The 57,671-nt window shown below is 66.5% G+C and carries 35 protein-coding genes, 1 tRNA gene and 1 other RNA gene (1 of these 37 running past the window's edge); 24 read left to right on the top strand and 13 right to left on the bottom strand.

What is annotated here, in order from left to right:
• Positions 1 to 370 precede the first annotated feature (370 nt).
• A complete protein-coding gene (gene ychF / locus Pla123a_RS06545; protein WP_146585062.1) occupies positions 371 to 1,462 on the bottom strand; it encodes a redox-regulated ATPase YchF in 1,092 nt (363 codons plus the stop codon).
• A 223-nt stretch (positions 1,463 to 1,685) separates the two neighbouring features.
• Between ychF and Pla123a_RS06540 the strand changes: the two genes are divergently transcribed.
• On the top strand, positions 1,686 to 3,407 hold the full coding sequence (locus Pla123a_RS06540) for a tetratricopeptide repeat protein (RefSeq protein WP_146585060.1): 1,722 nt from the start codon (positions 1,686 to 1,688) through the stop codon (positions 3,405 to 3,407).
• 275 nt (positions 3,408 to 3,682) lie between these two features.
• Positions 3,683 to 6,019 (top strand): endo-beta-N-acetylglucosaminidase, encoded by a 2,337-nt coding sequence (locus tag Pla123a_RS06535; protein WP_146585058.1) that lies wholly within the window; start codon positions 3,683 to 3,685, stop codon positions 6,017 to 6,019.
• Here Pla123a_RS06535 and Pla123a_RS06530 read toward each other — a convergent pair.
• Both Pla123a_RS06530 and Pla123a_RS06525 read right to left on the bottom strand, forming a co-directional pair.
• Positions 6,003 to 6,911: a UbiA family prenyltransferase gene (locus Pla123a_RS06530; RefSeq protein WP_197527739.1), complete on the bottom strand. Its 909-nt coding sequence runs from the start codon at positions 6,909 to 6,911 to the stop codon at positions 6,003 to 6,005. The two genes, Pla123a_RS06535 and Pla123a_RS06530, sit on opposite strands and share 17 nt — an antisense overlap.
• 123 nt (positions 6,912 to 7,034) lie before the next feature.
• On the bottom strand, positions 7,035 to 8,996 hold the full coding sequence (locus tag Pla123a_RS06525; RefSeq protein ID WP_146585054.1) for an FAD-dependent oxidoreductase: 1,962 nt from the start codon (positions 8,994 to 8,996) through the stop codon (positions 7,035 to 7,037).
• A gap of 860 nt (positions 8,997 to 9,856) precedes the next feature.
• Between Pla123a_RS06525 and Pla123a_RS06520 the strand changes: the two genes are divergently transcribed.
• Genes Pla123a_RS06520 through tmk form a run of 3 tightly spaced genes read left to right on the top strand, consistent with a single transcriptional unit; the run spans position 9,857 to position 13,718 of the window.
• Positions 9,857 to 12,157 carry a TolC family protein gene (locus Pla123a_RS06520; protein ID WP_197527738.1) on the top strand — a complete coding sequence of 767 codons (2,301 nt, stop codon included), beginning with the start codon at positions 9,857 to 9,859 and terminating at the stop codon, positions 12,155 to 12,157.
• Positions 12,099 to 13,073 (top strand): helix-turn-helix transcriptional regulator, encoded by a 975-nt coding sequence (locus tag Pla123a_RS06515; RefSeq protein ID WP_146585050.1) that lies wholly within the window; start codon positions 12,099 to 12,101, stop codon positions 13,071 to 13,073. Before Pla123a_RS06520 ends, Pla123a_RS06515 begins: the two co-directional genes overlap by 59 nt.
• A 39-nt stretch (positions 13,074 to 13,112) precedes the next feature.
• Complete coding sequence (gene tmk / locus Pla123a_RS06510; RefSeq protein ID WP_146585048.1) at positions 13,113 to 13,718, top strand: dTMP kinase; 606 nt, start codon at positions 13,113 to 13,115, stop codon at positions 13,716 to 13,718.
• A 9-nt stretch (positions 13,719 to 13,727) separates the two neighbouring features.
• Here tmk and Pla123a_RS06505 read toward each other — a convergent pair whose 3' ends face one another.
• Positions 13,728 to 14,726, bottom strand: a complete 999-nt coding sequence (locus tag Pla123a_RS06505) for a DUF368 domain-containing protein (protein ID WP_146585046.1) — start codon at positions 14,724 to 14,726, stop codon at positions 13,728 to 13,730.
• Positions 14,727 to 15,089: 363 nt separating this feature from the next.
• Between Pla123a_RS06505 and ispE the strand changes: the two genes are divergently transcribed.
• From ispE to rpoN, 11 genes are all read left to right on the top strand, one after another.
• Positions 15,090 to 16,001 (top strand): 4-(cytidine 5'-diphospho)-2-C-methyl-D-erythritol kinase, encoded by a 912-nt coding sequence (gene ispE / locus Pla123a_RS06500; RefSeq protein WP_146585044.1) that lies wholly within the window; start codon positions 15,090 to 15,092, stop codon positions 15,999 to 16,001.
• A 29-nt stretch (positions 16,002 to 16,030) separates the two neighbouring features.
• Entirely contained in the window at positions 16,031 to 16,675 is a 645-nt protein-coding gene (locus Pla123a_RS06495; protein WP_146585043.1) for a SpoVG family protein, read from the top strand.
• 826 nt (positions 16,676 to 17,501) lie between these two features.
• A complete protein-coding gene (locus Pla123a_RS06485; protein WP_146585041.1) occupies positions 17,502 to 17,741 on the top strand; it encodes a carbon storage regulator in 240 nt (79 codons plus the stop codon).
• A gap of 511 nt (positions 17,742 to 18,252) precedes the next feature.
• A complete protein-coding gene (locus Pla123a_RS06480; protein WP_146585039.1) occupies positions 18,253 to 19,557 on the top strand; it encodes a DUF1501 domain-containing protein in 1,305 nt (434 codons plus the stop codon).
• A 48-nt stretch (positions 19,558 to 19,605) separates the two neighbouring features.
• Positions 19,606 to 21,942: a PPC domain-containing protein gene (locus tag Pla123a_RS06475; RefSeq protein ID WP_146585037.1), complete on the top strand. Its 2,337-nt coding sequence runs from the start codon at positions 19,606 to 19,608 to the stop codon at positions 21,940 to 21,942.
• On the top strand, positions 21,939 to 24,401 hold the full coding sequence (locus Pla123a_RS06470) for a DUF1549 and DUF1553 domain-containing protein (RefSeq protein ID WP_146585035.1): 2,463 nt from the start codon (positions 21,939 to 21,941) through the stop codon (positions 24,399 to 24,401). Before Pla123a_RS06475 ends, Pla123a_RS06470 begins: the two co-directional genes overlap by 4 nt.
• 57 nt (positions 24,402 to 24,458) lie before the next feature.
• Positions 24,459 to 26,879: a WD40 domain-containing protein gene (locus tag Pla123a_RS06465; RefSeq protein ID WP_146585034.1), complete on the top strand. Its 2,421-nt coding sequence runs from the start codon at positions 24,459 to 24,461 to the stop codon at positions 26,877 to 26,879.
• A 142-nt stretch (positions 26,880 to 27,021) separates the two neighbouring features.
• An RNA gene (gene ffs / locus Pla123a_RS06460) (signal recognition particle sRNA small type) lies at positions 27,022 to 27,115 on the top strand.
• Between the two features lie 118 nt (positions 27,116 to 27,233).
• Complete coding sequence (gene dnaX / locus Pla123a_RS06455; RefSeq protein WP_146585032.1) at positions 27,234 to 29,354, top strand: DNA polymerase III subunit gamma/tau; 2,121 nt, start codon at positions 27,234 to 27,236, stop codon at positions 29,352 to 29,354.
• A 42-nt stretch (positions 29,355 to 29,396) separates the two neighbouring features.
• Positions 29,397 to 29,741, top strand: coding sequence for a YbaB/EbfC family nucleoid-associated protein (locus Pla123a_RS06450; protein WP_146585029.1), 345 nt, complete (start codon positions 29,397 to 29,399; stop codon positions 29,739 to 29,741).
• Positions 29,742 to 30,039: 298 nt separating this feature from the next.
• On the top strand, positions 30,040 to 31,557 hold the full coding sequence (gene rpoN, locus Pla123a_RS06445) for an RNA polymerase factor sigma-54 (protein WP_146585028.1): 1,518 nt from the start codon (positions 30,040 to 30,042) through the stop codon (positions 31,555 to 31,557).
• Positions 31,558 to 31,562: 5 nt separating this feature from the next.
• Here rpoN and Pla123a_RS06440 read toward each other — a convergent pair whose 3' ends face one another.
• The 4 genes from Pla123a_RS06440 to Pla123a_RS06425 all read right to left on the bottom strand — a co-directional run bounded on the left by Pla123a_RS06440 (position 31,563) and on the right by Pla123a_RS06425 (position 36,189).
• The gene (locus Pla123a_RS06440) at positions 31,563 to 33,686 is read right to left on the bottom strand and encodes a TonB-dependent receptor plug domain-containing protein (RefSeq protein WP_231956343.1); all 2,124 of its coding nucleotides are present in this window, start codon (positions 33,684 to 33,686) and stop codon (positions 31,563 to 31,565) included.
• Between the two features lie 367 nt (positions 33,687 to 34,053).
• Complete coding sequence (locus tag Pla123a_RS06435) at positions 34,054 to 34,323, bottom strand: hypothetical protein (RefSeq protein WP_146585024.1); 270 nt, start codon at positions 34,321 to 34,323, stop codon at positions 34,054 to 34,056.
• 4 nt (positions 34,324 to 34,327) lie between these two features.
• Complete coding sequence (locus tag Pla123a_RS06430; protein ID WP_197527736.1) at positions 34,328 to 35,422, bottom strand: redoxin family protein; 1,095 nt, start codon at positions 35,420 to 35,422, stop codon at positions 34,328 to 34,330.
• Between the two features lie 77 nt (positions 35,423 to 35,499).
• On the bottom strand, positions 35,500 to 36,189 hold the full coding sequence (locus tag Pla123a_RS06425; RefSeq protein WP_146585019.1) for a PH domain-containing protein: 690 nt from the start codon (positions 36,187 to 36,189) through the stop codon (positions 35,500 to 35,502).
• A 204-nt stretch (positions 36,190 to 36,393) separates the two neighbouring features.
• On the opposite strand from Pla123a_RS06425, the gene nrdR reads away from it, so the two are divergent.
• Both nrdR and Pla123a_RS06415 read left to right on the top strand, forming a co-directional pair.
• Positions 36,394 to 36,867, top strand: a complete 474-nt coding sequence (gene nrdR / locus Pla123a_RS06420; protein ID WP_146585017.1) for a transcriptional regulator NrdR — start codon at positions 36,394 to 36,396, stop codon at positions 36,865 to 36,867.
• A gap of 193 nt (positions 36,868 to 37,060) precedes the next feature.
• A tRNA-Ala gene (locus Pla123a_RS06415) sits at positions 37,061 to 37,133 on the top strand.
• 123 nt (positions 37,134 to 37,256) lie between these two features.
• On the opposite strand, the gene Pla123a_RS06410 is transcribed toward Pla123a_RS06415, so the two are convergent.
• The 3 genes from Pla123a_RS06410 to Pla123a_RS06400 form a co-directional block, all read right to left on the bottom strand.
• A complete protein-coding gene (locus Pla123a_RS06410; protein ID WP_146585015.1) occupies positions 37,257 to 37,640 on the bottom strand; it encodes a DUF2237 family protein in 384 nt (127 codons plus the stop codon).
• A gap of 83 nt (positions 37,641 to 37,723) precedes the next feature.
• Positions 37,724 to 40,009 carry a tyrosine-protein kinase domain-containing protein gene (locus Pla123a_RS06405; RefSeq protein ID WP_146585013.1) on the bottom strand — a complete coding sequence of 762 codons (2,286 nt, stop codon included), beginning with the start codon at positions 40,007 to 40,009 and terminating at the stop codon, positions 37,724 to 37,726.
• 245 nt (positions 40,010 to 40,254) lie between these two features.
• Positions 40,255 to 41,634, bottom strand: a complete 1,380-nt coding sequence (locus Pla123a_RS06400) for an exosortase/archaeosortase family protein (RefSeq protein ID WP_146585012.1) — start codon at positions 41,632 to 41,634, stop codon at positions 40,255 to 40,257.
• Between the two features lie 615 nt (positions 41,635 to 42,249).
• On the opposite strand from Pla123a_RS06400, the gene Pla123a_RS06395 reads away from it, so the two are divergent.
• The 3 genes from Pla123a_RS06395 to Pla123a_RS06385 all read left to right on the top strand — a co-directional run bounded on the left by Pla123a_RS06395 (position 42,250) and on the right by Pla123a_RS06385 (position 45,046).
• Positions 42,250 to 43,305, top strand: coding sequence for a polysaccharide biosynthesis/export family protein (locus Pla123a_RS06395; RefSeq protein ID WP_197527735.1), 1,056 nt, complete (start codon positions 42,250 to 42,252; stop codon positions 43,303 to 43,305).
• Positions 43,306 to 43,367: 62 nt separating this feature from the next.
• On the top strand, positions 43,368 to 44,054 hold the full coding sequence (locus Pla123a_RS06390; protein WP_146585008.1) for a hypothetical protein: 687 nt from the start codon (positions 43,368 to 43,370) through the stop codon (positions 44,052 to 44,054).
• Between the two features lie 185 nt (positions 44,055 to 44,239).
• Positions 44,240 to 45,046, top strand: coding sequence for an exosortase-associated EpsI family protein (locus Pla123a_RS06385; RefSeq protein WP_146585006.1), 807 nt, complete (start codon positions 44,240 to 44,242; stop codon positions 45,044 to 45,046).
• 28 nt (positions 45,047 to 45,074) lie between these two features.
• On the opposite strand, the gene Pla123a_RS06380 is transcribed toward Pla123a_RS06385, so the two are convergent.
• Positions 45,075 to 45,863, bottom strand: coding sequence for a Nif3-like dinuclear metal center hexameric protein (locus Pla123a_RS06380; protein ID WP_146585004.1), 789 nt, complete (start codon positions 45,861 to 45,863; stop codon positions 45,075 to 45,077).
• A 79-nt stretch (positions 45,864 to 45,942) separates the two neighbouring features.
• On the bottom strand, positions 45,943 to 48,702 hold the full coding sequence (locus tag Pla123a_RS06375; protein ID WP_146585002.1) for a hypothetical protein: 2,760 nt from the start codon (positions 48,700 to 48,702) through the stop codon (positions 45,943 to 45,945).
• Between the two features lie 128 nt (positions 48,703 to 48,830).
• Between Pla123a_RS06375 and Pla123a_RS06370 the strand changes: the two genes are divergently transcribed.
• The 3 genes from Pla123a_RS06370 to Pla123a_RS06360 all read left to right on the top strand — a co-directional run.
• The gene (locus Pla123a_RS06370) at positions 48,831 to 49,607 is read left to right on the top strand and encodes a sugar phosphate isomerase/epimerase family protein (protein ID WP_146585000.1); all 777 of its coding nucleotides are present in this window, start codon (positions 48,831 to 48,833) and stop codon (positions 49,605 to 49,607) included.
• A gap of 545 nt (positions 49,608 to 50,152) precedes the next feature.
• A complete protein-coding gene (locus Pla123a_RS06365) occupies positions 50,153 to 56,560 on the top strand; it encodes a beta strand repeat-containing protein (RefSeq protein WP_146584998.1) in 6,408 nt (2,135 codons plus the stop codon).
• A 706-nt stretch (positions 56,561 to 57,266) separates the two neighbouring features.
• On the top strand, positions 57,267 to 57,671 hold the 5' portion of the coding sequence (locus Pla123a_RS06360; RefSeq protein WP_146584996.1) for a hypothetical protein. The gene runs 450 nt beyond the window's last position; 405 of the gene's 855 nt are visible here — the first part of the coding sequence; the start codon lies at positions 57,267 to 57,269; its stop codon lies off the right edge, out of view.

Here is a 57,671-nt window from a genome sequence, read left to right as displayed (position 1 = left end):
TTGCTGCGGAACCTGCGTCCCCACCGACCCACGGCGGACGCCGTGGGCTGAGCGGGAATTATCGCAGCTAGTCGATTGCGCACGAGAGCCACGACGCCCAAGGCGCCAGACTACTTCTTGCGGTGGCGGATCTTGGCCCGCATGCGACGCTTCTTGCGGCCCTGCTTCCGACGACCCTTGCCTGATTTCTTCGTACCCAACTAACAGCTCCCAGAACTCGCGGGCGGCCCTGCGGGGCCGCGATTGTGTGGACTGCCGACGCCCCAGCGGGCGGCGGAATCGCGGATTATAACCCGAAGCGAATTGCCCAGGCAAGCGGGCGACGCTGTTGGACCAACCTCTCCGGACGCCGAAACTACTGGTCCCGACGCTACACATTGAACAGAAAATGGCAGATATCGCCGTCTTTTAGCACGTATTCCTTCCCTTCGACCCGCAGCTTGCCGGCCTCACGGATCGCTTTCTCGCTCTTGTACTCCTCTAGATCGGACAGGGCGTAGACCTCCGCCCGGATGAACCCCCGCTCGAAATCGGTGTGGATTACGCCCGCTCCCTGGGGGGCAGTTGCCCCTTCGGGGATTGTCCAGGCCCGGACCTCTTTCTCCCCGGCGGTGAAGTAGCTCTGCAGGCCGAGCAGCGTGTAGATGCCCCGCGCTAGCACCGCCAGCGCCGGCTCCTTGAGGCCGACGCTCTCGAGCATCTCGGCCCGGTCTTCGGGGTCGAGCTCGATCAGTTCCGACTCCAGCCGGGCGCAGACCGCCACGACCTCGCCCCCCTCCGCGGCGGCCCGGTCGCGGACCTTCTGGACCAGCGGGCCCTCGCCGGCCAGGTCGTCCTCCTCGACGTTGGCCACGTACAGCACCCGCTTGGCGGTCAGCAGCTGGAGCATGGCGAACTCCTTGCGGTCGGCCGGGTCGTCGAGCTGCAGCCCGCGGACCGGCTTGCCGTCGTCCAGCAGCTCCTTGCACTTCTCCAGGAGCGCGACGCGGCGTTTGGCGTCCTTGTCGCCGGTGCGGGCGGTCCGTTTCGCCTTGTCGGCCATCTGCTCGACCGACTGCATGTCCGCCAGCATCAGCTCGGTGTCGATGGTCTCGATGTCGCGGATCGGGTCGACCGAGCCGTCGACGTGGATAATGTCGCCGTCCTCGAAGCAGCGGACCACGTGCACGATGGCGTCGACATTGCGGATGTGCGTCAGGAACTTGTTGCCCAGGCCCTCGCCCTCGGACGCCCCCCGCACGATGCCGGCGATGTCGACCAGCTGCAGGATGGCCGGGATCACCTTCTGGGTCTTGATGAAGCCCTGGATAGTGTCGAGCCGCGGGTCGGGCACGGCGACCGCGCCGACATTGGGCTCGATCGTGCAGAACGGGTAGTTTTCGCTCGCGATGCCGGCGGCCGTCAGCGCGTTGAACAGGGTGCTCTTGCCGACGTTCGGCAGCCCGACAATTCCGGCTTCCATCGTGGGTTTGCTTCCTCGGGTCGTGGGGAGGGGGAGTGGCGAGTAAGTCCGGGATTCTAGAACACCGGCCCGGGGCACGTAAGCGGCGCGTGGCAAGCTGGGCAGGCGGCGGCGGTTAAAAAATGCCGTAGTCGGTCGACCCGCAGACCGTAATAATGAGTTCTCGCAACCTACCAACTACCCCAACCTGCCGAAGCTTCGCTTCGGAGAAAGGAGCCGCGGCATGGCCACCCGGACCGCTGCGCTCGCATTCTCGCTGAACCTGCTGCTGGCGCTCGTCGCCACGCCCGTCGCCCTCGCCCAGGACGAACAGGCCCCCTCCAGCCCCGGCCAAGCCGACCTGGACCAGGCGATCGAGCTGAAGATCAACGCCACGGACCTCAGCGAGCTCAACAAGGTGATCGAGCTGCTCGACTCGGCCACCGACAAGGGCCTGGACGAAGAGAACGCCGACTTCGCCAAGGAGATGCTGGTCGGCTCGCTGCTGCAGCGGGCGTCGTCGCTCAGCGGCGTGCTGCTGAAGCAGGCCTCGGGCGACCCGCGGCGGAACCCCCAGTGGCTGCAGCTGCGGATGATGGCGGTCAACGACCTGCGGCGGATCGTCACCCTCAACCCCAACCAGACCGACGCCTGGCTGCTGCTCGGCCGGCTGCAGTCGATGCCCCGCCCGCTGGGCGACCCGACCGCCGCCCGCGACGCCCTCACCCGCGTGATCGACGCCCCCGAGGTCGAGCCCGAGAAGCGCGCCCAGGCGTACGCGTTGCGCGGCGTGACGCGCAGCGACCAGAACGACCGCATCGCCGACCTCGACAAGGCGGTCGAGCTCGAGCCAAAAAAGGTGGAGTACCTGGTGCTCCGCGCCCGCCAACTGCAGGCGGCCGACCGGACCGAAGACGCGTTGGCCGACGTCGAGAAGGCGATTGAGATCGACGCCGAGAACCCCTCCATCTTCCAGCTCAAGGCGTTGCTGCTGATCTCCGAGGAGAAGCTCGACGAGGCGATGGAGAGCTTCGACAAGGCGGCCGAGCTTGCGCCCGAGGACATCACCTCCTACCAGCTCCGCAGCCAGCTGTTCGAGAAGATGGGCGACCCCGAGAAGGCGCTCGCCCAGATCGACAAGGCGATCGAGCTGAAACCAGACAGCGCCGGGGCCCGGCTGCTGAAGGTCAACCTGCTGATCAAGGCCGAGCGGCTCGACGACGCCCTGGCGGCGGTCGACGAGCTGCTCGAGCTCCGCCCCGGCCTGGTCCAGGGGCTGATGATCCGCGCGCAGCTGCTCGAAGGCCTCGAACGCCACGACGAGGCGCTCGCCGTGCTCGAGAAGCTCGCCGAGGCGCTCCCCGAGCAGCCGGAGGTGCACCTGCAGCTCGCCGCCCACTACATGGACAACCAGCAGCCGACCCGCGCCATCGAGGAGCTCACCAAGGTGCTCGACGTCGCGCCGGACAACCAGGTGGCGCTGCGGCTCCGCGGCGACATGTACCTCTCGGTCGGCAAGCACCCCGAGGCGATCGCCGACTTCGCCAAGGCGTACGAGCAGAACCCGGACGACTCCGGACTGCTGAACAACTACGCCTGGACCCTGGCCACCAGCCCGTTCGACGAGCTCCGCAACGGCGAGCGCGCCGTAGAGCTCGCCAAGCAGGCGTGCGAGCTGACCGACTACAAGGCCCCGCACATCCTCAGCACGCTGGCCGCGGCCTACTCCGAAACCGGCGACTTTGAGACCGCCATCGAGTGGTCGACCAAGGCGGTGCAGATGTCCGAGGAGGCCGGCCCCAACCCAATGACCGAGGAGCTCAGCAAGGAGCTCGCCAGCTACATGGCCGGCAAGCCGTGGCGCGAACTGCAGCAGGAAGAGGACCTCGACCCGCTGACCGAAGACCCCGGCGACATGCCCAGCGAGGAAGACGCCCCCGCCCCGGCGCGGTCGCTCGACTTCTAGCCAGGCGGTGACCACCAGCGAACCCGCGCGGTTGGTCGATGCCTCTCGGGGCTCGGCCTGTTGCGTCTGGGCAGACCGCCCTTCGATGCAGATCGAGCCCTGCTGCGCCCTGGGCCCCTTTTCTCCCCAGCCACGGTGGTCGTTTTGGGTTAAGATAGGGGCTATGACACCCCTGCCGGCGTCTCATTCCGCCCTGGAACAGCGGAGGGAGGATCGTGGGCGGCGCCCCGCGTAAGCCGGGCGGTTGGGTTCTCGCAGCAACAGAGAGGCATTCGATGAGGCGGTCCGACGGTTGGCGGTTGCGCGGCGCAGTGGGCGTCACGCTGGGTTTGATGATGGCGGGAACCTGCGGCGCCCAGCTGCCAGGACAGCCGTACGCCAACTACTGGAAGCCCGACACGGCGCCCAACTCGCTGGCGAGCTACAACCCGGCCGCCGACCCCGACGCGCCGTTCAACCTCGGCAGCGTGCCCCTCGCTACCCGCTTCTCCAACCCGGCGCTGCAGGCCAACCCGCACGCCCGGCCGGGCGAGGCCCGCGTGATGTCGCTGGCGGCGTTCGCGCCAACGTCCAACAACCCGTCACAGGGCGCCAACGATTCTCGCTACTACGCGTTCAGCAACTGGCAGTACGTCGATTCGCTGGTCTTCTGGGGCGGCTCGGCGGGCGAGGGAAACATCCTCGCGCCCAACGGCCCGGTGATTGACGCCGCGCACCGCAACGGGGTGCCGGTCTACGGCAACATCTTCTTCCCCCCCAACGTGTTCGGCGGGTCGATCGACCGGCTGGAAGACCTGGTGCAGACCGCGCCCGACGGGTCCTACCCGCAGGCGGACAAGCTGATCGAGATCGCCGAGCGTCACCGGTTTGACGGCTGGTTCGTCAACCAAGAGACCAACGGCGCCAGCAGCGCCCTGGCGAGCCAGACCCGCGGTTTCCTCCGCTACCTGCAGAGCAAGAGCGACCTGGAGATCGTGTGGTACGACTCGATGATCGAGTCCGGTCCAATCTCTTGGCAGGGCGCCCTCAACAGCAGCAACGACGAGTACTTCGAAGTGGCCGGACGCCGCAACATCCGGATCAGCGACAGCATGTTCCTCGACTTCCGCTGGAGCGAGAGCCGCCTGGCCAGCTCCAACACGCTCGCGACCGAATTGGGACGCGACCCGTACGAGCTGTACGCGGGCGTCAACGTCGAGGGCGCCGGCTGGAACCAGACCGGCGAGCCGCTCGACCAGATCTTCCCGGAGGGGCAGCCCCACCGCACCTCGGTTGGGTTTTACCGCCCGGAGTGGACGCTCAACAACTCCGGCGACATGTCCGACTTCCAAAGCCGCGACACGCGGTTCTGGTCCGGCGCAGCACAAGACCCGAGCGACACCTCCGGCACGGTCGGCAACGCGGGCTGGAAGGGAATCGCCCACTACGTGCCGGAACGGTCGCCGATTACGGGCGGCCCGTTTGTCACCAACTTCAACTTGGGCCAAGGCTCCAACTACTACATCGACGGCCGGTCGAGCCGCCGCGGCGACTGGAACAACCTCAGCCTGCAAGACATCACGCCGACCTGGCGGTGGTTGATCGAGAACAACAGCAGCACCCTCACCCCCGAGTTCGACTTCACCGACGCTTTTTACGGCGGCAGCAGCCTCCGCGTGCACGGCGGCCTGAACGAGCCAACCGACCTGCGGCTCTACATGACCAACCTGCCGGTCTCCGCGGACACCAACCTGCAGATCGCGCTGAAGACCGGCCTGGCCAACGCCGCGTCCGGCGTGCAGGTGCTGGTCGCGTTCGCCGACAACCCCACGGCGCTGGTGCCCCTCTCGCTGGGCGACACGACCACCTCGGGCTGGGACCTCCAGACCGTGCCGCTGGGGCAGTACGCCGGCAAGACCATCGCCCAGATCGGACTGCGGTTCGACGGGCAAGACCCCGACTACGACGTCCGCGTCGGTCGACTCGGCGTGATCGAGGGCGAACCCGACGTGCCCGCCGCGCCGTCCGACGTCACCATGAGCGACTACGGCGTCATCGACTCCAACAGCGTCACGCTCCGCCTGCACTGGGAGCACTCGCCCGACTACGCGCCCGACGCGTCGAACGAGGTCTACTACTACAACCTGTTTGCGACCAACATCCGCGGGGTCCGCGAGTTCCTCGGGGGCACGCTGAACAACTCGTTCTTCGTCCGCGGGCTGGATCGGTTCCGCAACGACCCCAGCACACGGATCGAGGTCGTGGCGGTCGGCAACGAGTTTGGGGTCTCGGAGCCGGCGAGCTTCTTGTTCAGCTGGGTCAACCCCGACGGCCTGCCGGGCGACTTCAACCGTGACGGCGTCGTGGACGCCGCCGACTACACCGTCTGGCGAGACAACCTCGGCGCCTCAGAAGACGGCGGCGTGCTGGGCGGCAACGGCGCCGGCGGCACGGTCGGCGCCGACGACTACGACCTGTGGCGGAGCAACTTCGGCGCTGCCTTACCCACCGGATCCGAGTCGGCCCAGGTCCCCGAACCGACCGGCGTCGCCCTGTCTATCGGGCTAGCGCTCGCCGCTAGCGGGAGGCGTGGCGAACGGCGCCAAACGGCGCCCGCTAATTCGCGGGCGTGACCGCGGACTGAGCAAAGATCGCGTCGCGCCAGATCCAGTACATGCTCGCCAGCACCACCAGGTTCCAGGTCAGGAACACGGCGCGGAGCGTTTTCTCGCTGATGACGCGGTGCGGCCGCAGCAGCGCGTCGGCGGCGAAGCTAACCCCGGCGGCGGCCAGGAAGCCCGCCACGACAGCGCTCTGGAAGTAGGCCGCGACGATTACGCACTCCGTCAACAGCAGAGCGGCCACGATTAGCTTCGACCAGCGGACCCCGATCGCCACCGCGGTCGTCCTGCGGCCTGCCAGGGCGTCGGGCTCGATGTCGGTCACTTCGTGGAACAGGTGGGCGTGCATGGCGAACAACGCCCCAAACACCATCGCCGGCCAAGGCAGCATCGGCACGTCGTTCAGCCAACTGCTCAGCACAAACACCAGCAGGTATCCGCTCTGGCACAGCAGGTCCCAGCCGGGGCGGCCCTTCAGGTTCCATCGCTTGCCGTTGTAGGCGTAGTTCACCGCCACACCTGCCGCGACCCAGGCGAGCAGCTTCGGGCCGATCGCCCATCCCAAGAGCAATAGGAACGGCGCCTGCACCAGCAGCAGCTGCCGCGGCAGCCTGGCGAGCTCTTCTTGCGACATCCGGGCGCCGAACAGCAGGTTCCCCTTGCGGGGATTCAGTTGGTCGGTCTGGTAGTCGGCCAGGTCGTTCCAGCCGTACAGCACGTGGCTCAGCGGGAACATCACATAAACGGCGCCCAACCAGAAGGTCCCCTCGTCTAGCAGCCGCCGCCCGCCCAGCGGGAGCAGGTAGAACCAGAGCTGCGTCGGCCACAAGCCGGGGCGCGAGGTGTACAGCGCGCCGATTAGCTGGCTGGGCAGGGACGGGGCGGGCTCGGCTTGGGGTGGCATAGCCTGGAGCATACGCGAAAAACCATCGCAGGTCCCACGCCATTAGCGCACCAGAAAGGGTCGCGCCGAGGCAGACTCAAACGCCGCTGCTCGGAGAATTAGGCTGCGCGCAGACTAGGGCAACTAGGAGACGCGGGTCGCGCCGCGCTGCTGCAGCAGAGCCTTCAGACCGTCGAGGCGCCCCTCGTAGACGCCGCGGGGAGTCGTGGCGTGCATTACGCATAGGGCCGCCGCTTTGCCGACCACCTCGCCCATCATGCCGCAGGTCTTCATCACCCGCACCGGGCCGAGGCCCGACTTGGTGACGCTGATGTCGCGGCCCGCCATGAACAGGTTCTCGACGTTGCGGCTGTACAAACAGCGGTACGGCGCCCAGTACAGCCCGCCGTAGCTGTAGCTTTCGCCGCGGGTGTAGTCGGAAACGAACTCCTCGCCCTTGAACCCACCCTGAAAGTCCTCCCGCGGGAAGTGGAGGTCGATGTGCCACGAGCACGGGAAGGCCGCGTCGGCGTACTCGGTCTGGTTCTTGAAGTCCGCCGCGTCGAGCACAACGTCGCCCAACAACCGCCGCGACTCCCGCTTGCCGGCGATGAACGCCAGCCAGCCGAGGCGGTGGTTCGGGTACAGGCCGTCGACGTTCTTCAGCGCGTCCCACGCGCCGTACACGGCGCGGAAGTTGTGGTCGCGGATCAGCTCGATCTCGCGGACCTGGTCCTTGTCGAAGCCGCTCTCCCAGTACCACTTCCGCTCGAACGCCGCTAGCTGCGACTGGCCGCCGCCGCCCGGCTTCGGCCGCCCCGGGAACGGCTTGTCCGACAGGTCGAGCGCCCACGGGCAGCGGGGAAACGGCTGGGCGTGGTCGCCCTGCTCGTACTTCGCCGCCAGGGCGTTCTTGTCCTTGCACTCGCAGCGGAGCACCTGGTCCTTGTCCGCCGCGTCGAGCACGCTGAACAGGTTGGTGCTGCCCATCAAGCCGACCGGCTCGTACTCGTAGTCCGCGCCCGCCAGGTAGCCGACGCACGCGTCGCCGGTGCAGTCGGCGAACAGCGCGGCCCGCAGCCGCGAGCGCAGGCCCGTGCGGGTGCTCTCGACCACAACGGCCTCGATGCGGTTGTCGCGCGCATCGACCGCCACGGCGCGACAGTCGGTCAGCAGCGTAATGCGGGGCTCGGCCTGCACCACGCGGAGCTTCAGCGCGTCGTCGAAGTAGCTGGACGGACCGCCGTTCATCGTGCCCTGCTTGTCGACCGGCGGCAGGATCTCGTCGACGATCTCGCCGATGTGCGGGTACGGCGCCTGCCGGGTGTGACCCTCCGGCCAGACGCGGACCTCCGAGCTGCCGTTGCCGCCCAGCACCGGACGGTCCTGCACCAGCGCGACCCGCAGCCCATTGCGGGCGGCAGAGAGCGCCGCGCACGTGCCGGCCAGCCCGCCGCCAACCACGACCAGGTCGAAGCGGCCGCCATCGGCCGGCTGGTCGGGCAGGCCGCGGACACGGCGGCGGAACGCGGTCAGCGCGTCGACATCGTTGGTCGGCGTGAAGTCGGCGTCCTTGCAGAACAGGACCGCCTCGCAGCGGCCCTCGAAGCCGGTCAGGTCGTGCAGCGCGAGCGTCGCCTGCTCGCCCACACGCAAGACGCCACCGTCGTGCCAGTGCCACGCGGCGCCTTTGGTCCCAAACGTTTCGCCCAGCGGATTGCCATCGACCAGCACCTGGAACCTGCCGGGCGCGCCCGGCGCGTTCCACGGCGCGACCCAGTCGCGGGTCCGCACCCACACGCGGTACTCGCCGGCCGAGGGGAACGCGACCCGCGTCACGGCATCGGCAACCGGCACGCCCAGCCCGTGGGCCAGCAGGTAGGGCGAGCCCATCTGGTCCATCGACTGCTGGTCGAGTTCCCACCCGCCGTGGTTGTCAAAGCCCTCGGCCTCGACGAACAAGAACTCGCCGCTCGACGGCGATTGCCGCCCGCTGGAGTCGTCGGCTCCTGCATGCCGAGTCGCGAGCAGTGCTAGGGCAGTCGCGCCGGCGCCACCGATAAACTGCCGCCGGCTGGGATTGCTGTGCTTCGGTTGGTCACGCATCGCCGCCTCGCGAGTCCGTGGTGGGAGGGGTTGGTCGTCGAGTGATCTCATCCTAGCAGTTCACCTCTGCCAGTTGGCGCCTGACTCATGCGTTGAGAAATATTGCAGGCCGAAGGTGTGTGCTGCGTCAGAGCGATCGATGATCAAATTCATTCGCGACACGGGCGTCGCCCCAATCTCGGGGAAGGCTCGAATTGGGGACTCGCTTGTTGGCTCTCCTCTATCCTTCTCAGAGCAGGGCAATCCTGCCATTTTTTGCTGAAATACGCCCCGGCCTGTGGTCAAATACGGGGTGGCGCGGTCGTTGAGCCGCTCGGTCTTTGGCAACTAGCAAGCGTCAGGGCAGGCGTTGGGAACCGGTGACTCGGGAGCGATCGGCTAGCGGGCGAATGCTAGCAGCGGTCCGTCAGGCCACCCGGTGGTTTTTGTCCCCCGAGGGCGCATCTGGGCGGTTGTGGCGGACAAAACCCCTAGCGGGTGCGCCGCTGACGGCCCCACAAAGCCTTACCAAACAATCACTTACGGCACTAAGGGACATCCTCTGTCGGGGGTTTTGTCCCCTCCGCTCGATGTTTCGGACTCTAAGTACCACGGCTGCGGGCGCCGGCAGTGGCAGCAGCGGGTTTTGGCTCAATTTGCACCAAATGTCAAAGTTTGCCGGTTGGGTCGACGATATCAACTGTGCTGATTGTCCGGCCATCGGTCGCGCTCGTGCGTGGCAGGGGGAACAGAGCGGGCAGCGGCCCTCTGGGGGGAGGGGCGGCCAGGCGTGGCGACACGCGGGGCTGTCACTAATCGCGTATCAACCAACGACCGCGCCAGGGATGGCGCTCGAAAAACCTCCGTCAGGGACGCACGTCATGCACCGGCACACCCGAGCCTTCTGGTCACTAGTGATGTGCGGCGCCACGCTCGCCGCGGGCTGCCGCCCCACTCAGCCGTTCTACTTCATGGAAGACGGCGACCTGTCTCACTACTTGGATGTCGCGACCGACATCGAGTACCCCGACGTCGACGAGCCGTCGCTCGACGAGGTGACCGGCGCGCTGCCGCCGCTCACGCTCAAGAACACCGACCAGTACGAGATGTGGGACCTGTCGCTCGAGGAAGCGACCCGCATCACCCTGTGCAACAGCCAGGTGATGCGACAGATCGGCGGCGCCGCGATTGTCGGCGCCCAGGTGTCGCAGAACACGCCGGAGTCGATCTCGCGGACGCTGGTCAGTTCTGTGTCGGTCACGACCACCTACGACCCGGCTCTGCGTGAGACGACCGTCGGCTCGGCGTTCGGCTCGCAGTTCAGCGGCACCGGCGTCGAGGCTGCCCTCAGCGAGTTCGACGCCCAGCTCGACATGAGCTCTGTGTGGCAGAACAACGACCGCCCGCAGAACCTGGGCGGCGTCGCGGCGGCGTTCCAGTCGCCGGTGTTCCAGCAGGACCAGGGCGTGACCCAGTCGCAGCTCTCAAAGACCGCTGCCGACGGCACCCAGTTCGCCTTCCGCAACAACACCACTTACAACGCGAACAGCAACTTTATCGCCCAGGGGGCTCAGCCGAGCATCTGGGAGACCAACTTCGAGGCGTTCTTCAGCCGGCCGTTGTTGCAGGGCGGGGGCGCGCAGTACAACCGCATCGCCGGCCCGCACTCGTTCGACCAGTACGCGGCGAACGTCACCAACGCGTTCGACGGCGTGGTGCTGGCCCGGATCAACACCGACCAGACGCTGGCCGACTTCGAGGGCGGCGTCCGCAACTTGATGCGGGACGTCGAGCAGAGCTACTGGGCGCTGTACTTCAGCTACCGCGACCTCGAGGCCCGCAAGATGGGCCGCGACTCGGCCCTGGAGACCTGGAAGAAGGTCTCGGCCCTGTACAAGGAGGGCGCCGAGGGCGGCAGTGCGGACCGGGAGGCTCAGTCGCGGGCACAGTACTTCCAGTTCAAGGCCGCTGTTGAGCAGGGACTGACCGACCTGTACCGCTCGGAGGCCCGCCTCCGCTACGTGATGGGGTTGTCGATGTCCGACGGGCGTCTGATCCGCCCGGGCGACGAGCCGACCACCGCCCAGGTGGCGTTCGACTGGTCGAGCATCCACGGCGAGTCGCAGGTCCGCCGGGTCGAGATCCGCAAGCAGAAGTGGGAGATCAAGAAGCGTGAGCTGGAGCTGATCGCCGCCCGCAACCACCTGCTGCCCCGCTTGGACGCGTTCGGCACCTACCGCTGGCTTGGCGCCGGCGACCGGTTGACCGGCAGCGGCGGCGCCCCGGGCCCGTTCGCTGATGGCAGCAACGCGTTCAACACGCTGACCGGCGGCAACTTCCAGGAGTGGGAGGTCGGCGCCCAGTTCAGCATGCCGATTGGCTTCCGCAAGCAGCTCTCCGGCGTGCGGCACCACCAGCTGCTGCTGGCCCGCGACCGGGCGTTGCTGCAGGACCTGGAGCTGGAGATCTCGCACCAGTTGGGCGACTCGCTCCGCGACGTCGACCTCAACTACCAGCTGACGCAGACCAACTTCAACCGCCGCGTGGCGGCCGAGCGTGAGGTCGAGGCGGTGCAGGCGGTGTTCGACGCCGGCCGCATCACCCTGGACCTGCTGCTGGACGCCCAGCGTCGGCGGGCCGAGGCCGAGAGCGCGTACTACCGGGCCCTGACCGATTACAACCTGTCGGTGCTGGAGGTCCACTACCGCAAGGGTTCGCTGCTCGACTACAACGGCGTCTACCTGGCTGAGGGCCCGTGGCCCGGCAAGGCGTACTTCGACGCGATGCGTCGGGCCCGCTCGCGGGACGCCTCGATGTACCTGGACTACGGGTTCACCCGCCCGAACGTGTTCAGCCGCGGCCCCCACGCTCAGCAGGGGACCGACCGGGGCACGGCGGTCGGCGGCGGCGAGGTCTACTACCAAGAGTCGCCCACGCCGGCCGGTCCGGTCTACGAGGGCGAGCCGATGACGCTGCCGCACCCGGCGATGGGCGCCCAGACCGACGTCCGTGCTGGGGCCGGCGCCGACCAGGTCCTCCAAGTAAACTATGCAGCTGGCGACAGCCCCCGCGTCCTGCCTCAGGTTCAGCAGGCGGGCGGGTCTACGGTCTTCAGCGGCAGCTATGAACGTCAAGCGGATTACTCGACTGCTCCGGCTGCTGCAAACGCTGCAGTCCGGTAGCGGTCGGGACGCGACGCGGCTGGCCGACTCGTGCGGGGTCTGCCGCCGCACGCTGTTCCGCGACCTGCAGACGCTCAAGTCGGCCGGCGTGCCGGTCGAGTACGACCGGGAAGACGGGCGGTACCGGGTGGCCGGCGCCTACTTCCTGCCGCCGACCAACTTCACGGCCGAGGAGGCGTTCGCGCTGATCTGCCTGGCGGAGCAGTCCGCCAACGCCGAGATGCCCGCCTTCCTCGAACCGGCCGGCGTCGCGGCCCGCAAGCTGCTCGCCGCGATGCCCGAGGAGCTGCGGGAGCAGTTCCGCTCGCTGACCGGCTCGGTCCACCTGCGGCCGACGGCGCGGAACCCATTGGCTGAGAAGCAGTCGGTCTACCAGCTGCTGGTCGACGCCCAGGCGGCGCGGCGGGTGGTCGAGATCGACTACGGCAGCCTCACCGAGTGGGAGACCATCCACACCAAGCTGCGGCCGTACGAGCTTCTGTTCGACCGCCGGAGCTGGTACGTGATCGGGCGGTCGTCGCTGCACAACGAGGTGCGGACCTTCAACGTGTCGCGGATCCACAACGCCGAGGCGACCGCCGAGTGCTTCCGGCGGCCGCAGGGCTTCAGCCTGGCCCGCTACCTCCGCAACGCCTGGCGGCTGATCCCCGAGCCCGGCCCCGACAGCGAGGTGCACGTGCACTTCCAGTCGGTGGTTGCCCACAACGTCAGCGAGGTGCGGTGGCACGCGACCCAGCGGTGCGCGTGGCGCGACGACGGGACCCTCGACTTTCGCGCCACGGTGTCGGGCCTGAGCGAGGTGAGCTGGTGGGTCCTCGGCTACGGGGACCAGGCCGAGGTGATCGCCCCGGTAGAGCTGCGGCGTCTGGTCGCCCGCCGGGCGGCCAACATGATGAGGATCTACGACCGGGCCTAGCTAGCGCCAGCGGTAGGCAGAGCGGCTATACTCGCGGGCATGTTCTTCACCTTCGATGGCGTCGACGGCGTCGGCAAGACAACACAGATCCGGCTGCTCTGTGAGTGGCTGCGGGGCAGGGGGCTGACGGTCTGCGAGTGCCGCGACCCCGGCAGCACGCCGCTCGGCGAGTGCGTCCGCGACATCGTGCTGCACGCGCCGGACGACACGCCGATCTCGGCCCGCAGCGAGATGCTTTTGTACATGGCGGCCCGCGCTCAACTAGTAGAAGAGGTCATCCGCCCCGCGCTCGCCCGCGGCGAGGTGGTGGTCTCCGACCGGTACCTGCTGGCGAACGTGGTGTACCAGGGGCACGCGGGGGGGCTCGACCCCGAGCTGGTGAAGTCGGTCGGCGAGGCGGCGGTCCACGGGCTGCACCCCGACGCGACCTTCCTGCTCGACATGGACCCCGCCGAAGCCGACTCCCGCATGCAGCGGGACCGCGACCGGATGGAGAGCCGCGGCGACGACTACCGCCGCCGGGTGCGTGAGGGTTTCCTGGCCGAGGCGCGGCTCGTCCCCGAGCGGGTGCACGTGGTGGACGCGGCCCGCACGATCGAGCAGGTCAGCGGCGAGATCCGCGGGATCGCCGAGAAGCTGATCTAGCCGGCTGATCTAGCTGGCCGGCACATGGTCGGCCACAGGCAACCGGTCGCCACGCCGCGCAACGGCGTCGATCACCAGCACGCCCACAAAGCATCCTGCCGCGACACCGAGGCAGGTCCACTCGTGGCCGCCAAACGCCTCTGGCCAGACGGGGTGCATGCTGGCGGCGCGTTCCTTGAACGGCGCGTCGACGGGCGCGTCGCCTGCCTGAAACGGCCAGACCTTGTACAGCGATCCAATCATGAACCCGCACAGCACAGCCATCGTAGCCGTGTAGTGCCGCACCAGGACCCACTTGAGCAGCTTGCTGAACGCGAGCAGCCCCACCAGGCACCCCAGGGCAAACACCATGAGCGTCGCGAGATCAGAGGCGGTGACATCCAGGTGCACTAGGTTCTTGATGATGCCGGTGATCTCGTGGTACTTGTCGAGCAGCAGCAGCAAGTAGGAGCCGCTCACGCCGGGCAAGATCATCGCGCAGATGCCGATGCAGCCGCACAGGAAGGTATAGCCGAGGCCCGGTCGGTTGGAGATCCCTGCTTGGCTGACCAGCAGATAGGCGACGCCCACGCCGGCGGCGCCGAGCAGGACGCAGCGCCAGAGCTGGCCGCTGGTGCTGGGGCGGCACATTTTGCCGACCAGCAGCCCCGACGCCAGGATCAGCCCAAAGAATGCGGCGAAGGTCGCCTCGGTGTGGTCCTCGAGCAGTGTGTGCATCAGGCCCGCCAGGCCGGCGGCCCCGGTCAGGATTCCGACCGCCAGGGCTACCAAGAACCGCAGGTCGAGCCGTCGGGCGGCCGCTCCCCACTCGCGTCGGGCCACCATTCCCAGCAGAGTGGCGTCCACATGGCTGACCGCCGTCACCAGCCGCTGGTAGATGCCCAGGACGAGCGCTACCGTGCCGCCGGACACGCCAGGCACAATGTCCGCCGCCCCCATGGCAAATCCTCGGGCGGCGTGTTTGAGGTCCTCCTTGAAGCATTCGCGGGGTAAGTCATCAGACGTCATTGCGGTCGCGTTGGTAACATTTGTGGGGGTATTGGCAGTTTCGAGCAACTATAGCCTATGAGCGGGGTTGGTTTAGAGGCAGTGCCGAAAGGTGAACGACGCGACCGCCCTCGCGTTGCAAACTGATGTGGCTTCCTGTGGCGATAGCAAGTTACATTGACCCGCAAGCCGATTTTCTTTAAGATTTTTCGACGTCAAGAGTTAGGTTACCAGCGACAGCTCGCGAGCGATGTGCCGGCATCTGAGTGACTCCCACAAAAACCGAGGCCGCAGGATTGGGTCGACGGTTTGCTCGGAGGATAGGCGGGGAGAGCGTCGACACAAAGTCCGCCGGGTTGCCCCTCACATGACAAGGACGCCCCCATGCAGGGTATGCGCATACCCCGCGAGTCCCCGGCCGGCTGGCTCATCGAAGCGCCGGCCAAGTTGAACGTCTATCTAGACGTTCTGCCTAGGCGTCCCGACGGCTTTCACGGAATCCGCACCCTGCTCTGCCCGGTGCGGCTGAGTGACACCCTCTGCCTCCGGCCCGACAACGCCCTGCGCGGCGAGGTGCGGCTGACAATCAGGTCTCACCACCGCTCGATCGACGCTTCGCAGGTTCCCACCGACGACCGCAACCTGGTCACGCGGGCGCTCCGCGGCGTGTGGGCCGCGCGGCGGCTTGAGGCGGGCTGCCACGTCACGATCGAAAAGCGGATCCCGTCGCAGGCGGGCCTGGGCGGCGGTTCGAGCGACGCCGCGGCGGCGATTGTCGCGGCCAACCACCTGTGGGACCTGCGGCTCACACCAGAAGAAGCACTCTCGGTCGCCGCCGCGGTAGGCAGCGACGTCCCCGGACAGCTATCCGGCACCGCCAACCTGTGCGAGGGCCGCGGCGAGCAGGTCACGCCGGCGCCGATCCCCGCCGGCGTGCCGTGTGTCATTGCCAAGCCAGCGGCGGGCCTCTCTACAGCGGAAGTTTTCTCGCGATGCACGCCGGGGGAAGCCGATGGCGGCTCCGTAACGAAGCTACTGGCGGCCCTCCGACACGGCAGGTGGCAAAAGTTGCCATCCCTCGTGTCAAACCAGCTACAAGCCGCGGCTATGGAGCTCTGCGACGAGCTCCGCATGCTGGCCGCGGCGTTCCACCAATTCCCGTTTGTTGCCCATCAAATGACAGGCAGCGGCGCCGCCTACTTCGGCGTGTGCCGCTCGCACCAACAAGCCCTGCAGGCCGTGGCCTGGCTGAGGGCCCGGCAGGCAGCCTGGGCCGTCGCCACATGCACCGCCTAGCGGCACAACGGACTCACCCGGAGGTAAGGATGGAGATCACCGAAGTTCGCATCAAGCTCATGGACGAGTCTCAAGAGCGGCTCAAGGCGTTCTGCTCCCTCACGTTCGACGACTGCTTCGTCGTGCGTGACCTCAAGATCATCGAGGGCTCCAGCGGGCCGTTTGTCGCGATGCCAAGCCGCAAGCTCACCTCGCACTGCCCCAAGTGCGGGATGAAGAACCACCTGCGGGCCAACCACTGCAACCAGTGCGGCAGCCGCCTGGCCGAGAACCGCTTGATCAAGGACGCCGACGGCCGCGCGAAGCTCTACGCCGACATCGCCCACCCGATCAACTCCGCGTGCCGCGAGATGATCCAGGAGCACGTGATCCGGGAGTACGAGAACGAGCTGAAGCTCTCGAGCCAGCCCGGCTACATCTCGCGGTACGACGACCTGGACGGCGAGGACTACTCGACCGACGAGGTCGAGACCCGCCGCGTCGACTCGCCGCACAGCTCCAGCACCGTCAGCCGCCCGCACCACCCGCCGGCGGGCGACCCGATGCCCAACTCGGTGAGCGGCCCGCACCGCCGGCCCGGCGGGTCGTCGATGGCGGACTCGACGGCGGACTCGGCCTCGCCGAACGCGAAGAGCGCCGAGGGGGGCTTCGGTTCGGGAATCTTCGAAGAGTAAACGCCTCGCGATCACTACGCGTGAGTCGGTTCTACGGGCCGTTAAACCGCGCAGCCTGCGGCGCCTTTGGCGATCGGAGATCCTGTGCTGCGCGACTACGCCATTCGGCCGTTGTGAGTCGCGACCGGTCGATACATCGCTCTGCCGAACCGCTTCTGCGCGGCGGCACAAAACACGCCAGACCACCAAGGCGTCGCATTTTACCAAGAGCACCAAAGATACCCATCCACCGGCACCGATACTTGTTGGTGTCGGAAGGGTGCGGAGGGGCGAGCAGGCGTGACGAACGCCTGGACCTCTCGGCGGGCAACAGGGAGGCGTTGCGAGCGTATGGATCAGGATGTGAGTTACACCGAGCGTTTCAACGCGGTGAAAGAGTTCATTCACTCCACACTCTGCTCTCGCGACAACCTGCGGACAGACTGCTTCCAGCTAAGCCAACGCTCGCTCGAAAGAGCGGGCAGACGGTGCGGTTGGCACTTCTGTCTGCATGGTCCACGCCAGCTTCAGTTGACCGCCATCTGGGACATGGAAGCTCAGTCGATCCTGTTTTATGGTTCGCAAGGCGAACGGTTTATGACCGCGCCGGCTCCGTGCGCCGCCTAATTGGCGGCGGCTTGCAGCCCACCACTCCGACCCGGCGCCGCGAAGGATTTGCGGCGCCGTGAACGGCAGAAGTAGTTGACAAGCGCACACCGGGTTTAGTATACATACGTGCACAGCCGACGGCGGGAGACCCACCCGCCGTCACGCCCGGTCTGTGCAAGCGGAGCCGGCATTTCGGCCCCGCGGTAGACGAACCCGCTTCATGACACGGAGGTCCCCTATGCTCGTGCTATCACGCAAAGAGACTCAGCGAATCCGAGTTGGCGATTCGGTCGTTGTTACGATCGTTAAGGTGTCCGGCGATAAGGTCCGGGTGGGCATCGAAGCCCCGAGTGACATGCTCGTCCTGCGCGACGAACTCGAGCCGTGGGAGACATCGCCCGCGGCGCCTCTCGCCCCGCAGGAACCGATCGCCGTGCCTTCGCTGCTCGCGTCCCCGGCGGCCAACAGCGTCGCCTAGCGACCCGCGGCGGACCTCGCACCGCCCGCAGGTCCATGGCTGCCTCTTACGGCCTACCCGGCCTCAAGGGAGCTGCCTTCACGCCCTACCGCGGAGCGGCACATTGACGCCGCTCCGCGGAGACGCCTTGGTCGGCCTGAGCGACGCTTCAACGGGACGCCGACCGACACATTTGCGGCGTGCCCCTCATCTATTCCGCCCTGTTTGCCCAGCGTGCGCAAGGGCGGCTCGACGCCCTGTGCTATTGCGCAGTGGATTCTCGGTTCTCCAGGGAATTTTGACTTCCCGGGCCCTCATCGTTACAGTGCAGGCAACCAGTCAGAGCGATGCGCCCGCTGGATTGACTTGCCTCCCCCCTGAAGCCCTCCATCTGCCGCGCGCGGCGACACCCGGTCGACGACCGATGCCGACCAGCGACCCGAAGTCGTGCTGCCCCGTTCGGGCCCCTTCTTTGCCCGATCTCTCATTGATCGTATACCGAGCGAACTCCGCTCCCAGGAGTCGAATTGCTATGGGTAATCGAACTCGTATTAGACGCCGTGGTTTCCTTACGGCCGGCGCCATCGCCGGGTTGGGACTCAACCTGGGCGACTTCTTCGCACTGCGAGCCGCGCAGGCCGCGTCGAACAAGTACGTGACGCCGCCCGTGACCGCCAAGAGCGTGATCCATATCTTTCTGCAGGGCGGGCTCTCGGCCCAGGAGTCTTGGGACCCCAAGCCGGAGGCGCCAATCGAGTACCGCGGCGAGCTCGGCTCGGTAGAAACCAAGCTGCCGGGCGTCCGCTTCGGTGAGTTGCTCCGCCGCACCGCCGGGGTCGCCGACAAGCTGACCGTGGTCCGCTCGGTCACGCACGGCGAGGCCGCCCACGAGCGCGGCCAGCACAACATGATGACCGGTTACCGCCCGAGCCCGGCGCTGACGTACCCCAGCTTCGGCAGCGTGGTGAGCCACGAGTTCGGCCCCCGCGAGAACCTGCCGCCGTACGTCTGCATCCCGAACGCCCCTAACCCGTACGCCAGCAGCGGCTACCTGAGCACCGCGTACGCGCCGTTCAGCGTCGGCAGCGACCCGGCCCGCGGCGACTTCAAGGTCCGCGACCTCGAGCGGCCCAACTTTGTCAGCGACGACGTTTACCACCGGCGGCTGGCGGCGCTCGAAACGGTCAACGGACGGTTCACCGAGCGGACCGCCTCGGACGCGGTCGCCGCGATGGACGAGTTTTACCAGCGGGCGTTCAGCCTGGTCGGCTCGCAGCACGCCCGCGAGGCGTTCGACATGAACAAGGAAGACAACAAGGTGCGTGACCGCTACGGCCGCCACGAGGCGGGGCAGCGGATGCTGCTCGCCCGCCGCCTGGTCGAGGCGGGCGCCCGGTTCGTGTCGCTGTCATACGGGGGCTGGGACCACCACAACGACATCACCAACAACATGCGGCGCCAGCTCCCGCCGTTTGACCAGGCGTTCGCGACCCTGATCGCCGACCTCGACGAGCGCGGCCTGCTCGACGAGACCGTCGTGCTGGTATCGTCGGAGTTTGGCCGCACGCCCAAGATCAACAACACCGCCGGCCGCGACCACTGGTCCAAGGTGTTCAGCGTGGCGATGGCCGGCGGCGGCTTCCGCCGCGGCGCGGTGATCGGCTCGTCCGGCGCGACCGCCGCGGAGCCCGAAGACACGCCGATCACGCCGGAGGACCTGGCCGCCACGATGTACCACCTACTCGGCATCGCGCCGGAGAAGGAACTGATGGCCCCGGGCGACCGGCCCATCGAAATCATCGACGGCGGCCAGGTCCGCAAAGAACTGTTGGCGTAGACCGCCGATCGCAGACCGCCGCGTTTCGTCACTTCAGGGGGGATTCAAGTGAGACACGCAACACAAACGCTCGTTGCGCTGCTGTTGTCGCTCGGCGTCGCGTTGCGGGCGACTGCCTACGAGCCGCGGCTCTCTCGGCTCGAACCGGCCGGCGGCCGGCAGGGGACCACCGTCTCGGTCGACTTTGTCGGCGGCCGGATCGGGATCGACCCGGCAGAGGTTGTGTTCTACGAGCCGGGCCTGAAGACGGTCGCCCTCGAGCGGGTTGACGACAACCGCACGCGTGTGCAGTTGGAGATCGAGCCCGACTGCCCGCTGGGCCGGCACGAACTGCGGCTGCGGACCAACAGCGGCCTCAGCGAGATCCGCACCTTCCACATCGGCGTGCTGCCGGAGGTTACGGAGGTCGACCCCAACGACTCGCTGGACGCGCCGCAGGCGATTGAGTTCGGCTCGACCGTCAACGGCGTGATCAAGCGGGAGGACATCGATTGCTTCGCGTTCAACGCCAACGAGGGCCAGCGGGTGTCGGTCGAGGTCGAGGGGCTGCGGATGGGCCGGACGTTCTTCGACCCGCTGCTCGAGCTGCTCGACGAGGGCGGCCAGGTCATCGCCGAGTGCGACGACGCCGCCGCCGCGCACCAGGATGCGTTCCTGTCGGTCACCGCTCCTCACACCGGGCGGTACATTGTGCGGCTGCGTGAGACCGCCTACCGCGGCGACGACAACTGCGTCTACCGGCTGCACGTCGGCGAATTCCCCCGGCCAGACGCCGTGTTTCCCCCGGCGGCCGCTCGCGGAGTGGAAGTAGAGGTTGCGTGGATCGGAGGCAACGGCGGCAAGCAGCAGGTGCGGATGCCGAGCGAGGGCGACCAGTACGAGTACTGGCCCGAAGACGAACGCGGGACGGCGCCATCGGCCCTGCCGATCAAGCTGCTCGACGCACCGCCGGCCGCCGAATCCGAGCCGAACAACAACCGCAATGAGCCCAATCCCATGCCCGCCCCCGGCGGCGGTGTGGGCGTGCTGGCCGAGACGGGCGACCAGGACTGGTACTCCTTCGAGGCGAAGAAGGGGCAGGTGTGGGAGCTGCGGGTGCAGGCGAGGGAGCTCCGCTCGCCGCTCGACGCGGTGCTGCGGGTGTTCACCCCAGACGGCAAGAATCTGGCCGGCAACGATGACGACCGCGGCGCCCCCGACCCCTATATCCGCTTCACCGCGCCCGAGGAGGGGACCTACCTGCTGCAGGTCTCCGACCGGATGGACCGCGGCCAGCCCGACTACGTTTACTATGTCGAGGCGGCCGAGCGGAAGGCGATCGCCGAGGTGAAGATCGAGGAACGCCGCCGCTATGAGGCGACCGTCCTGGAGGTCCCCCGCGGCGGCAAGACCGCGACGCTGCTCACCGTGACCCGGCGTGACCTGGGGGGTGAGCTCAGGGTCGACTTCGAAAACCTTCCGCCCGGCGTCACGGCCGAGGCGTTCCCGCTGGCCGCCAACTACAACCGGGTGCCGGTGGTGTTCAGCGCGACCGAAGAGGCGCCGCTGGCGGCCGCGCTGGCGCCCCTGGAGGTGAGCCCGACCGAGGGCGAGCAGCCGATCGAAACGCAGCTCGAGCAACAGACGTGGTTCGCCCGTGGGCGGAACAACCGCCCGATGTGGAGCCACTTCGCCAAGCGGGCCGCGGTAGCGGTGACCGACCCGCTGCCGTTCCGGATCCGGATCGAACCTACCAACTCGCCGCTTGTGCAGGGCGGGGCCAAGGACCTCAAGATCATCGCCGATCGCAACGAGGGCTTCGACGAGGCAATCCGGATCTACACACTCTACAACCCGCCCGGCGTTTCCTCGAATCGCTCGCGGTCGATCACCAAGGGGCAGAATGAAGCGATCATCCCCGCCACTGCGAATGGCAACGCGACCACCGGCGACTGGCAGATCACCGTTGTCGGCGAGCTGAACTCGGGCGGCCGGGTCTACGCCTCGACGCCGTTCGCGAAGCTGACGGTCGCCGAGCCGTACTTCGACATGAAGGTCCCCACGGTCAACAGCAAACAGGGCGAGGAGGTCGAGCTGACGCTCGAGCTCAACCAGCGGCACGAGTTTGACGGCGAGGCCGAGCTGACCCTCGTGCGGTTGCCGCCGGGGGTGGCTGCCGAGCCGACCAAGGTGACCAAGGACGCCACCTCCGCCACGTTCAAGCTCGTCATCGCCGCCGACGCCAAGCCGGGCCGCCACCGCGGACTTGGGTGTCAGGCAAAGCTGACCGTGACCGACGAGCCGGTGGTGTACACGCAGGGCTACTCGGAGGTGCGCGTCGATCCCCGGCCCGCCGCCAACGCCACGGCCGACGCGAACAACGGATCCAACGGAAGTCAGTCATGACCAACAATCAGTTTCCCAAGCTGCTGCTCGCCGCGGCGATCTCGCTGGCGCCTACCCCGTCGGCCTGGGCCGAACCCGCGTCGACTGAGTTTACGGAGCTGCAGGTATACCCGCCTCAGGTCACGCTCGACCACGCCGCCGACACGCAGCAGGTGGTCGCGATCGCCTACCGCGCCGACGGCATGACGCTCGACGTGACCGACCTGGCGAACTGGCGGGTCGAACCGGAGCACGGGGCCGCTGAGGCGGTCACGCTCGACAGCGGCGTGCTCTCGGCCAGCGGCAACGGGGTCGCGCGGGTCACGGCCGAGTTTGCCGGGCTCAGCGCCACGATCGACGCCCACAGCGCGGGCGACACGCCGGCGCCCGGCGTGAGCTTCCGGCACGACGTGATGCCGGTTTTCATGCGGGCGGGCTGCAACGCCGGCGGCTGCCACGGCGCGTCACGCGGCAAGGACGGCTTCCGGCTGTCGCTGTTCGGCTTTGACCCGGCGGGCGACCACCACCGGCTGACCCGCGAGATGGCCGCCCGGCGGCTCAACCCGGCGCTGCCGGACGAGAGCCTGATGCTGGAGAAGGCGATCGCCGCGGTGCCGCACTCCGGCGGCAAGCTGTTCGACAAAGAGAGCATCTACTACCAAATGCTGCGGGACTGGGTGGCCGCCGGCACGCCGAACGACGTCGCCGAGGCTCCGGCCGTCACCTCGCTCTCGCTCTACCCACCCGCCGCGGCGGTCGGCGCGGGGGGGCAGGGGCAGCGGTTCGTCGCCGTGGCCCAGTACTCCAATGGCGCCACGCGCGACGTAACGCACTTGGCGGTGTTCCAGTCCAACAACAGCGTCAGCGCCGAGATCGACGACGCCGGACGGGTCACCTCCGGCAAGCGGGGCGAGGCGTTCGTCATGGCGCGGTTCGACACGCACACGGTCGGCAGCCAGGTGCTGGTGCTCCCCAGCGGCCAGCCGTTCGAGCCGGTCGAGGAGCAGCATGCCAACTTCATCGACGAGCTCGTCGGGCAGAAGCTGCGGACCCTGCGGATCAACTCGAGCCCGATCGCCAGCGATGAAGAGTTCCTGCGCCGCGTGTCGATCGACATTGCCGGCCGGCTGCCATCGCCCGAGGAACGCGAGGCGTTCCTCGCCGACTCCGACCCGGGCAAGCGGGCCGCCAAGATCGACGAGCTGCTCGCCGGCCCCGAGTTCGCCCAGGTGTGGGCCGCCAAATGGTGCGACCTGCTGATGGTCCGCGAGCAGCCCAACCGGGTCGAGTACAAGCCGATGTTCCTGTACTCGCAGTGGGTCACCGAGCAGATCAACAGCGACCGTCCGTTCGACGATGTTGTGCGAGACCTCTTGAGCGCCAGCGGCACCACCTTCGATACGCCGCAGGTCAACTTCTACCAGAGCGAGCCGGACCAAAAGAAGATCGCCGAGAACGCCGCCCAGGTGTTCCTCGGCATCCGCATCCAGTGCGCCCAGTGCCACAACCACCCGTTCGACCGCTGGACGATGGACGACTACTACTCGTTCACGGCGTTCTTCAGCCAGATCGCCCGCAAGGCGGGCGAGGATTATCGGGAGGTGATGATCTACAACCGCGGCGGCGGCGACTCGAAACACCCGGTGACCGGCGCCGCGATGGCGCCCAAGTTCCTCGGCGGCCAGGTGCCCGACACCAAGGGTCAGGACCGGCGTCGGGCGGTGGCCGACTGGGTCGCCTCGCCCGACAACCCGTACTTTGCCACCAGCGTGGCGAACCGCGTGTGGGCCCACTTCCTCGGCCGCGGCGTGGTCCATCCGGTCGACGACATCCGCGTCAGCAATCCCGCGAGCAACCCGGCGCTGTTCGAGGCGCTCGGCAAACGGTTCGTCGAGTCGGGGTTCAGCCTCCGCTCGCTCGCCCGCGAGATCTGCAACTCCAACGCGTACCAACGCTCGTGCCAGCCGAACGACTCCAACGCGACCGATGTGAGCAACTTCGCCCGCGCCACGCCGCGGCGGATCCCGGCCGAGTCGCTGTGGGACTGCCTGAGCCAGGCGACCGCCACCGAGCAGGACAAGCTGCCGGGGCTGCCGCCCGGCGCCCGGGCGGTCGAGATCGCCGACGGGTCCAAGGGAAACTACTTCCTGACCACCTTCGGCAAGTCCCAACGCGAGTCGGTCTGCGCGTGCGGCGCGGTGACCGAGCCGACCCTCTCGCAGGCGCTGCACATGCTCAACGGCGACGCCACGCAGGGCAAGATCTCCCGCGGCAAGCTGGTCGACGGCTGGATTGCCGAGGAGCTCACCAACGAGCAGATCATCGACCAGATCTACCTCCGCTGCTTGTGCCGCCAGCCGACGGACGACGAGCGCTCGAAGCTGGTCGCTCTCACCCCGGACAAGGAGGGCCGAGGCCGAGCTTTGCAGGACGTGTTCTGGGCGGTGCTCAACTCCCGCGAGTTCCTGTTCAACCACTAGCAACGCTCGGCGTCTCGACCGCTGCAACGATACCTTCGATTCCTACGAGGCACTGCCTTGCGACACGACCGCCTAGTTCTCGCCACGCTCGCCGCCACGCTCGCCGCCACGCTCGTCGGCTCGACCGCCGCTGCCGCGGATAAGGTCACTTTCGAACAGCACGTGGCGCCCATCTTCCGTCAGCACTGCCAGGCGTGCCACAGCCAGGACGACGCCTCCGGCGGCCTGGCGCTGGACAACTACAACGCCACGCTGGCGGGCGGCGCCGGCGGCGAGGTGCTGGCGTCGGCCGACGTCGGCGGCTCGCGGCTGTGGAAGCTGGTGAACCACGAGGAGCAGCCGGCGATGCCGCCCGGCGGCGAGAAGATACCGGCCGATCAGCTGGCGGTGCTGAAGCAGTGGATCGAGGGCGGACTGCTGAAGGACGCCGGCTCGAAGCCAAAGCCGAGCGCCAAGCCCGCCATCGCCTCCGTGGCGACCGACAACTCCGGCAAGCCGGTCGGCGAGCCGGCCATGCCGACCGGCGTCTACCGCCAGCCGGTGGTGACAAGCGACTTCGTCGGACCGATCGCCTCGCTGGCTGTGAGCCGCTGGGCGCCGCTGGCGGCCGTGCCGTGGCAGCGGCAGGTGTCGCTGTACCACACACAGACGAACGAGCTGCTGGGCGTGCTGCCATACGTCGACGGCACGCCGCAGGTGGTCCGCTTCAGCCGCGACGGCAGCCTGCTGCTGGTGGCGGGGGGGCATCACGCGTCGCTCGGCAACGCCGCGCTCTACGACGTCAAGAGCGGGGCCCGCCTGGCGACCATCGGCGACGAGCTCGACATCGTGCTCGCCGCGGACATCAGCCCCGACAAGACGATGGTCGCGATTGGCGGCCCGAAGAAGAAGGTCCGGGTGTTCCGGGTCGCCGACGGGGAGAAGATCTACGAGCTCGGCAAGCACACCGACTGGATCACGGCGCTCGCCTTCAGCCCGGACGGCAAGCTGATCGCCACCGCCGACCGCGCTACCGGGCTGCGGACCTGGGACGCCATCGCCGGCAACGAACGCAATGACCTACGCGGCCACAGCGGCGCGGTGACGTCGGTCGCCTGGCGGTCGGACTCGGCAGTGCTGGCCTCGGCCAGCGAGGACGGCTCGGTCAAGCTGTGGGACGGCACGGGCAAGGCGATCAAGTCGTTCGGCGCGCACGGCGGCGGCGCGTCGTCCGTGGCGTTCGCGGCCGATGGCCGGCTGGTAACTGCGGGGCGGGACCGCAAGGTCAAGCTCTGGAAGGCGGACGGCGGTCACATCGCCGACCTGACCGACATGAACGACATCGCCCTGGCCGCGGTGTTCGCCGACGAGGACCAGCGGGTAATCGCCGCCGACTACACCGGCGAGGTCCGCGTCATCACCATCGAAGACAAGCAGCCCGCGGGCGTGCTGCCGCCCAATCCGCCGCTGCTCGAGACACGACTCGCCAAGGCGGCCGCGGCGGTCACCGCACAGGAGCAGCAGATCGCCGCGGCCAAGCAGCAGGCAGAAGCCGCCGGTCAGGCAGTAGCCCAAGCCGAAACGGCGCGCATCGAGTTTGAAAAGCTACTGGCCGCCGCCAAGCAGTCCGCCGACGAGGCCGCGGCCCGCCTGGCCGAAAACGATGCGGCTCTGAAGCGTGCTCAGAAGGAACTGGAATCGGCCAAGCAGGAGCACGAGCAGTCGAAGCAAGAATTCGCTGAGGTCGAAAAACAGCTGGCCGAGTTCCGCACGCAACAGGAGCAGTCGCCGCCCGCCGAAGGAGACGCCGCGGCCGCCGACGCGGCGGCCGCCAAGCTGGCCCTGCTGGAGCACGCCTACAGCGACGCCAACGGCGCGGTAGCCAAGCTGCAGTCGCAACGCAAGGCGGCCCGCGTGCAGCGCGACAAGCTGCGTGAAACGCAAAAGTCAACCAAGCAGGCGGCCGAGCTCGCGTCGACGCAGCTGGCCGCGGTCGAGAAGCAGCGGGCAGCCCTGCCGCCCTTGGACCAGCTACGCACGGCGGCGAGCGCCGCGGCGGAGGCCGCCCAGGGCGCCGAGGCGGCCGGCCAGCAGTTGGTATCGGCCCGTGAGGCGATTGAGTCCGAGGTGGCTGATTTCTCGCGGGCGATCGCGGCGTTGACCGAAAGCTCGCAGAGCCTAACGGCTAACCAGACGAGCATTGCCCAGTCGCTCGGCGCGGCCGAGGCCGAACGTCAGGCGGCCGCCGCCGCGGTGCAGGCTAAGGCCGACGCGGTCGCCGAGGCCAAGGCCCGCTTGGACGAGCTCAAGGGTCGGCTCCGTTCGCTGCAGAACGAGCAGCGGGACCTTTCCGCGCAGCTCAAGGCGAGCGAGGATCAGCTCGCCGGCGTCACCCAGCAGATGGGGGACGCCCAGCAGCAGGCGCAGATCGCCGAGGCGAAGCTGCGCGACCTGACCGCCGCCGAGGCGATGCGGAAAGCCTACGCCGAAGCCGAGTAGTCTACGCGGCAGGCCGGATTTCTTAGCAAATCCGTAGAATCCGCCCGCACGATCCGAGCCAGCGGACGCGGACGCCCCTTTGACTCCCGGCGGGGGCGTCGGGCATAATACGGATCTACATGGCGGCCCGCGGGGCGGCCGGCGAGGGGTCCCTGTGATGGGGATCTTGCGAACCTGGTCAGGGTGGAAACACTGCAGCCATAAGTTTGTGAACCAGGTGCGGGGGCCTCTCGCCGACCGCCGCGTTGCCGCCAGCTCTTGGCGTCTGACTCTCCCCCCACTGATCAACTGGCCGCCGGACCTGCCGGGGGGTTCTTTTTGCCCGTCCAGCGGGCGTGACCGAGGGCCACGGGCATGTCCGAAACCGCTGCTGGCAACCACGACCCCACCGGAAACTCTCCGGGGGCTCCGCACCACGACGAGTACGTCGTGGTGGCGCGGCGGTACCGGCCCCAGACGTTCGACGAGCTGATCGGCCAGGGGCACGTCGCGCAGGCGCTTAAGCAGGCGATCGCCACGGGCAGGGTAGGGCACGCGTACCTGTTTACTGGCGCCCGTGGCGTTGGCAAGACGTCGGCCGCGCGGATCTTGGCCAAGGCGCTCAACTGCACGGGCAATCCGGACGGGGGCCCAACCCCGACGCCGTGCAACCAGTGCGAAGTGTGCCGCAGCGTGTCGACCGGCGACGACGTCGACGTGCTCGAGATCGACGGCGCCAGCAACCGCGGCATCGACGAGATCCGCCAGCTGCGGCAGAACGTGGCGATCCGCCCGAGCCGCGCGCGGTTCAAGGTGTACATCATCGACGAGGTGCACATGCTCACCAAGGAGGCGTTCAACGCCCTCCTGAAGACGCTCGAGGAGCCGCCCGAGCATGTGAAGTTTGTGTTCGCCACGACCGAGCCCAACAAGATCCCGATCACGATCTTGTCCCGCTGCCAGCGGTTCGACTTCGCCGGCATCGAGTCGACCGCCATCCAGACGCGGCTCGCGCAGATCGCGGAGTCGGAGGGCGTCGGCATTGATGTCGAGGCGCTGCAGATCCTGGCGATGAGGGCGGCCGGCTCGATGCGCGACAGCCAGTCGCTGCTCGAGCAGCTGCTGGCGGTGTCCGAGGGCGCGATCACCGGCGAGGACGTCAACCGGCTGCTCGGCATTGCGCCGGCCCAGCGGGTCAGCGACCTCGCGCGGCGGCTGGCCGAGCGTGACGCCGCCGGCGCGCTGGCAGAGGTGCACAGTGCGATTGCCGGTGGGGCCGACGTCGGGCAGCTGCTCGACCAGCTGCTCGGCTACTTCCGCGACGTGATGGCGGTGTCGGTCGGCGCGGGGATGGACGCCGCCTTGTACGCGCTGCCGAGCCAGGCCGAAGAAGTCACCTCGCTGGCGGGCGCGCTCGGCCCGCAGACGCTGCTGGCGATCCTGCAGGTGCTCGACGAGACCGCCGCCCGGCTGCGGGTGAGCGTCCACAGCCGCACGCTGGCCGAGATGGCGGTAGTCAGAGTCTGCCACCTCGAAGACCTCGACGATCTGGCCGACTTGGTTGCGTCGCTGCGTGAGGGGGGGACGCCCCCCGCGGGCCCGCCCGCCAAACGCCCGGTCGGGCCGAGCAAAGGACCAAACAACGGGCCAGACAACGGTCCGGCCCCGCAACCGAAACCTCCGACGCCGGCGGGGACGACCCCGGCGTCTGGCGCGCCGACGGGCGGGTCTGCCCCAGCCCCCTCTGGTACGGCCCCCTCTGGTACGGCCCCCTCTGGTACGGCCCCGCAAAAAAATCAGCAGCCGAGCGCCGCAAATGCCACCGCGTCCGCTGCTCCTGCCACCTCTCAGCTGAACGGCAGCGGCGCCGCCCCGCCTCCCGCCGCGGCCCCGCGTCCTATCAGCCCCGCGCCCACCGCCGAGCGTCCCCCCGAGCCGGCGCGGCCGCGGCCCGCCCCGCCCCGCCCGCGCGACATCGACGCCGCCACGGCGGCCAACGCCGCGCTGCAGGAGGCTGAGCAAGAGTCCGACTCAGCAAACGCCGACTCAGGGAACGCCGACTCTAGCAGCACAGTGCCCAGTGCCTCGGCCGCCGCCGGCGACACAATCGCCGACGACAAGCTGCAGCAGGCTTGGCAGGCGGTCTCCAAACAGGTCGGCGGCATCCTCGGCAACCTGGCGGCGATGGCGGTGTCAGTCGGCGCGGTCGACGAGCGGCGGGTCTGCGTGCGGTTCGACAACCCCGTCAGCCGCGACACGTGCGACCAGCCCGCGCACAAGCAGCAACTTGAAGACGCGTTGGAGTCGCTGGCCGGCCGCAGGCTGCACCTCGAGTTCGAGGCCAAGGCCCCCGCCGTGACAGCGCCACAGCAGCGGATGACCCGCCGGCAGCGCCAGGCCGAAATCGCTCAGCGGCCGTTTGTGCAGGCGGCCCTCGAGCTGTTCGACGGTCAACCCGACAAGCTCCGCTACGTGCCGCCCGCCAACAAGAATTGATCCCTCGGGCGACCGCCCGCGGCCTACCTACGGAGAACAGACATGCTCAAAGGACTTGGAAACATCGCCGGCCTCATGAAGCAGGCGCAGGAACTGGGCGGCAAGATGCAGGCCGTTCAGGAGCAGCTCAAGCAGGTGAAGGTGACCGGCTCGGCCGGCGGCGGGCTGATCGAGGTCGACGCTAACGGCCAGGCCGAGGTGCTCGCCGTACGGATTGACGCAGGGCTGCTCGAGAAGCAGGAGAAGGAGATGATCGAGGACCTGCTGCCCGCCGCGGTCAACGACGCCCTCACCCAGGCCAAGCAGAAGGGCGCCGAGGCGATCCAGGAGGTCACCGGCGGGCTGAACCTGCCGGGCCTCGAGGGACTGATAGGCGGGGGCAGCTAGGCCGCTTGGACGCGGGGCTGGTCCCGCCCGGGCAATCTCGAGGCTCAGGCGGCATTTCCGCTACGGTCGTTCGACGACCAAGCCGACCCAGGGGCGGTTCCCAACGCCCCCACGGGTCCGGCTGAGCTATTCTTTGCAGGGGCCGCTTCCCTGCCATTCCCGCGACTATACACGCACTGCTTGCGGGACAAGGCGTTTGACCTTCTGGATTTGCCAGGGGTATGCTACCTCTACCGCCGCGTCGACGCCCAAGAGGGTGAGTCGCCGCTGGTCCTATTATTCACGAACGGGAAATCCTATGCGGTTGTCTCTCGGGCAACAGATGCAGCTGGCTCAGAAGCAGGTGCTTGCGCCGCGGATGATCCAGTCGATGGAGATCCTGCAGCTGCCGATCATGGCGTTGCAGGAACGCATCGAGCAGGAGATGGAGGACAACCCGTGCCTGGACCTGGTGGAGCCGAGCGAAGACTCCGACCGCGAGGAGCCGGTCGAAGAGTACGAGAGCGCCGAAGACGGTGAGCGCGAGCTGGTCGTCAAGGAAGACGCCAACAACGAGGACGACTTTGAACGCCTGATCAACATGGCGGACAACCTGCCCGACGACTACGAGGAGCGCAGCCGCCCCTCGCGCGGGCAGATGGAGGCCGACGCCGACCGCGCCCACGACGCCATGGCCAACATGGTCGCGCGTCCCGAGTCGCTGTCCGACTACCTCAGCCACCAGCTGAGTTGGTTCGAGGCCGACGACGAGGTCCGCAAGATGGCCGACCGGATCATCTACAGCCTCGACAGCAACGGCTACCTCAAGACGCCGCTCGAGGAGCTGCTCCCCCCGCTGCCGGCCGACCTCAACGGCGACGCCGATGCGCTCCGTGTCAAGCAGATGGCCGTTGCGGAACGCGCCCTGGCGCTGGTGCAGCACCTCGACCCCCCCGGGGTCGGCGCGCGGAGCCTCAAGGAGTGCCTGCGGCTGCAACTCACCCCGGGCATGCCGTTCTACGAGGAGCTCAGCACGCTCATCGAGATGCACCTCGAGGACCTCGAGAACAACCGCCTGCCGCTGATCTCCAAGAAGACCGGCTACTCGATCGAGCTCATCCAGGAAGCGTGGGAAGAGCTCCGCAAGCTCAAGCCCAAACCGGGCGCCGACTTCAGCGAGACTTCCGTCCCCGGCGTCACGCCCGACGTGTTCGTCGAGAAGGGCGACGACGGGACCTACAAGGTGCGTCTCGAGGACGGGCAGATCCCCTCGCTCTACATCAGCCCCTACTACCGCAACCTGCTGCGTCAGGCCGGCGGCGCCGACGACAAGACCCGCGAGTACATCAAGCGGAAGATCAACGCCGCGCAGTGGCTCATCGAGTCGATCGAGCAACGCCGCGGCACGCTGACCCGCGTCGCGCAGGCGATTGTCGAGCACCAGACCCGGTTCCTCGACGAGGGGCCGGAGTTCATCGTGCCGCTCAAGATGCAGCAGATCGCCGACCGCGTCGGCGTGCACGTCACGACCGTCAGCCGCGCGGTCGACGACAAATGGATTCAGGCGCCCCGAGGCATCTACCCGCTCAAGCGGTTCTTTGTCGGCGGCACCACCGGCGCCGACGGCGAGGACATCGCCTGGGACCGCGTGCGGCTCAAGCTGCAGGAAATCGTCGACGAGGAGGACAAGAAGAAGCCCTTCTCCGACGACGCCCTGGTCGACGAGCTCGCCAAGCACGGCATCACGGTCGCCCGCCGCACGGTCACCAAGTACCGCAAGGCGATGGACATCCCCAGCAGCCGCCAACGCCGCGACTGGTCCAAGGATGAGGACTAGCGCCGCTAGTAGTTGATGGTGATCCCGGAGTAGAAGGTTCGGCCGCCGTAGGCACGCAGTGAGTTGATGCGCCGTCGCGAGAACTCCGGGTGGTAGATGTCCTCGTCCAGCAGGTTCTGCACGAGCAGCTGCCACTCGACGACGTCCGCCCGCCCACCGAACAGCCTCCCCATATCGAGCCGGGTGTTCAGGCTCAACGAATGGTACTCCGTCGGGATGGGATTCACTATCAGAGCGCCCGGGTTCACTACCGTCACGGAGCCGGGCGCGCTGAAGTAGGAATCGAACAGGCCCATCGCGACCAAGCCGTTGTCGTAGGCGACCCCGAGCTTGGCCATCCAGTTTGGGGCGTGCGTCGTGTCCGCCACGCCAGCGTCGTCGATGTTCTGCTGCCAGGTCACGCCGGACACAAACCGCAAAGACTCGGTGCACTTGACCGCCGACTCTAGCTCGACGCCCTGGATCTCGAGGCTGCCAAGGTTGCCGTATGTCGGGGGGCTGAGTGAACCGTCTCTCGCGACCATGTCACTGTAGATGCTGTGGAAGTAGGTGCAGGCAAGGCGGCTGCCCTCGGTGGTTCGGACCAGTTGCGCCTCGTAGGTGTCGATCGTCTCCGGGGCGAGGTTGGGGTTTCCGACAAACACCGTGCCCGCTGAGAAGTCGGTTTCAGAAGAAGAGGGCGACCGAAAGGCGTTGCCGTAGAGCAGTTTGGTGCTCCAGAGCTCGGTCAGCTGCAGGATGGCGCCGGCCCTGGGCGCCACGCCGTGCTTTAGCGTTCCCGGCATGTTGCCCTGCACGCCAGCGGTCAGCGTCAGCCATTCGTTAGCCTGGTACACCACCTGGGTGTACGCGCTGTACCAGGTCTTAGAGTACTTGGGGACCGCGGTCCCGAGCTGCCCCTCCCGGATCTCGGCGGTGGCGCCCCCCATCCACTGCAGCTTGTCGGTAATCGACGCACGGAGGATCGGCTCAAACAAGTAGTCGTGGGAGATGAAGCTCCCAATCGCCAGCGTTGGCGTAAACGAGCTCTGGTCGCTGTAGTTGTAGGTGAAGTGCGTTTCGAGCGAGACGTCCTCGCCCGCGCCAAGGGTGTAGCCCACATCGGCAAAGGCGCGCGTCGCCGCGAAGTAGGCGTTGTCGAGCGCCCTGCCGGTTGGCGTCCCGAGGCCTCCCTGAATCGACTGCGCGATGAGCGAGTTGAAGGTGAAGTCGCCGTATTGCAGCGCGGCGCCGACCCCGTAGTCGTCGTGGTGAAACAGGTGCGAGAACGGGGCGCCAATCTCATCGAAGCCGGAGAATTCGAACCCGCCACTTCTCAGGTGCATGGCGCCGATGTAGAGGTCGCTATCGGCGTCCTGGTCCCCACTACCAAGCGTCGCGCCGTACCGGTAGGTGTCGTTGGAACCCGCCAGGACAGAAGCCTCGTTTGCGCTGACGGCGCCCTTCTTGGTGACGAGGTTGATCACCCCCGAGTACGCGTTGGTGCCGTAGAGCACCGACCCGGGGCCGCGGATAATCTCGATGCGTTCGAGCATCTCGATCGGGAACGAATTGTAGATGGCCATGTGCATGCCGCCCTGATTCGTGTCCTTGAACGGACGGTTGTTCATCAGCAACAGCACGTGGATGTCGTAGTGCCCAAACAGGTCGCCCCGGATCGAGGTCACGTTGTTGGGGACGTAGGCAGAATTGGGTGTCCAGATACTCGTGGCTCGCTCCAAGACCTCGCGCAGCGTCTTCCCACCGTACGCGCGGATCTGCTCTGCCGTGATCACCTGCACGACGCCTGGCGCCTTGGAAGACTTCTCCGAGCTCCGTGACACCCCCTCGACCACCGGGTCGCTGAAGGTAGAGATGGTCGCGTTGACGCTCGCGTTCGACAGCTGCTCGACGTCCATTGACAGGATCTTGTCGAGGTCGGCCGCGTCGCCGCCCGGTGAGTCTAGCGGTTGGTCCAGGCCGCCGCCCCGTGAGACCGCAACGGGGTCCGGCAAGGCCTGCTCGTCCGCGTGGGACGTGGCGGCCGACAACATCAGCGTCAAGGCCACGGCGAGGAGCAAGTCGATGCGGCGACTCGCCCGACGCCCACCGCCCCCACCCACCCTCATAGAGTCAGGCGCACGCGTCATCCCAACGTCCCTTCTAGGTGTTTGCCACAACGATCTGACGTGCGTTCCGTCGCGCGTCGATTCCGTGGCCTCAATAGAGCGTCGGAACCCGCACAACTCCGACTGCAGGCAGAACCGCGACCTGCGTAGCACCCACATGAGAAACCGGAGCGGGCGCTGACCTCCCCCCCCTAAGAATCGCCTCAATTCGCCCGCTATCCCTACGTCGCGGCATGTCGGGCGCGATCGGGTCGGCGCTCATCGGCCGGAGCAGGGTGAACGGCGCCAAGCCGGCGCCCGCCGCCCGATCACCAAGTCCGCAACGCGATGGACATCCCCCAGCGGTCGCCAACGCGGCGACTTGTCCGGGGACGAGGCCTAGCGTCGCTCAAGCGTCGGGCGCGATGCGACCGGCAATTGGCGGCCCCTGCGACCGCTCACTCCTGAGCGCCCCGTCGCGGGGGAGCCCGCAGACCCGCGTCACGAACCAGGCCACAGCCAGTCCGAACAGGTTCGCCAGCAGCACCAGCCACGCGGTCTCGGCGTGGACCAGGAAGAGAGCCCCGATCGCGGCGCCAACCAGGCCCCAGGTGACTGTAGCGCGGAACGAGCCGCCGCGCAGCCTTACCGAGCCTAGGGGGTTAGATGCAGGAGGCATCGCGCTATCGGGCGGCCACCCGCTCGCCGGGGTCACCCAGCAGCTTCTCGAGCTGCTCGCCGAGCCGCTTGCCGCGGCAGTGCACCGCGGCGACCTTGCCGTCGCGTCCAATCAGCACGAACGCCGGGATCCCGCTGACGCGGAGTTCGGCGGCCATCGATTCGCGGTTCTTCGGGTGGCGGTCGGCCACCACGGTCCACGGCGGCTTCTCCTGGGCGACAAACTCCTGCAGGGCGGCCATATCCCGGTCGACGCTGACCGCCACGACCTCGAAGCCGGCCGCGTGGTGCTTGTCCCAGTTGGCGCGGATGTTGGGCATCTCGGCCCGGCACGGTCCACACCAGGTCGCCCAGAAGTCGACCAGCACCACCTTGCCCTCGAACTGCTTCCAATTCAGCGGCTGGCCGGCCAGCGAGACCCCGTGCACATCGAGTTCCTTGCCCACCAACGCCAGGAGCGGATCCTCACCGCCAGCCGCCGGCGGCGACTCAAAGTCGATCGTCTTCTCGCCGTCGGGGAACTCGGCGCTGATGGCGAACACCCTCCAGCCTTGGCCCTCTTGCCGGAAGTGCAGCTTGGTCTTGTGGAAGGCGCCGCCGGCGCGGACCACCACCGGGGCCTCGGCCGTGCCGCCCTCGACCCGCACACGTCCGACGCGGATCGCCCGCGTGTGCTCGTCGGGCTTGGGCAGCCCGGTCAGTGGCGACTTGCCCTGCTCGGCCACCTTGGCCGCCTCGGCGGTAAGCAGGGCCTGAGCTTCCTTGCGGTCGGTGGTGCGGAGGTCCTTGAAGAAGGTCTCGGCTGAGGCCTCAATCGCCTTCCGGTCGTCGACGCCCGATCCGCCCCCCGCCGCTTTGGCTCCGTCGGTCAAGAACTCGCGGTCGGGCTTGCTAAGGCGATTTAAGGGAACCGAGACCTCTTCCCCGTCGGCCTTGCGCAGCCGGACCACGTCGTCCGAGACGTCCACCAGCTCGGCCTCGATCGCGAACCGCCCCGACACATCGGTCCACGTGCGCGGCGCGGCAATCACACAGGCCCCAACGCCCAGCACGCACGCCGCGACCAGCAGGGGCAGTCTCCCAACGTTCCGAGTCGTCATCATCGCCTCCGGAAGAATATCTCTTTGCCTTGGGAGGCCGGGATGACCGCCCTGGAACTCGCAGCACGGTCGCCCGTCTAGGCGCCCTGGGTGATCATGTGCAGCCCGCGGCGGCGGCGTTCCTTGCGGCGGGCGTCGTCGATCTTGTCCGCCACGCCGCGGACGTTGTCGATGCCTGGCAGGTTCAGCTCTGGCGAGGTCTTGTCGCCCGAGATCACAATGATGCTGCCGACCCGGAACGCCCGCTCGACCGGCCCCTGCTTGAAGGTCACGTCGTCGATGTCGATCAGCTCGATGCGGTCGATGGTCCGCCAGAGGATGCCCGACTCGTGGATGAGCCGCTGCGTGGTGAGCGTGTAGTGCACGCTGTACCGGCGGTAGGCGAACCAGGCGATCATGATCACCCAGACCAGCACCGCCAGCCCGATCACGATCAGCCAGGTGCCGGTCATCACGCCGATCACAACTGCTAGCACGGTCGCGGCGGCGGCGGCGATCCACTGGCCGACCATCGCCTTGCTGGAGTAGGCGCCGTCCCAGATCTCGTCCTCGATGTCCTCCTCGTCGTCGGCCGAGTTGAGGTGGGTCGCCTTGCGGAACTCTTCGTGCGGCGACGGCTTGGCGGCCGGCGCCGAGGCGTGCTCGTCCGCAGTGGGATCCGGATCGGTCGCGGCCCGCTCCCCGTTCTCCGCCCGCAAATCGGCGCCGCACTTGTGGCAAAACGCGGCGTCAGTCTCGGTCTCGGTCTGGCAAGCTGGGCACTGCATTGCGTGTCGACTCCCAATCTCTTGTTTCTAACAAACAGGCAAGGCCGGCATTATACGGCGCCGGCGCCGCGGCCTGCCAGCAGCGGCGCCGGCGCGACTCCCGGTATTCGCCCTCCGCCGCCCGATCTTGCCGGCTGGGAAATCTGATTCTGAGCCTGCCTGCGTAGGCTGTACTCCCCTACGCCGCGGTGTAAGATGGGCGGCATGAAATGCCCCTTCTGCCACGTCGACAATGACCGGGTCATCGACTCCCGGGCGAGCCAAGACGGCTCCGCTATCCGGCGTCGGCGGGAGTGCCTCAAGTGCAACCGGCGGTACACCACCTACGAACGCCCCGAGGACATCACGATCAAGGTCGTGAAGAAGGACGGCTCCCGGGCGCCGTTCGACCGTGAGAAGATCCGCCGCGGCCTCGAGCGGGCGTGCGTCAAGCGCTCGATCAGCAGCCTCAAGATCGAGAACACCGTCGCAGCGATCGAGAACGACATCTACGCCAGCTTCGACACCGAGGTCGACTCCCGCGACCTCGGCCAGCTGGTCATGGAGCACCTCCGCGACCTCGACCCGGTGGCGTTTGTCCGCTTCGCCAGCGTCTACCGCGAATTCAACGACGTGCAGGACTTCTTCGAGGAGCTCCGCCCGATGCTCGAGGGCGAAGGCCGCTCGACACCCCGCTAGAGGCCGCTGGACCGAACTCCGCTAGAGGCCGCTGGGCCGTTGCAGGACGAGCCCGTCACCCCACAGGGAACAGGCCTGCGCCGCCGGGCAACCCGCCGGCGGCAAGCCGATCCCGCTAGACAGCCGTCCAGAGACGATCTAGAATCACACGCAACGCGACCAGCCCCCCGGGCCCCGGTCGCGTCCCCATTTAGGGGCGGTAGCTCAGTTGGGAGAGCGCTGCGTTCGCAATGCAGAGGTCGGGAGTTCGAACCTCCTCCGCTCCACTTTTTCCTGCGGCTTGTTTGTCTTTCCGCCAGGCGATTCTGCTCGCTGCTTCGTGCGGTCCCGCGGTCGTTGCTTCTGACTCGGTCGGGGTCGACGCGTGCGTGCCCTGCTGTTGCGGGGCGTCAACCCGGCAGCGCGTGCTCCCGCAGCTCTTCGAGGCTCGCAAACTCTAGCGCGGTCATGTGGGTCGCTTCCAGCCGCACCGGCGGGGCGACGCCGGCGTCGTACGCTTCTTTCCAACGGGCCGCGCACAGGCACCAGCAGTCGCCGGGCTGCACCCCGGGGAACAGGTACTCGGGGACCGGCGTGGAGAGGTCGTTGCCGACGCGGCGGCTGAAGTCGAGGAACTCCTCGGTCGCCTGCACGCACACGACGTGCAGGCCGAGGTCGCTCTGACCGGTGCGGCAGTAGCCGTCGCGGTAGAAGCCGGTCATGGGGTCGGTGCAGCAGCTCTGCAGTTCGCCGCCGAGGACGTTCTTGCCGCTGCGTGGTGGTGTCTGGCTCATGCTGGTGCTCCCACAAAAAAAGGCGGGGCCCGCGTCGGGCCCCGCCTGAAGGTTATAGCTGCATTCGACAATCTCGGCGAGCGTTAGGCTTCGAGGTTCTCGATCTGCTTGCGTTCGCTCTTGGCCGTGACCGACTGCAGGGCCGTGATGCGGCGGTCCGGCTTGCTCTGCATGCCGTTGATAACCGAGCCGATCAACCTGATGCCGACGCTGCGGAGCAGCTCGGCCGACTGGTGGATCTTCGGCAGGGTCGTGTGGTCACGCAGCACCGACAGCAGGGCGCCGTCGCAGTGCTGACCGAACAGCAGGGCGTCGGACAGGCCGAGGACCGGGGCGCCGTCGATGATGATGAAGTCGTACTCGCCACGCAGCTTCTCGAAGATCGGCTGCACCTGGTCGGTCGCCAGGGCGTGCACGGCGTCGGCGTCGCAGTAGCCGGCGGTCAGCACCCACAGGCCTTCGGCGTGGGTCGGACGCACGACGTCGCTCACTTCAACCTCGGCCCGCAGCACCTCGCAGAGCCCGTCCTCCAGCGGGAGGTCGAACAGCGTGTGCAGGGCCGGGTGACGCATGTCGCCGTCAATCAGCAGGGTGCGGCGGCCGGCGCGGGCCAGGCTCGCGGCCAGCTGGCTCGAGACCGTGGTGCGTCCCTCAAGGGTCGACGGGCTGGTGACCAGCACGATCTGCCGGCGGCGGGTCGTGCTCTCGTGCATCAGCGCGGTGCGGACGCTGTCGATCGACTCGGTGAGCTGAGCGACAATCGGGTGCGACGGGTCGAGCGCCTTGCGTCCCGAGAGCGACGGCAGCGTGCCGACCACGCGGATCCCAAGTCCCTGGTCGATCTGGTCGGGGCCGTTCAGCTTGCGGTTGCGGAACTCGAGGTACGAGATACCAAAGGCCACGAGGCCAAGGCAGGACAGGCCTCCGAGACCAGCGATAGCGTAACGCTCAGACTTGTTGATGTTCTCCGACGTGTCGACGCTGCCGAACTCTGCGACGCGGTCGGGACGCTTCAGCTCGACGTCCCAGTGCTCGATCCGCTCGGTGATACCGGACTGGATCATCTTGAGGCCCTCGATCTCCGCATTGCGTGCGAGCAGGTCGGTGTCGATCTGGCTACGCCCGCGGATCTCGTCCAGCAGCTCTTCCTGCTGCTTCTTGGCGGCCTGGATCTGCTGGCTGATGCCGGCCCTGGTCACGTTCATCTGGTTGTTGATGCCCGTGAGGTAGGGGTCGACCTGGGTGCGGTTCTGCTGCTTGATCGCGGCGGTCATCTCCTGGCGGTACTGGTTCATCTGCTGGGAGATGGCGTTCGCCTGCTTCTGCAGCTGACGGGTCTGTGCCGACGATCCCTTGTTCGACTGGACCGCCTCAAGGTCCATGATGTACATCTCGTACGAGAGCTGCTTCTGCTTGAGGTACTGGTACTTGGGGTCGGATTCCAGGGCCTGCTCGATCCGCTGGTCGAGGACCGACGGATCCTGGTACTGGCGGACCATGATCTCGTACTGCATGGTCGCGTCGTACAGGCGGGACTCGAGCTCGGCGATCTTCTTGACGCTCTCGTTGATCGCGGTGCGGAACTGGGCCAGTTCGGGGTCGCCGCCGAACTCGTACTGCAACGGGGAGCCGCTGTCCTTGATCAGGGCCATGTAGGCGTCGGTCTTACGCTTGATCTCTTCGTCGAGGTCGCGGTAGCTCTCGTTGAGGATGTCGCGCGGCTTCTGACGCTGGATCTTGCTCTCAATAACGACCTCGTCGAGGTAGGCCTTGCTCACCGCTTCGACGATCTCCTTCAACTCCTCGGCCGGGGCGGCGCCAGACAGACGGATCTCGAGCACCTGCGAACCCTGGGGGAACTGCACCCGCAACTCCTCGCCGAGGTACTTCGCCTGGTCGGCGACCGGCACCCCGTCGAAGAAGCTCAGCTGCCCCAGTTCGCCGGTGCGGAGCGCCGAGTTTAGCACGCTGGGAGTTTTGATCAGGAACACCTGGGTCTGTCGAAACAGATCGAAGTCCGATTTCGCAGCGTTGAGCGACGGGTCGATGATCGACTGCTCGCTGCTCTCTACCTGGAAGTAGCGGAACGCGGTAGCCGACTCAGGGAAGAGAGCCCAGAGCACGCCGGCCCCGAGCACGCCGGCGAGCAGACCCATGCCGAGCGCCATCAGCCAACGACGCCGGAAGGCGTGGATCATGGACGAGGCGTCCATCCCACCCTTCATGACGTCCTGGGTAGCGGCCGGCCCGTAGGGCGAGGCGCCGGCCAGGGCAGGCATGCCGCCCTGCGGGAGCATGAGTTCTCGGGAGTTGGCGTCGTCTCGAGTGGCGGCGCCAGGAAAAGAAGAGCTGTTACTGTTGTCAGTCATCGAACAACGTTCTCCAAGGTTTGGTCTCTACCGGGCCGCGGCCTGGGGCCCTGGTCCGAACCGATCGCGTATGGTTTGCCCACAGGTCTTTGCAACTCACAGGCCAGAGCGCCAAAGATCAGCGGGGGTGGCTTGTTTCCCGAGGATTCTTGGTGACTGACGCCGCAACTCGATTGCCACGCCGGGCCCGTGTTGCGTCCTTGCTACAACGGGAGTCGCAAAAACACCTCACTTCCAGTGAGGGTCTACTTGCCGGGCACGCCGCTCGCCCCCCGGCCGATCACCTGCGACTTGCCGAGGCTGCTCTCTTCGGGGACGCTGAGCGACGAGAGGATCTTCAGCTCGAGCATCATCAGCCCGAGCGCGAAGGGCATCATGACAATCAGACCGATCCAGCTGTGGATGGGGTCCCGGAACTTGGCGATCGACTCGGGGTCGCCGCCGGCGAGGAACTGATCCATCGCCATCCAGATGAACCCGGTCACGACGATCCGGAACACGTTCGAGATGATGGCGATTGGCAACGCCGAGATCAGGATAATCAGGCGGTCCCACCAGGGGCGGGTCGTAAGGATTGCAATGGCGACGCACATCGCGAAGAGGATATTGGTCATGCTGAGGCCGCTGCAGGCCTCGGCGATCTCCATCTCGATGTCGTCGTTAAGCCCCGGCAGAGTAATGCGGTTTCCTGAGCGGATCGCTGCCACGCCCATAATGGTGTAGACCGCCTCGCTGAGGGTGACCGCAATCTTCTGCAGCGTCCCCAGCACGTGCTGTTCGACCAGGCTGGGCAGCGGGAACATGAACATCAAGAACGCGATCGGGGGCCCGGTCCACCGCAGCAGCCGCATGCCGCCGATCAGGGTCAGCACGCCGATCGTCGAAGTGACGAACGCCGCTTGGGCGAGGGGCATGCGGTCGTAGTACACGCCCATCCCCCAGGCGACGCAGCACAAGAGGATGACCGCGAAGCCCACCATGACCTCACTCCACGAGACGACCGTGGGCGGCATGTGGAACGCCGCGGCGAGGATAAAACCGATTGTGATGGTCATCAGGCCCAGCATGCTGAGCACGTCTGGATTGATGGGCCCAAACCCGACCCCTGCTAGCCCTGCCGCCGTCAACGCTACCCCAACGCCGGTGAGAATCCACAGCAACGCCGGTTTCTCGAACGTCAATCCGCCGCCGCTTCCTTCCATCGGCGCGAATGGCTGCCCCCACAGGACGCAGCCGAAGCCGCCCAGGCACGCGACCGCCAGGCCAACCCCCTGCAACCCCGGAACCCACTGCGAGGCGACCACCAAGGCGATTGCCGCCCCGCCGACTGCCTGCAACGCGGTTTCGACGCGTCCGCTGGTCGCCTTGTTGGGCCGCAGCATCCACATCATCACCATGGCGATGAGCGGCAGGATCCAGCCGTGCGAGTACTGCGGCTGGTCCCAATCGGCTGCCGCGTCCTTGAACATGATCCAGTAGGACCAAACCAGCACACTGGCCGATAGCATCGCCGCCAACCAGGCGTTCCGCTGGGTCGAGTCCTGCCAGCTGAAGTCGGGGAGTTCGGCGCGCTGCGGCTGGTTGCCGGCGGCGCCAGGGAATGCGGCGGGGAAGTTAGCTGCCATAGGAGCAAGGAGTCTCAGAAAAGTCAGTAGGATCAGAGGTGCGGGCGTATTGTCTTGTTGATCTTCACGATCACCCCGGGGCGCCCACTATCAGGTGGAGACACGGGCAGAGCCGCTCGGCTGTGAGAAATGGCTCGAATAAGTCGAGAATACGCGTGCCCCAAATATCTGTCAAACACCGCCGATGGCGGGTCTGCCGCCTGCTACTAGCCGCCGGCGCCCCTTGTTTCCCCGAGTAATACCTGCTTTTCCCGCTGGCTACGCGACCTTCCCAACCGGCTTAGCCAGCGGCCGCTGTTTCCTGATTCTCCACGGTCGTGCCGGTTGTGGCGAGGAGACCGAAAGCGCCGGTGGCGTGGGTCGTCGTTGCCTACTACGACGCGGGCGCCACTCTGGTTCATCCGCTGGCGGGAAAAAGACGCTAGCACTCGCCGGCGCCTCCCCCGGCTGGGGAATGAAGTCGTGGCAATTTTTGCGGGTAGAGCAAAGTTGAACGCCCGGGAGTCCGATTAGAACGATTGTACGGAAAGAATCGGTTGTGCCGCCCGTCTCTAGCACGCGGCCGCCGACCGCCCGGCGGACGGACTAATCCCAACGATTTCGCGAGCGATGGCCATGAAACTACCTTCTTCAACGCAAACGCCACTGATTGCCCTCGCCGCGTTGATCCTCTCGGGCAGCCTCGGCTGCACGGCGTTCAACGCCCCCCGAGAGCCGATCCCTATCGCTCCGCCCGACCCGCCCGCTAGCAGCCCGGCCCCGCGTGAACTGGCGATGACGACGCTCGAGCGTTACGTCATCGAGCCGCCGGACGTGCTGATGATCAACGCGATCAAGATCGTCCCCAAGCCGCCCCACAAGATCGAGCCGTTCGATGGTTTGCTCATCCGGGTGGTCAACGCCCTGCCGGGTCAGGAGATCGGCGACGCCTTCGCCGTGAGCCCCGAGGGCACCGTGGACCTCGGCCCGACCTACGGCAAGGTGAAGGTGGTCGGCCTGCGGATCGACGAGGCCCAGGACGCGATCCGCGACCACCTGACCAAGGTGCTCGAGGAGCCGCAGGTGAGCGTCTCGCTGGCGTTCTCTTCGGGCGCCCAGCAGATCGTCGGCGAGCACCTCGTGGCTCCGGACGGCCGCGTCAACCTCGGCACCTACGGCTCGGTCTACGTGACCGGTCTGACGCTCGACCAGGCGAAGGAGGCCATCGAGGCCAAGCTGGCCGACAAGCTCGAAGACCCCGAGGTCGTGGTCGACGTGTTCGCCTACAACAGCAAGCGGTACTTCATTATCACTCAGGGCGCCGGCTTCGGTGACAACATCGTCCAGCAGCCGGTCACCGGCAACGAGACCGTGCTCGACGCGCTCGCCCGGATCGGCGGCATCAGCCAGATTTCTTCGACCAAGATCTGGATCGCCCGCCCGGCGCCCAACGGCGTCGGCTGCGAGCAGGTCCTGCCGGTCAACTACGAGGCCGTGGTGCAGGGCGTCACCGCCACCAACTACCAGCTGCTGCCCGGCGACCGGTTGTTCATCGCCGAGGACCCGATGACGAAGTTCGACGCGGTGATCTCGAAGATCACGCGTCCGTTCGAACGCCTGTTCGGCTTCGTGGCTCTTGGCACCTCGACCCTCAACCGGATTGAGCGTTACGGCCTGAGCAACTTCCAGTAACACGCGGCCGTGCTGAACGAGCCTGAGTAGAATTCCTTAACGTGTCTTTCAGGATGCGACCCATGACCCTCAAGCGACTACTCCTGTCCGCCGCGGCCGCCGGCATGTTCGCCCCGCAGGCCATGGCGGTGCACACCACCGCCCCGTGCGTCGACTGCCCCACGCCGCCGCCGTGCTCCGCCGAGGGCGGCTGCCACCCGCGGCGCGAGACCTTCGGCTACTACCGCACCAAGTGGGGCCGCTGGCCGGGCGACTACGACGAGCCAACAGGCCGCCCCGGCGAACGGACCGTGCTGCCGGACACGCTCATCCCGAAGCCGACCGAGGAGGACCGCGCTGCGCCGCCCCCTTCGGAGCCGAAGGATGAGGGAGCCGACGGCCAGGACCGGGGCGAGGGCGCGCGGGAGCTCGATCTGCCGACGCTGCCGCCGATCCCGGGGGGGCCGGGCGCCCAGCCGGGCCCCGCTCCCAACAGCCAGCCCGCGCCGGGCAACGACGGCCCCCCTGGGCTGCCGCCGCTGCCGGGCTTTGGCCCCCCGCCGGGGATCGGCGCGCCCCCCTCGACGGGCGTGCGGCCGCAGGCCCGGCCGACGCGGAACGCGCACGACATGCCGCCGGCGCTGCCCGCGGGGTTCGCTTCGCTGCTCGGCGGACGCGGCACGGTGTCCCGCGCCGAGCTCCAGGTCGAGTCGAGCCCGTCGGACGCGGCGACCGTGGCGCCCGCCTACTACCAGTCGACCGGCCGGTAAGAGGGGCGGGTTGTGAGGGCTGTAGCGGTGGGGTCGGGCTTGCTTGACGCCCCCGACTGTGGCGCCTATCGTGGCAGGATAGACGGGCCTTGGGGGCGGCGTGAGTCGCCCCGCTAGTCGCGGCCCGCTCCTCTCACACGACGCTCTCCCACCCGAGGGCGTCCGATCCAAACGGATAGGCGCCGATGCTGCGTTTCGTACCCCTCGCTCTGGCTATCGCCGCCGTCGTCGCGGTTGCGGTTTACGACGGCTCGCTCAACTACCGCTGGACTCCCAATGTCCAGGCGGAGCGGTGCGCCAAACTGCTCGATCTGGTGCCCGAGAACATCGGCCCCTGGAAGGGCGAGAACTACGAGACCAGCGACGAGATCCTCAAGGTCGCCGGCGCCGAGGGGCACGTGTCCCGGCTGTACATCAACAGCGAGACCGACCAGCAGGTCAAGATCTGGCTGATTGTTGGACCGTTCAAGCACGTCATCCGACACACGCCCGACATCTGCTACCCGTCCAACGAGATGCGCGCCCGGGAAAAAATCGTCACCCACTCGTTCGACGTCCCGGCAGAAGGGACCAACCAGTTCAACACCACCTACTTCGCCAACTCCCAGGCGGCCGAGCGGGTGTTCTGGTCCTGGCACAAGCCGGACGACAGCGGCCAGGTGAACTGGTGGGCGAGCCCCAACAGCCGCGAGAACCGCGAGAAGTACGCCGGCACGTCGGCGTTGTTCAAGCTGTACTTCACCACGGTCGAGACCCCGGACACGCCGCTCGAGGAGAACGCCTCGAACGACTTCGCCAAGGTCTTCCTGCCGATGCTCAACGAGATGATCTTGGCGAGCGACAACCCCGCGGCCGCCGGCGCCGCCGCGGAGAAGTACGCCGACAGCCTGGCGACCGACTCGGATGCAACCGGCTCCGACACGTCCGTTGACGACGCCGTTGGCGAAGCCGACTCGGGGGATGAAGAAGCCGCAGAACCGGCCGCCCTCTAGGCGTAGAACTGGCTAGCGGCTGATTGACTCAGACCGTGCGGAGTGGGTCACACTCCCGTGTGCTGGCCCAAACCTCCAGGCCGCTGAACTGTGTGCCCAGCCAGTCGGCGAGGCGCTCGACCGCGAACCGTTCGCTCGCGTAGTGCCCCGGCAGCAGTAGCGCCAGGCCCGCCGAGCGGGCCGCCAGGCAGTTGTGGAAGGTCGCCTCGCCGGTCAGCAGCGCGTCCGCCGCGGCCGCCACCGCCGCGGCGATAAACGAACCGCCACTGCCGCACGCCACGGCGATCCGCTGCACCTCTCGCCCCGGCTCGGCGACCACACGGATGCTTTCGGCTGCCAGGAACTGCTTGACCCTGCCCGCCGCCGCCTCGACGGTTGTCACCGACTGCAAGTCGCCAACGCGCCCCGCCCCGAGATTCGGGTCGGCCTCGGTGGGCAGCAGGGGGACCACGTCCGCGAGTTCGAGGGCAGCCGCCAGCGACGCGTTGATGCCGCAGGAAGCGGAGTCGAACGCCGTGTGCGGGCTGTAGACCGCGATTCCCGCGCTGGCCAGATTCCAGAGCATGCCTCCCTCGACCGTGTCGGAAGTCAGCTTGGCGATTGGGCGGAACGGCAACGGGTGGTGTGAGATCACCAGCCCGGCCCGCCGCTCAACCGCCTCCGCGACCGTGTCGGGGGTGAGCGTCAGGCAGGTCATTACCCGCTCGACCTGCGCGGCGCGGTCGCCCAGCAGCAGGCCCGTATTGTCCCAATCCTCGGCGAGATCGCAGGGCGCAAAGGCCTCGAGCAGTTCGCAGATTACGCTCAGCTGTGGCATGCTTTCCAGCATATCGCGGAGGGTCCCGCTGGCACAACCGCGCCGCCGCACGACCGCTTGCCCCGCCGCCCCGGCGGTGCTAGTTGGTAGCGGCGTCGAAGACGACGTCCGACTCTTGCTCAGCCGGGAAGCGGTAGATCAGCACCCGGTTGCCGTCAATCTCCTCGACCCGCAGCGTCAGGTTTTTGCCGATCAGCTCGTCGCCGGCCGAGTAGCTGTAGGTCTTGATGTCGGGCTCGGCACCCAGCTGGAAGACCTGCGTCCGCTTACGCCGTCTGAGCGGCGCGTACAACAAGCACTTGAAGTCGGCGTGCGGGCCGTCGAGGTTCCGCATCTGCTGCTGCACAATCAGCCGGCCCTCTTCGTCGAGGAACGCCACTGCCTGGATGTCGATGTCGCCGGCGCCGACGCTCAGCTCGCGCCAGACGCTGAACTTGTACAGCCTGTCCGCGTTGACCTCAAAGTCGATGCGGATCGGCTGATCGCCGTAGGCGGCGTCGTTCAACTCAATCTGCAGTGGCCGGCGGAGCGTCAGCCCGGTCGCGCCCTTGATCTCGCCCTCTTCCGGGTAGATCTCCCACTTGTCGCTACGCTTGTCGTGCGACAGCGGGTCACCCTCTAGCATGTCCGGCACAAACAGCGACACCATGCCGCCGATCCCGAACGGAAACTCGTTGCGCATCAGCAGCGTGTTCTCGTGCTCAACGCCGAACACACTCGGGAGCGAGGTCTTCTCGAAGGCGACCGACATCCGCCAGCGGGCGACATACTCGTTGACGCCCAGCACGAACGTCGGCTCGGGCCCCACCGGGATCACCTGCCGGTGTTCCAGGTGCTCGGGCGCGTGCTGCTTCCCCCAGACATCGATCTGGCGGACCTTCTCGCCCAGGTACAGCACCTCGTCGCAGGGCTTGTCGTTCCAGGCGACCATCACCACCTTCTTGTCGGGGCGGATGAACAACCAGTTCTTGCTGCCGCTGGGCAGCTGCAGCGAGCCCATGTACTCGGCGCCGCCCAGCAGCATCGCCGCGGTCCGCCACGGCAAGAGCAGTTCGCCGGGGGTGCCGTCGGTGTTCATGACGCCCTCCATGCCGGAGAACGGCCGCGGGACGTAGATGCCGTCGACGCCGTGCTTCTTGGCGACGATGATCTGTTTAATGAACTCCCGGACCCGCGCCTCGTGGCGTTCCCGCTCGTTGGCGTACGACGGGTCGTCGGAGTTGACGAGCGGCTCGATCAGCACCCACCGCGGGGCTCCCTCGGCCGGACGACGCTCGAGGTGCGAGTCGAGCTCCGCCGACTGCAGCGGCGGGTTGGCCGACAGCTGCTCGAAATCCCAGCTCAGGTCGCCGCCGATTGGGGGCTCGTCCCACCGCCAGCCGAGGCCGACCCGCACGTCCTGGCCGAACCGGTAGAGCTGCCGGCGGATGTCGTGGATCTTGCCCACCAGGTCCTCGTGCCCGACGAAGCTGGTGTCGTGGTCGTAGCCGAGCTGCCACCACCGCAGCCGCAGCGACAGCCGGTTCATCACGTGGTCGAACAGCGGCAGCCAGGACGAAGGGTCCTTGCGGAAGATGTACTCGATGCTCGACTCGCTGGGCGGCAGGTCGTCGGCCTCCACGGTCCGCTCAGGTTCCTGCAGCACGCCGATGGTCTCGATGTCGGTGGCGGCCAGACGCTCGGCGAACTGGATGATCTGATCGCCACGCTCGGTCTCCTCGCGCGGGAACCACACCGGCAGCTTGACCCAGCTGACGCCCGCCATCGGCAGGAGCGTCTGCAGGGTCGCAAAATCAAGCGGCTGACCCGACCGGGGCACCGACTCCGGGAGCGACCAGCCGAACTCACCAATCGACGTCAGCACCGCCTTGGGCACGACCGCCAGCGTGATGACCTTCTTGTCCATCTCCAGGCCGGTGTCGTTGCTGATCATCTGCACGCGCACCCGGTAGAAGCCGTGCTCCCTGATATCCGGCCGCCAGTCCTCCGACCCCTCATAGCCCTCGCTGTGCCTGCCGTCGCCTTCGAGGATCTCCGACGCGTTGCGGGACTCCTCGCTGATGACGCGTCCCTGCAGCTCCTTGACGCCCTCCTCGCCGATCTCGGCCTGCGTGGCGTCGAGCAGCTGGAACTTGATCTTGGGGTTCTTCTCGCTGATGCCCGACAGCGAGCACGTCACGACGATGTTGCCCGGGTCGTCGTAGACGTTGATGCGGCTGTTGGTGGTGACCTCCATGCTCGGCCAGCGGCCGAGCCACACGTCGGCCACCGAGACCACGCCCTGCAGGTCGCCGCGGTCGCCGCGTTCAATCTCCAAGTGGGCCACGACGCGGTCGACCAGCTCCGAGACCGGGCGGAACTTGCCCATCTCGATGTCGACCCACTCGCCGGTTGGCTGGAACGGCTCGCTGCGGTGCGACTGCAAAATCTCGCCGTCCGCGGTCATGAAGTCGAGCGACACCGTGACCGTGCTGTGCTCGATCTGTTCGAGCCGGAGCTTGAGCTCAAGCGTGTAGCTGAACTTTGGCAGCACGCGGATCGCCGGGGTCGAAACCTGGGCGCTGGCGCCGTCCAGGGCGACCTGCAGGCAGCGGCCCTCGGTGATCGCCTGGTCCGCGGCGATCTGCATCTCGACATAGTGCGGGTACTCGGGCCCGGTCGCCCGCTTCCACTTGTCGGGCCAGAGGTCGTAGTTGCGGTCCCAGCTCTCGTCGAATGTGCAGCGGAAGATCTCTACCGCGTCGACGCCGCGACCGGCGGCCTTGCCGATGTCGGCTCGGCAGACAGCGGGCAGCGCGGCTAGGCAGAGCAGGGCGGCGGCGAGCAGGCGGGGTGGCATACGGTCGGGATTCAGGCCGAGGCGGGGAGGGCGGCGCTTGCAACGCAGCGCTGGGAAAATGTACCGTAGCCCAGACGCAACGCCGTTGAATCCCGACATCATTCCGACAAACCCCAACCGTCACCACCATGCCAGCCGTCAGAATCGGCGTCGTCACCAGCTCGCTCCGCCGCCCGTTGCGGTCGGCGCTGCTGTCCGCCTCGCAGTCGGGCGCCGACGGCGTCGAGGTCGATCTCCGCACCGAGCTGCCGACCGCCGACCTCTCCGAGTCGGCGGTCCGCCAGCTCCGCAAGCTGCTGGAGGACCTCCGGCTGACGGTCGGCGCCGCCGCGTTCCCGACCCGGCGTGGCTTCGGCGACCCGCGCGAACTCGACCGCCGCATCGCCGCGACCCAGGCCGCCATGGCCGCCGCCCGCAAGCTGGGCGCACGCGTCGTGGTGCTGCGTCTGGGCGAGCCGCCCGCCGCCGACGACCCGCAGCGGCCGCTGCTGGAAGACTCGCTCCAGGCCCTGTCCCGGCACGCCGACCACATCGGCGTGCGGATCGCGTTGCAGGCCAGCGGCGACCAGCTCGAGACCCTCGCCGGCCTGCTCGACACGCTGCCCAACCACCTGCTGGGGGTCAGCCTCGACCCGGCCGGGCTGATCGCCGAGGGGGTCGACATCAAGCAGGCGTTCGACGCCATCGGCCGACGGCTATCCCACGTCTACGCCGCCGACGCGGTGCGTGACCTGTCGACCCGCGGCGCGGTGCCGGTCGAACTCGGCCGCGGCAGCGTCGAGTGGCCCGAGGCGCTCGGCCGACTCGAGGAGCACGACTACCGCGACTGGCTCTTCGTCAAACTCCGCGAGGGCGCCGGGCCCGACGAGTTGGAGAACGCCGTGGCGTACCTGCGGGCGGTGTGAGTTGGCAGCGCCGGGCTGGCGATGCTAGCCATCGACAGCAAAACCGCACCGAGGTTCGGCCGGAATCCTGGGAGTCTGGAACTGCCAGAGGTGGCATCGGCAACCTTTGACCTCTGCAACTTCGCCATTAACCCAAGTCGCTGAGGCTGGTCCAGCCTCAGCGACTTCGGCGGAAACCCAATGCGAGTGACGTAATCCCAGCTGCCGAGCCTCCAGCCACGGCCCAGCCGCCAGAGTTGCCCCGACCGCAGCAACCTTGCAAATGGCTTCAATCTGCGGACAGAGTCTTCAGAATCATTCCAGGTTTGCACCTATTCCGCGGCTGGTGTCTGCATCGCCAAGGTCAAGTGCATTTCCCCTCGCGGCCAATCCGACTAGACTGAAGGTTTGCGGTTTCTTGCACTGCCTCCCTGACCAGCATCTTAGCCTTGAACAACGAGCCTACTCGCCTCCGGCATTTTGCACTCGCGTCCCTAGCGATGGTTTCCCTGGTCTTGCCGGGGGGCCGGTGCTCTGGGCAATCCGACCCGTCGACCTTCACCACCGTGATCGATGTCCCTCCGGAGCTGCTGGATGGCGTGACTCTGTTGCCGGACACTCAGCTTAACGTACTCGAGGGCGGGACCGTCGGGCACGAGCTCGCCGCTGGCACCTACTACAGCAACGGCAATATCGAGGTGAACGTCCTGGGGGGCGATATTGGCGACGACTTCAGCGCCTACACCGGCACCACAGTCAACGTCGTCGATGGCTCCATCGGCAACAACTTTACCTTTCGAGGAGAAGTCCACCTGCTTGGCGGTGTCATCGGCGACTCTATGTACCCGCAGGGCCCCTTCACGTGGTCGGGAGGAGTGCTTGGAAAATTCCTGGGAGGGCCTTATGGCGTTAACAACGAGATGACGATCGTCGGTGACAACTTCACGCTCGACGGCGTACTGGTGACCCAACTGCCCGGCTATCAGTGGGGCCGACCGTTACAGGTGCCCGCCTACGCGACGCTCTCGGGAACGCTCACGGATGGGACCCCGTTCATTTTTAGGAATGTGTCGCACGGAAAGTTGCCGTCGCAAGGTGTGCTGCTTCAGCACCAAACGACTCCCGCCCCAATCCCCAGAGAGTTCATTGCCTCGGAAGGCGAGCCGCCAATCGGAATTCGTTTCGGCCAGACGCTGATCGTCGATGAGGGGTCGACCGTGCCGGATTACCTTCGTGTCGCTCCGGGCGCGACGCTCGAGGTTACCGGCGGCATGATCGGGCAGGACGCGCGCGTGTTGGACGCCGACGTCACGATGACCTCTGGGACGATCGGCGATTTCTTCAGCGCCACCGGAGAGAGCACAGTTACGATCTCCGACGGGATAGTCGGCGACTATTTCTCGCTCTACGACGGAAGCGAGCTACTCATCACCGGTGGCGTGGTAGGATCCCGGTTTTCAGCTGACAGCGAGTCGCGTGTGCGAATCCAGGGCGGAGTCTTCGGAGCCCGCTTAGCTGTCGCCGGCGAGCTTGCGCTCGTCGGCGCCGACTTCCGACTAAACGGCGCGCCGCTGTCCGGTTTGGATTCGATTGGTGATAGCGTCATGCTCTCGATTCCCGCTGGATCCGTTCTCAGCGGAACGCTGGCCGACGGCATGCCGTTTTCCCTCGCCGCCGCCTACGACACGGGACAATGGCCAGACCGGCTGCCCGACACGCCAATTCGGTTGGAACGGGTTGAAGCCACGCCTATCACAGGGCCAACACTAATTACCGCCTCCAGTGATGAAATTCCAAGGGCAATCGGCAGCGGGCAAACTCTGCTCGTCGATGAAGGCGCGTCGGTTGGCAGGAACTTCAAGGCGGGGCGGGGGTCTACCGTGACGATCCAAGAAGGTGGATCTGTGGGGGCCGGGTTGGAAGCAACAAACGCAGAAATCAACCTTTCTGGTGGACTAATCGGCGGAGACCTCGAGGCGTTCGATGGCAGCATCGTCAACCTGAACGAAGGGGCATTGGACGGAGAGCTCTTCCTGTTTGGCAGCACGCTCAACCTCAAGAATGTGATACTAAATCGACGCTCTCTCGTCCGTTCCGGAAGCGTCGTCAATATCGACGGCGGCTCCGCCACCGGATCGCGAATATATATCAGCGAGTCCATCATTAATCTTCGCAGCGGAGTCATTGGGGATGGATTGATGCTTCAAGACAATAGCCACCTCAACGTCTTCGGAGGTTCTGTACGCCAAGGGCTTCAATCGGAGAACAGCTCTGTAAACGTCTCCGGCGGGGTGGTGCTGCAGGGCTTCACCGCGACCGCCAGCAGCGTGAGCCTATCAGGAGGTGAGATTCAATCCGCTTTCAAGGCGACGCAGAGCGTCGTCGAGGTAACCGGTGGAGTGATCGGCGATGACGCAGCGTTTACCGACACCGCGCTAACCGTAGCCGCTGGGCAGATAGGGCATCGCTTCAGCGTCTCCGATGGAAGCGTGCAGATCACTGGAGGCACATTCGGAGACGAGTTTGAGGTTCACGGCGCCCAAGCGACGCTTATCGCGGGCGCGGTTTTCGGCGACGACGCGGACTTCCTGGACACGCCCCTGGCCGTTGACGGCGGAGAATTCGGAAAGGATTTTCGGTTCTACTCCACTTCCGGCTTGGCGATGGAGCTGACCGACGGCGCATTAGGTGACAGCGCCGGCATCCACGGCCCGTTCACGATGGCAGGAGGCAGTGTTGGCGATGGGCTGTCGCTGAGCAATGGCGTTGCGACGGTTTATGAGGGTCAAATCGGAGACGACCTCTTAACGTATTCGAATTCGACGCTTGTCTTCAAAGACGGAGAGATCGGCGCTGACGCCTATATCCGAGGTGAGCTGTACTTCGAAGGCGGCCGGATTGGCGACAACCTCGCGGGCGACCCCAGCAGCAGCTATTTTCACGTGTCTGGGGGAACGCACGGCAGCAACTTCCGACCCGAAGGCGGGCTGTCTCTCTACGGTGACTACTTCTTTTTGAATGGCAATCCGGTCGATGGCCTCGCCAATGGAGAGGACTCGGCGCAGTTGTTGCTGGCCAATGGCAGCGTGCTCACTGGGGTGCTCTCCGACGGCACCCCGTTCGCGATCTCGGACCTCGACGACGACCGCCTACCAGTTAGCGCAGTTACGCTGTCCAGAACAAATGTGCCTGAGTCAGGCCCTGCGATGGTCACCGCGTCGTCCGCTACTCTTCCGAAAGGGATCAGGCACGGTCAAACGCTGCGTGTGGATGCTGGCGGGGTAGTCCCCGCGGACTACAGCGTCGCGTTGGGCGGCTTGGCGATCGTCGAATCCGGCGGCGTCGTGGGAGCAAACCTGGAAGTCTCCGGCGCTGAGCTGCGGATTGAGGGAGGTGAAGTCGGTGACAACCTCGACTCGTTCTACGGCACGGTGAGCTTGAGCGACGGCGCCATTGGGTCCGATTTCTACGCGATTGGGAGCGTCGTGTCGATCAGTGGGGGCGCTGTCGGCGCGAATTTCCTAGCCGCTGACAGCACGGTCACAATCGACAGAGGGGAGATTGGTTCGGGGTTCGGCGTGCTACACGGGGGAGTCGCGCTAGTCCGTGGAGGCCACCTTGAACATCTCTACACCCACGAAGGCGAAGTCCAGTTATCAGGAGGAACGGTCGATCGAACGTTTGCGGGCAGTGGCGGTCTTATCCGCCAGAGTGGCGGGCACGCAGGGGATGTTGCGAGCCCAGGCGGCAAGGTTCAGATCGCCGGAGGGACCTTTGCCAGCCTTTCCCCTCCCACCGGCTCCGGCGCCATCTCCCTGGAAGGCGGTCTTTTTTTTCTCAACGGAGAACCTATTTCCGGGCTCTCCGCTCCGGGGGACTCCCAAGTGGTGCAGCTGGGGCGAACCTCCACACTATCGGGAGTGCTTTCTGACGGGACTCCGGTAGTGATTTCAGGCGACCTGTCCGGTTGGAGCGACTCCAATATCACCCTCCTCGCCACCGACCTCCCCGCGGTTGGCCCAGCCTACGTGGACGCTTCAGTCGATACGGTTCCCGCTGGAATCCGCCAGGGGCAGACCTTGCACGTTAGCGACGGCTCTACTATCCCTGATAACCTCCGCCTCGGGCGCGGCTCTGCATTGGAAGTGTCTGTGGGTGGGTTTGTCGGAAAGAGGGTGCATGCGGACAGTGCTCAGGTCGCCCTCAATGGCGGCGCCATCGATCATGGCCTGAGCCTCTTCAACGGCTCTATGCTAGAGATGACTGACGGGCGGCTAGGGGGAACCGATAGCGCGCCTTTGCCCACACTCGTCTACGACAGCGAAGTCGACATCCACGGGGGCTCATTGCGCACAATCCGCGTCTACGGCGACAGTCGTGTTTCAGTCACCGGCGGCGAGGTTGAAGCGATGGTAGTTCACGGTCTTAGCAGTGCCGCGATTTCTGGCGGATCGGTGGGAAATGTCTATCTGACGGCCAGGCCAAACTCGTCGCCGCTGTCAGAGCTTCTGGACCCCGGCGGCACTGCTACGATTTCTGGGGACGCCCAGATTCAGTGGTTGACGGTTGATCTCGGGAGTGAAGCCACTGTCACCGGCGGCGTCGTGGAGTCGTTGTCGGTACGAAACGGTGGCGCCGTTACGCTTTCCGCCGGCGAAGTCGCAGGAGACACATACGTCTACAACGGCGGTACTCTGAGAGTCGAGGGAGGGAGCGTACGGGGCAGCGGTACCGCGAGAGGCGGCAGCGATACAATCATCACCAGCGGAAGGGTCGGGCCGCGATTCTCTGTAGGAGGCAATCTCATTCTTGCGGGCGGAGTAATTGCAGATACTTCGATCTCCGCCTACTCGATGAAGGTAGTCGGCGGGGATCTGCGTCTGGACGACAATCCCGTTGAAGGACTCTTAGCAGAGGGTGACTCCGTTTCAGTAACGCTGCCCTACCGCGCGGTGTTGACTGGCGTGCTTGCGGACGGCACGCCCTTCGTTCTCGATCACGCTGACACAGCGCGGTTGCCGGGCACAATCACGTTGGAGCTAGCCGAGCTGCCTCCTCTTGTCCCAGGAGAGATCGTTGCGTCGGTCGACCAGGTTCCGTACGGCATCCGAGAAGGGCAAACCCTGCGAGTCGATTCCGGCGCGGTGCTCGAGGACAGCTTCACAGCGGGCAGAGCCAGCTCATTGCTCGTCGAGGCGGGGGGCCACGCTGGCAGCTACCTCGAGTCGATCGACGCGGAGGTCGTCGTCGCCGGGGGAGCAATCGGTGAAGGTTTTGACGCGTACAACGGCTCACGTGTGACCCTCAACAGTGGCGAGATTGGGTCGGACTTCCGTGCGATTGGCAGCTCCGTGGTCATCAACGACGGGACGGTCAGCGACGGTCTTAACCTCTCCACCGGGACCCTCGCGCAGCAGGTGGGAGGCTCCGTGGGCAACGACTTTTATATCACTGACGCCAGCTACCACCTTGCAGGCGGCGCTCTCGGCCGCAGCGGAGAAGTCCGTGAAGGGGGAGTGCTCACCGTTGCCGGAGGCGCCGTGGGAAGTTACCTTACTGCCCGCGCTGGGTCTACCGTTGTGGTGGTCGACGGGCTGCTTGGTTCGAGTTTCGACGCGTTGAGCGGTTCGACTGTGTCGATCGAGGGGGGCATCGTCGATCGATTCTTCGACGCCAAATCGGGCAGTTACGTGTCCGTATCAGGAGGCAAGCTCGGCTCTGGTTTTCGCGCGGAGTCTGGCAGTGTTGTCGACGTGTTTGGCGGGGCATTTGAATCACTGACGGCGAATTCTGGGAGCTCGCTGCAGCTGTCAGGGGGCTCCTTCCCTGATGGCGTTTCGGTCTCCGGCGAGCTGGTTCTGAGCGGCGGCGATTTCCGGATTGACGGAATTCCTGTTGTTGGGTTGAACTCCCCGGGGGAAACTGCCCCCTTGAGCCTGGCGACTGGCGAAACCCTTACAGGAGTCTTCAGCGACGGAACGCCCTTCGCGTTTTCGACGCTAGACGGGGACAGGCTTCCGACCAGTGGCGGCGTGCTCCACGTGACGGAGCTCCCACCGGTGGACGGCTCGACGATTGTGGTGGCCGACGCCTCGACAAAGATCGGCGCTCGTGGGCAAGCCGTCATCGTGGAACAAGGGGGCTCCCTGCTCGACAACTTTGCCGCGGGGCACGGCAGTTCGATCCGCGTCCTGCCCGGTGGCGCCGTGGGCAGGAATGCCGAGGTCTACTCTAGCACCGTGTCCGTTCTCGGGGGTGCAATCGGCGACGCGCTTGATATCGGCGACGGGAGCACCCTCGACATTCACAACGGCTCGGTAGGCGCCTACGCAGACGTTCTTTCAGGCGGGGAGGTCTCCATTCTCGGCGGTTCCCTTGGTCAAGATGCAGAGATCTTCGAGAACGCCACCCTGAATGTCTTCGGGGGCAATCTTGAATTCGGGCTCACCGTCCGTGATGGTGGCGCCCTGAACATCTTCGGAACGTCATTTACGCTCGCTGGCGAGAGCCTGGACGAAGTCCTCGTCCCTAACACTCCCTACCCCATTGATGAGCGGTACGTATCGCTGAACGGCGTACTGTTAGACGGCGGCAGCCTTGATCTTTTCCTGCGGTCCTCCTCGTTCTCCGGAGGTTTCGCGAGCGGCGCCTCGATCTCGGTGACGTTGCTGCTTCCCGGTGACTTCAACCGCGACGGCATGGTTGACCTGTCTGACTACGAACTCTGGAAGACTTCCTACGGGAGCTCAGGCGGAGAGCCGGGCGAGGGCGCCGACGGCAATTACGATGGTCGAGTCGACGCAGCGGACTACTCGGTTTGGCGAGACCATCTCATCGCGTCGGTATCGCCATCTAGCTCCACGACAATTCCGGAACCTCGATCGGCGGCTATTCTCGTGGCCTGTTGGTTCGTCGCAGCGGCTTTGGCTCTCTGCCGCGGCCGTTCAGTGTGTCTTAGGTGCCTCATTTCGTGAGCTTAGGCCTATGAGACTTCGCCTATTGCTTTTTGGTGAGAAGATCGCGGATCGGCTGGCGGTTGCATCGCCCGACGCACCTTTGACGGCCAATAAACCTGCAGCGGCCTCCGTGGCCAGACAAGATCTCTGTAGATGGGCGGACACCCTTCCAGCGCTCGGCTGGTCCAACTTCAGTAGAGAATCTGATTGAGATCGTCGCTCTGTCTCTTAGCAGGCTTAGAGTGGGAGGCGCCTAGATCGCTTGTGCCTGCTTGCTATCGCTAGACAGCTTTTCTGTAGAATTCCGTGCAGAAACCGGCTGCCCGTCGTATTTCCTACATGAGTGGCTGCCAAGCGGCTCTGTCCTCTTCAGATGTCAGACCCGACGCCCGACGAGGATGACCGTCAGGCGTTGTCCACTGGTTTCTGGCGGTCAGCCGCCGATGTCTCCTCAGAGCTTGTCTTGACTACGAAGACCCGTTGTTGAAGCGTACCTCTGCGTATGCCCGTGACACCCACTGATTGCACGTCTCAGCGGGCAAATCCTGAAATAGGAAGTCTATCGATGTTACGAACGACAAACACACTGATCGCCCTGCTTGCCTGTTTCGTGGGATTACTCGCAGTTCCACCCGACGCCACGGGCTTGACCATCTACTCAAACGCCAACGATGGGTTTCTAGAGGTTCGCGACATCTTGCCGCCTGCTGGAGATTGGCCTCAAGTGCATCCGGACACCTTTGGCACCTACAACGCGAGCGTTGGTGAGTGGTTTGGTCCAGGGCTGACAGCAATCGTGCTCCCCTTCCAGATTCCGAACTTAGGCGCCGTAGCCGACCCCTTCACCGACGCCAACCTAGGCGTGATGGTGCACGAGATCGGCACCGGCCCCACGACCACGGATGTTGACTTGTACGCCGTGCGAAGGGACCCCAATCCCGCGATAATCACTGATGACTACTACAATGGATCCGCGCCCGACCCGACGCCGGGCGTTGTGTTGATTCAAGAGAGTTTCCTCACCCCCTCAAGCCCGGCCGGGTTCGTGGGCGCACCCAACAACTTCACCGACACCACCGGTGACTCTTCCCTGCTCAACTACTTGAACGACGCGTACGACGGCGGGGCG

This window comes from Posidoniimonas polymericola (assembly GCF_007859935.1).
Classification (GTDB): Bacteria; Planctomycetota; Planctomycetia; order Pirellulales; family Lacipirellulaceae; genus Posidoniimonas; species Posidoniimonas polymericola.
This window is presented reverse-complemented; position numbering and strand designations above follow the sequence as displayed.

Coding starts and splice junctions, on each gene's coding strand:
- ychF (WP_146585062.1), bottom strand. CDS start 1,462: ATGGAAGCCGGAATTGTCGGGCTGCCGAACGTCGGCAAGAGCACCCTG.
- Pla123a_RS06540 (WP_146585060.1), top strand. CDS start 1,686: ATGGCCACCCGGACCGCTGCGCTCGCATTCTCGCTGAACCTGCTGCTG.
- Pla123a_RS06535 (WP_146585058.1), top strand. CDS start 3,683: ATGAGGCGGTCCGACGGTTGGCGGTTGCGCGGCGCAGTGGGCGTCACG.
- Pla123a_RS06530 (WP_197527739.1), bottom strand. CDS start 6,911: ATGCCACCCCAAGCCGAGCCCGCCCCGTCCCTGCCCAGCCAGCTAATC.
- Pla123a_RS06525 (WP_146585054.1), bottom strand. CDS start 8,996: ATGCGTGACCAACCGAAGCACAGCAATCCCAGCCGGCGGCAGTTTATC.
- Pla123a_RS06520 (WP_197527738.1), top strand. CDS start 9,857: ATGCACCGGCACACCCGAGCCTTCTGGTCACTAGTGATGTGCGGCGCC.
- Pla123a_RS06515 (WP_146585050.1), top strand. CDS start 12,099: ATGAACGTCAAGCGGATTACTCGACTGCTCCGGCTGCTGCAAACGCTG.
- tmk (WP_146585048.1), top strand. CDS start 13,113: ATGTTCTTCACCTTCGATGGCGTCGACGGCGTCGGCAAGACAACACAG.
- Pla123a_RS06505 (WP_146585046.1), bottom strand. CDS start 14,726: ATGACGTCTGATGACTTACCCCGCGAATGCTTCAAGGAGGACCTCAAA.
- ispE (WP_146585044.1), top strand. CDS start 15,090: ATGCAGGGTATGCGCATACCCCGCGAGTCCCCGGCCGGCTGGCTCATC.
- Pla123a_RS06495 (WP_146585043.1), top strand. CDS start 16,031: ATGGAGATCACCGAAGTTCGCATCAAGCTCATGGACGAGTCTCAAGAG.
- Pla123a_RS06485 (WP_146585041.1), top strand. CDS start 17,502: ATGCTCGTGCTATCACGCAAAGAGACTCAGCGAATCCGAGTTGGCGAT.
- Pla123a_RS06480 (WP_146585039.1), top strand. CDS start 18,253: ATGGGTAATCGAACTCGTATTAGACGCCGTGGTTTCCTTACGGCCGGC.
- Pla123a_RS06470 (WP_146585035.1), top strand. CDS start 21,939: ATGACCAACAATCAGTTTCCCAAGCTGCTGCTCGCCGCGGCGATCTCG.
- dnaX (WP_146585032.1), top strand. CDS start 27,234: ATGTCCGAAACCGCTGCTGGCAACCACGACCCCACCGGAAACTCTCCG.
- Pla123a_RS06450 (WP_146585029.1), top strand. CDS start 29,397: ATGCTCAAAGGACTTGGAAACATCGCCGGCCTCATGAAGCAGGCGCAG.
- rpoN (WP_146585028.1), top strand. CDS start 30,040: ATGCGGTTGTCTCTCGGGCAACAGATGCAGCTGGCTCAGAAGCAGGTG.
- Pla123a_RS06440 (WP_231956343.1), bottom strand. CDS start 33,686: ATGACGCGTGCGCCTGACTCTATGAGGGTGGGTGGGGGCGGTGGGCGT.
- Pla123a_RS06435 (WP_146585024.1), bottom strand. CDS start 34,323: ATGCCTCCTGCATCTAACCCCCTAGGCTCGGTAAGGCTGCGCGGCGGC.
- Pla123a_RS06430 (WP_197527736.1), bottom strand. CDS start 35,422: ATGACGACTCGGAACGTTGGGAGACTGCCCCTGCTGGTCGCGGCGTGC.
- Pla123a_RS06425 (WP_146585019.1), bottom strand. CDS start 36,189: ATGCAGTGCCCAGCTTGCCAGACCGAGACCGAGACTGACGCCGCGTTT.
- nrdR (WP_146585017.1), top strand. CDS start 36,394: ATGAAATGCCCCTTCTGCCACGTCGACAATGACCGGGTCATCGACTCC.
- Pla123a_RS06410 (WP_146585015.1), bottom strand. CDS start 37,640: ATGAGCCAGACACCACCACGCAGCGGCAAGAACGTCCTCGGCGGCGAA.
- Pla123a_RS06405 (WP_146585013.1), bottom strand. CDS start 40,009: ATGACTGACAACAGTAACAGCTCTTCTTTTCCTGGCGCCGCCACTCGA.
- Pla123a_RS06400 (WP_146585012.1), bottom strand. CDS start 41,634: ATGGCAGCTAACTTCCCCGCCGCATTCCCTGGCGCCGCCGGCAACCAG.
- Pla123a_RS06395 (WP_197527735.1), top strand. CDS start 42,250: ATGAAACTACCTTCTTCAACGCAAACGCCACTGATTGCCCTCGCCGCG.
- Pla123a_RS06390 (WP_146585008.1), top strand. CDS start 43,368: ATGACCCTCAAGCGACTACTCCTGTCCGCCGCGGCCGCCGGCATGTTC.
- Pla123a_RS06385 (WP_146585006.1), top strand. CDS start 44,240: ATGCTGCGTTTCGTACCCCTCGCTCTGGCTATCGCCGCCGTCGTCGCG.
- Pla123a_RS06380 (WP_146585004.1), bottom strand. CDS start 45,863: ATGCCACAGCTGAGCGTAATCTGCGAACTGCTCGAGGCCTTTGCGCCC.
- Pla123a_RS06375 (WP_146585002.1), bottom strand. CDS start 48,702: ATGCCACCCCGCCTGCTCGCCGCCGCCCTGCTCTGCCTAGCCGCGCTG.
- Pla123a_RS06370 (WP_146585000.1), top strand. CDS start 48,831: ATGCCAGCCGTCAGAATCGGCGTCGTCACCAGCTCGCTCCGCCGCCCG.